The 48640-nt window shown below is 42.5% G+C and carries 44 protein-coding genes and 1 tRNA gene (2 of these 45 running past the window's edge); 39 read left to right on the forward strand and 6 right to left on the reverse strand.

Annotated elements, in window-relative coordinates:
* Together rpoD and THMIRH_RS02850 are read left to right on the forward strand one after the other, a co-directional pair.
* Positions 1 to 1214 carry the 3' portion of an RNA polymerase sigma factor RpoD gene (gene rpoD, locus THMIRH_RS02845; RefSeq protein ID WP_173290566.1) on the forward strand. Its footprint begins 571 nt before the window's first position, so only the last 1214 of its 1785 coding nucleotides appear in the window; its start codon lies beyond the left edge, outside the window; its stop codon occupies positions 1212 to 1214.
* 112 nt (positions 1215 to 1326) lie between these two features.
* Positions 1327 to 1403 (forward strand) — tRNA-Ile (locus THMIRH_RS02850).
* A gap of 22 nt (positions 1404 to 1425) precedes the next feature.
* On the opposite strand, the gene THMIRH_RS02855 is transcribed toward THMIRH_RS02850, so the two are convergent.
* Entirely contained in the window at positions 1426 to 2001 is a 576-nt protein-coding gene (locus THMIRH_RS02855; protein WP_173290568.1) for a hypothetical protein, read from the reverse strand.
* A gap of 281 nt (positions 2002 to 2282) precedes the next feature.
* On the opposite strand from THMIRH_RS02855, the gene THMIRH_RS02860 reads away from it, so the two are divergent.
* The 17 genes from THMIRH_RS02860 to lspA all read left to right on the forward strand — a co-directional run bounded on the left by THMIRH_RS02860 (position 2283) and on the right by lspA (position 18658).
* Positions 2283 to 3278, forward strand: a complete 996-nt coding sequence (locus THMIRH_RS02860) for a porin (protein ID WP_173290570.1) — start codon at positions 2283 to 2285, stop codon at positions 3276 to 3278.
* A gap of 207 nt (positions 3279 to 3485) precedes the next feature.
* A complete protein-coding gene (locus tag THMIRH_RS02865) occupies positions 3486 to 3806 on the forward strand; it encodes a CCDC90 family protein (RefSeq protein ID WP_173290572.1) in 321 nt (106 codons plus the stop codon).
* A gap of 342 nt (positions 3807 to 4148) precedes the next feature.
* Entirely contained in the window at positions 4149 to 4397 is a 249-nt protein-coding gene (locus THMIRH_RS02870) for a CCDC90 family protein (protein ID WP_173290574.1), read from the forward strand.
* A gap of 311 nt (positions 4398 to 4708) precedes the next feature.
* Positions 4709 to 5143, forward strand: a complete 435-nt coding sequence (locus THMIRH_RS02875) for a hypothetical protein (protein WP_243831482.1) — start codon at positions 4709 to 4711, stop codon at positions 5141 to 5143.
* 195 nt (positions 5144 to 5338) lie between these two features.
* Positions 5339 to 6064, forward strand: a complete 726-nt coding sequence (locus THMIRH_RS02880; RefSeq protein ID WP_173290578.1) for a TorF family putative porin — start codon at positions 5339 to 5341, stop codon at positions 6062 to 6064.
* Positions 6065 to 6206: 142 nt separating this feature from the next.
* Positions 6207 to 7157 (forward strand): hypothetical protein, encoded by a 951-nt coding sequence (locus THMIRH_RS02885; RefSeq protein ID WP_173290580.1) that lies wholly within the window; start codon positions 6207 to 6209, stop codon positions 7155 to 7157.
* Positions 7154 to 8023: a prepilin-type N-terminal cleavage/methylation domain-containing protein gene (locus tag THMIRH_RS02890; RefSeq protein WP_173290582.1), complete on the forward strand. Its 870-nt coding sequence runs from the start codon at positions 7154 to 7156 to the stop codon at positions 8021 to 8023. The genes THMIRH_RS02885 and THMIRH_RS02890 overlap by 4 nt, the downstream gene beginning before the upstream one ends.
* A gap of 1 nt (position 8024) precedes the next feature.
* Complete coding sequence (locus THMIRH_RS02895; RefSeq protein WP_173290584.1) at positions 8025 to 9404, forward strand: type II secretion system protein; 1380 nt, start codon at positions 8025 to 8027, stop codon at positions 9402 to 9404.
* Positions 9401 to 10048: a response regulator gene (locus THMIRH_RS02900; protein ID WP_173290586.1), complete on the forward strand. Its 648-nt coding sequence runs from the start codon at positions 9401 to 9403 to the stop codon at positions 10046 to 10048. The genes THMIRH_RS02895 and THMIRH_RS02900 overlap by 4 nt, the downstream gene beginning before the upstream one ends.
* The gene (locus THMIRH_RS02905; protein WP_173290588.1) at positions 10045 to 11124 is read left to right on the forward strand and encodes an ATP-binding protein; all 1080 of its coding nucleotides are present in this window, start codon (positions 10045 to 10047) and stop codon (positions 11122 to 11124) included. The genes THMIRH_RS02900 and THMIRH_RS02905 overlap by 4 nt, the downstream gene beginning before the upstream one ends.
* Positions 11125 to 11229: 105 nt before the next feature.
* Entirely contained in the window at positions 11230 to 11811 is a 582-nt protein-coding gene (locus THMIRH_RS02910; protein WP_173290590.1) for a prepilin-type N-terminal cleavage/methylation domain-containing protein, read from the forward strand.
* Positions 11812 to 11920: 109 nt separating this feature from the next.
* Positions 11921 to 13447, forward strand: a complete 1527-nt coding sequence (murJ, locus tag THMIRH_RS02915) for a murein biosynthesis integral membrane protein MurJ (protein ID WP_198415241.1) — start codon at positions 11921 to 11923, stop codon at positions 13445 to 13447.
* A gap of 41 nt (positions 13448 to 13488) precedes the next feature.
* Complete coding sequence (gene ribF, locus THMIRH_RS02920) at positions 13489 to 14475, forward strand: bifunctional riboflavin kinase/FAD synthetase (protein ID WP_173290594.1); 987 nt, start codon at positions 13489 to 13491, stop codon at positions 14473 to 14475.
* Positions 14472 to 14900 (forward strand): type VII toxin-antitoxin system MntA family adenylyltransferase antitoxin, encoded by a 429-nt coding sequence (gene mntA / locus THMIRH_RS02925; RefSeq protein ID WP_173290596.1) that lies wholly within the window; start codon positions 14472 to 14474, stop codon positions 14898 to 14900. The genes ribF and mntA overlap by 4 nt, the downstream gene beginning before the upstream one ends.
* Positions 14897 to 15310, forward strand: a complete 414-nt coding sequence (gene hepT / locus THMIRH_RS02930; RefSeq protein ID WP_173290598.1) for a type VII toxin-antitoxin system HepT family RNase toxin — start codon at positions 14897 to 14899, stop codon at positions 15308 to 15310. The genes mntA and hepT overlap by 4 nt, the downstream gene beginning before the upstream one ends.
* The gene (gene ileS / locus THMIRH_RS02935; RefSeq protein ID WP_173290600.1) at positions 15307 to 18144 is read left to right on the forward strand and encodes an isoleucine--tRNA ligase; all 2838 of its coding nucleotides are present in this window, start codon (positions 15307 to 15309) and stop codon (positions 18142 to 18144) included. Before hepT ends, ileS begins: the two co-directional genes overlap by 4 nt.
* Positions 18119 to 18658, forward strand: a complete 540-nt coding sequence (lspA, locus tag THMIRH_RS02940) for a signal peptidase II (RefSeq protein ID WP_243831483.1) — start codon at positions 18119 to 18121, stop codon at positions 18656 to 18658. The genes ileS and lspA overlap by 26 nt, the downstream gene beginning before the upstream one ends.
* 51 nt (positions 18659 to 18709) lie before the next feature.
* On the opposite strand, the gene THMIRH_RS02945 is transcribed toward lspA, so the two are convergent.
* On the reverse strand, positions 18710 to 18880 hold the full coding sequence (locus THMIRH_RS02945; RefSeq protein WP_173290602.1) for a hypothetical protein: 171 nt from the start codon (positions 18878 to 18880) through the stop codon (positions 18710 to 18712).
* 9 nt (positions 18881 to 18889) lie between these two features.
* Positions 18890 to 20107: a lytic murein transglycosylase gene (locus THMIRH_RS02950; RefSeq protein WP_173290604.1), complete on the reverse strand. Its 1218-nt coding sequence runs from the start codon at positions 20105 to 20107 to the stop codon at positions 18890 to 18892.
* 71 nt (positions 20108 to 20178) lie between these two features.
* Between THMIRH_RS02950 and rlmKL the strand changes: the two genes are divergently transcribed.
* From rlmKL to THMIRH_RS02975, 5 genes are all read left to right on the forward strand, one after another.
* On the forward strand, positions 20179 to 22386 hold the full coding sequence (gene rlmKL, locus THMIRH_RS02955) for a bifunctional 23S rRNA (guanine(2069)-N(7))-methyltransferase RlmK/23S rRNA (guanine(2445)-N(2))-methyltransferase RlmL (RefSeq protein ID WP_173290606.1): 2208 nt from the start codon (positions 20179 to 20181) through the stop codon (positions 22384 to 22386).
* On the forward strand, positions 22386 to 23747 hold the full coding sequence (locus THMIRH_RS02960) for a GGDEF domain-containing protein (protein ID WP_173290608.1): 1362 nt from the start codon (positions 22386 to 22388) through the stop codon (positions 23745 to 23747). The genes rlmKL and THMIRH_RS02960 overlap by 1 nt, the downstream gene beginning before the upstream one ends.
* Positions 23748 to 23762: 15 nt before the next feature.
* Positions 23763 to 24620, forward strand: coding sequence for a CZB domain-containing protein (locus THMIRH_RS02965; RefSeq protein WP_173290610.1), 858 nt, complete (start codon positions 23763 to 23765; stop codon positions 24618 to 24620).
* Positions 24621 to 24668: 48 nt separating this feature from the next.
* Positions 24669 to 26051, forward strand: coding sequence for an oxygen-independent coproporphyrinogen III oxidase (gene hemN, locus THMIRH_RS02970; RefSeq protein ID WP_173290612.1), 1383 nt, complete (start codon positions 24669 to 24671; stop codon positions 26049 to 26051).
* 65 nt (positions 26052 to 26116) lie between these two features.
* A complete protein-coding gene (locus THMIRH_RS02975; RefSeq protein ID WP_173290614.1) occupies positions 26117 to 26656 on the forward strand; it encodes a Uma2 family endonuclease in 540 nt (179 codons plus the stop codon).
* 6 nt (positions 26657 to 26662) lie between these two features.
* Here THMIRH_RS02975 and THMIRH_RS02980 read toward each other — a convergent pair whose 3' ends face one another.
* From THMIRH_RS02980 to THMIRH_RS02990, 3 genes are read right to left on the reverse strand one after another with little or no spacing between them, the layout of a single operon-like run.
* Positions 26663 to 27958 carry a 3-deoxy-D-manno-octulosonic acid transferase gene (locus THMIRH_RS02980; RefSeq protein WP_173290616.1) on the reverse strand — a complete coding sequence of 432 codons (1296 nt, stop codon included), beginning with the start codon at positions 27956 to 27958 and terminating at the stop codon, positions 26663 to 26665.
* Positions 27959 to 27980: 22 nt separating this feature from the next.
* Positions 27981 to 28922 (reverse strand): KpsF/GutQ family sugar-phosphate isomerase, encoded by a 942-nt coding sequence (locus tag THMIRH_RS02985; RefSeq protein ID WP_173290618.1) that lies wholly within the window; start codon positions 28920 to 28922, stop codon positions 27981 to 27983.
* Between the two features lie 11 nt (positions 28923 to 28933).
* Complete coding sequence (locus THMIRH_RS02990) at positions 28934 to 29581, reverse strand: acyloxyacyl hydrolase (RefSeq protein ID WP_173290620.1); 648 nt, start codon at positions 29579 to 29581, stop codon at positions 28934 to 28936.
* A gap of 133 nt (positions 29582 to 29714) precedes the next feature.
* Here THMIRH_RS02990 and hldE point away from each other — a divergent pair, with 133 nt between their 5' ends.
* The 15 genes from hldE to THMIRH_RS03065 form a co-directional block, all read left to right on the forward strand.
* Positions 29715 to 31103 carry a bifunctional D-glycero-beta-D-manno-heptose-7-phosphate kinase/D-glycero-beta-D-manno-heptose 1-phosphate adenylyltransferase HldE gene (gene hldE / locus THMIRH_RS02995; protein WP_243831484.1) on the forward strand — a complete coding sequence of 463 codons (1389 nt, stop codon included), beginning with the start codon at positions 29715 to 29717 and terminating at the stop codon, positions 31101 to 31103.
* Positions 31100 to 31660 (forward strand): D-sedoheptulose-7-phosphate isomerase, encoded by a 561-nt coding sequence (locus THMIRH_RS03000; protein ID WP_173290623.1) that lies wholly within the window; start codon positions 31100 to 31102, stop codon positions 31658 to 31660. Before hldE ends, THMIRH_RS03000 begins: the two co-directional genes overlap by 4 nt.
* A gap of 36 nt (positions 31661 to 31696) precedes the next feature.
* Entirely contained in the window at positions 31697 to 32671 is a 975-nt protein-coding gene (glk, locus tag THMIRH_RS03005; RefSeq protein WP_173290625.1) for a glucokinase, read from the forward strand.
* A gap of 56 nt (positions 32672 to 32727) precedes the next feature.
* A complete protein-coding gene (gene glgC / locus THMIRH_RS03010) occupies positions 32728 to 33996 on the forward strand; it encodes a glucose-1-phosphate adenylyltransferase (protein WP_173290627.1) in 1269 nt (422 codons plus the stop codon).
* Between the two features lie 160 nt (positions 33997 to 34156).
* A complete protein-coding gene (locus THMIRH_RS03015) occupies positions 34157 to 35854 on the forward strand; it encodes a glycoside hydrolase family 57 protein (protein ID WP_243831485.1) in 1698 nt (565 codons plus the stop codon).
* Complete coding sequence (gene malQ / locus THMIRH_RS03020) at positions 35854 to 37206, forward strand: 4-alpha-glucanotransferase (RefSeq protein WP_173290631.1); 1353 nt, start codon at positions 35854 to 35856, stop codon at positions 37204 to 37206. The genes THMIRH_RS03015 and malQ overlap by 1 nt, the downstream gene beginning before the upstream one ends.
* A gap of 98 nt (positions 37207 to 37304) precedes the next feature.
* Positions 37305 to 39479: a 1,4-alpha-glucan branching protein GlgB gene (gene glgB, locus THMIRH_RS03025; protein WP_173290633.1), complete on the forward strand. Its 2175-nt coding sequence runs from the start codon at positions 37305 to 37307 to the stop codon at positions 39477 to 39479.
* 173 nt (positions 39480 to 39652) lie between these two features.
* Complete coding sequence (gene glgA, locus THMIRH_RS03030) at positions 39653 to 41116, forward strand: glycogen synthase GlgA (protein ID WP_173290635.1); 1464 nt, start codon at positions 39653 to 39655, stop codon at positions 41114 to 41116.
* Positions 41117 to 41243: 127 nt separating this feature from the next.
* Positions 41244 to 43742, forward strand: coding sequence for a glycogen/starch/alpha-glucan phosphorylase (locus tag THMIRH_RS03035; protein WP_173290637.1), 2499 nt, complete (start codon positions 41244 to 41246; stop codon positions 43740 to 43742).
* A 270-nt stretch (positions 43743 to 44012) separates the two neighbouring features.
* Positions 44013 to 44501, forward strand: coding sequence for a GlcG/HbpS family heme-binding protein (locus THMIRH_RS03040; RefSeq protein WP_173290639.1), 489 nt, complete (start codon positions 44013 to 44015; stop codon positions 44499 to 44501).
* A gap of 178 nt (positions 44502 to 44679) precedes the next feature.
* Complete coding sequence (locus THMIRH_RS03045) at positions 44680 to 45546, forward strand: phosphate/phosphite/phosphonate ABC transporter substrate-binding protein (protein ID WP_198415242.1); 867 nt, start codon at positions 44680 to 44682, stop codon at positions 45544 to 45546.
* Positions 45536 to 47350, forward strand: a complete 1815-nt coding sequence (locus THMIRH_RS03050; protein ID WP_173290641.1) for a HAMP domain-containing sensor histidine kinase — start codon at positions 45536 to 45538, stop codon at positions 47348 to 47350. The genes THMIRH_RS03045 and THMIRH_RS03050 overlap by 11 nt, the downstream gene beginning before the upstream one ends.
* A 2-nt stretch (positions 47351 to 47352) precedes the next feature.
* Positions 47353 to 47790 (forward strand): nitrogen regulation protein NR(II), encoded by a 438-nt coding sequence (locus THMIRH_RS03055; protein WP_173290643.1) that lies wholly within the window; start codon positions 47353 to 47355, stop codon positions 47788 to 47790.
* A gap of 26 nt (positions 47791 to 47816) precedes the next feature.
* Positions 47817 to 48185, forward strand: a complete 369-nt coding sequence (locus THMIRH_RS03060) for a response regulator (protein WP_173290645.1) — start codon at positions 47817 to 47819, stop codon at positions 48183 to 48185.
* A gap of 43 nt (positions 48186 to 48228) precedes the next feature.
* On the forward strand, positions 48229 to 48640 hold the 5' portion of the coding sequence (locus tag THMIRH_RS03065; protein WP_173290647.1) for a response regulator. It continues 191 nt past the right edge of the window; the window shows 412 of its 603 coding nt (coding positions 1-412); the start codon lies at positions 48229 to 48231; its stop codon lies off the right edge, out of view.

Genomic DNA, 48640 nt, shown 5'->3' on the forward strand with positions numbered 1-48640 from the left:
AAGACGGTATAAACCCAGAAGAGTTGCAGGCATTTATTGATGAAATGATGCGTGTTTCGGAAGTGGCTGTGAAAGCCGAAGAGAAGTACGGGTACTCAGATCCTAAAGCGGTCAAAAAGCGTATGGAGGTGGTTGCACTTTTCCAAACCGTTAAATTGTCACCAATTTTTATTAACCGTTCGATTAAGGGTATTAAAAATAAAGTTGGCCAAATTCGTGAACAAGAAAAAGTAATTGTTAATTTGGTTATGCGCGAAATCGGTGTGCCAAGAACCAGCTTCTTAGGTTTGTTTGTGGGCAATGAAACCAAAGCAGACTTAATCGACAACATGATTGCCGCGCACCCAGATAAAGCAGAAGCCCTAGAAGCGGCGCGCTCTGAAATTAAGCGTTCACAAAAGCGTTTAATCATGATAGAAAAAGCTGAAAAAATGCCAATCAGCTTTTATAAAGAAATTTATAAGTCACTTAGCAAATCAGAAACCAAAGCCCGTGCCGCTAAGCGCGAGATGATTGAAGCCAACTTGCGTTTGGTAATCTCTATCGCCAAAAAATACACCAACCGCGGTTTACAGTTCTTAGATTTAATTCAAGAGGGTAACATTGGTTTGATGAAAGCGGTTGATAAATTTGAATACCGTCGCGGTTACAAGTTTTCAACCTATGCTACCTGGTGGATTCGTCAGGCAATCACGCGTTCAATTGCAGACCAAGCCAGAACCATTCGTATTCCGGTACATATGATTGAAACCATTAATAAACTCAATCGTATTCAGCGTCAGTTGTTGCAAAAAATGGGTCGTGAACCCACGCCAGAAGAATTGGCTGAAGAAATGGAAATGCCTGAAGATAAAATTCGCAAGGTCATGAAAATTGCCAAAGAACCCATTTCTATGGAAACCCCAGTGGGTGACGATGAAGATTCTTCACTAGGCGATTTTATTGAAGACTCTAATATTCTGTCACCACAAGAGGCGGCAGACTTAGAAGGTATGAGTGAAACCACGCGTGAAATGTTAAACACCTTAACGCCACGCGAAGCCAAAGTATTGCGTATGCGTTTTGGTTTGGGCATGAACACTGACCACACGCTCGAAGAAGTGGGCAAACAATTTGATGTCACGCGTGAGCGTATTCGTCAAATCGAAGCCAAAGCCTTGCGCAAATTGCGTCATCCCAGTCGTGCAGAAAAACTTAAAAGTTTCTTAGATTAATCAAATTAAGGGTTTTGCCGTAAAAACTACTGCAAAACCCCTAAAATTAACTATAATACCCACAAATTTTGACCAGGCCTGGTCAAAATGATCGAAAAATTCACATCTTTTTGCCTCTTTAGCTCAGTTGGTTAGAGCACCCGACTCATAATCGGTAGGTCCTGTGTTCAAGTCACAGAAGAGGCACCATCTATTTTAAATATTCTGACTGCTATTGCAGGTGACATAAATCTGCATAAGGTTTTAATAAGTCTTTCAACCCGTTATTACTAAAAATATAGCTGTGTTTGCCCAATGTTCTGTGTTCTAGGGTGATTTCTATTTGATGGCTTTCACTTAGGTTGTTTAATAAATCGCGATAGGCAGTTTGCAAGCTTTGCATTTTTTTGTCAGCAATTTCAAAACGAATTTTATTAAAAGTTTCTTCATAGGTCTGTGTAACCGACAGCACACCATTAATAGTGTTTGATGCAGTAGATTTAAAGTTGGCTATGCCTAAGGTTACAAACTTTGGATATTCAGAAATAATGGCATCATCCATTAGGATAAGTTCAATCAACGGCAGCGGGCTTTGAATATGACAGCTAATCCCCAAATAAATGGGCGCATTGGCTTGTTTGGTGTAAAGCTGAATACTGGTGACGGACTGATTGAAGTCTTGAGTGGTTTGCAAAATAAAGTCGCCTTGCTGAATGTCTTCTGCAAAAGCGAGTTGCATAGGGTTACTGAGAGTAAGAACTGCAGTGATAAAAATTGAGCGTAAATAAAAAGAGTATTGAGGGTTCAAGTTTTTTGTCCTAGATTTGTTTAAAGCGCCTAGTTTAAAGCTTTGTGGTTAAGATGCCAAAATTTGATGCCAAGTTTTCACAAGTAAAATTGAAGCAATATTTAAGCATTAATGTGTAGTGATTGTAATTAACGCTTGTTGTAAAAAAACAACACACTTTAATTTTGTTGTTTTTTTTATAAAAAAATTTGCACAGCTTTTTAAAAGTCCCTATAGTAAGCAACAAGTTCACCGAAGTGGACATTTATAAAAAACAAACTATTCAAAATAGGAATATATAAATGAAAAAGAATATTATTGCTCTAGCTATCGCTTCTGCTATCGCTGCTCCAGTTGTAATGGCTGATGCTCCTACTGTTTACGGTCAAATCAATATGTCTATCGATGCAGTAACTGATGCTGGTATGACTGTTGGTTCAAATGCTTCACGTTTCGGTATCAAAGGTTCAGAAGACTTAGGTAACGGCTTGAAAGCAGTTTATAAGATCGAATGGGAAGCTGATATTGCTGGTGGTACTGGCGCTACTACTGGTGCTTCTGCGCTTAAAGATCGTAATGCTTACGCTGGTTTAGCAGGTTCTTTCGGTACTGTATTAATGGGTCGCCATGATACGCCAATGAAAATGGCTCAACCTACTGATACATTTAACGATGGTTTTGGTGATAACAAGCCAATGGGTGGTAAGTTAGGTATGGCTGGTGCAGCTGGTGAAGTTCGTGCTGCTAACGTTTTAGCTTACGTTTCTCCATCTTTTGGTGGTGTAACCATTGCTGCTGCAGGCGTTTCTCCAGATGTAGTTGGTAAAGATACAGCTCTTACAAATGCTTACTCTATTGCTGCAATGTATGGTTCGACTAAGTCTGGTTTATTTTTGTCTGGTGCATACAATGCATTTGATGCAAAATTAACTGGTACTAAGACATATACAGAAATGCGTTTGGCTGCTCAATATGCAGTTGCTGGTTTAATGGGTAACGTTACTTACTTCTCAGCTGATGATGGTATCTCTGGTGATGCAGCTTCTGAAGGTTCTACAATTCAGATGAATCTTTCTTATGAAATGGGTGATATTACTCCAAAAATCAAATATTCAATGGTTGATTATAAGGCAGCTGGTTCTGACGGATCTTCATTGGGTCTTGGTCTAGACTATGCAATGGGTAAAAAGACAACTGCATATGTTGAATATGTAGCAATGGATAAAAACATGGCAACTACATTCTCTGCTGGTAAAGATTCTTCAGCAGTATCAGTTGGTTTATTGCACAAGTTTTAATTTAGCGCTCGTTTAGGCGAGTAGTAAAATTAAGCTGAAAGCCCTAAGATGTTTGTCTTGGGGCTTTTTTGTTTTTGAGGTTTAATTAAAGTTAAATGATTCGCAAAGATTTTGGGGCGCAGGCTTTAGCCTGCCAAAGTTTGCAATGTACTCAAAAAGAAGGCTAAAGCCCTCGCCCCGTTTGAAAGCCTCAAAGCGATCAATGCTTTGGGGCTTTTTGCATTGATAGGTTTGACTTTTTTGTGGGATAATAAATCAATTGATTTAGAGGTTATTTTTATGGCAACTGTTATTAGCACCCACAAATTATTTAATGCACTTAAAGAGTCAGGTTTTCCTGAGACGCAAGCAAATGCCGTTATTAATACCATAGAAACGATGCAAGATGCGCGATTCGAAGAGGTTGTTACTAAGGCAGATTTATACAAAGTAGAGGCTGAAATAAAATCAGACTTAAAATTGTTACACTGGGGTGTGGCTTTAATTCTTGCAGTAATCGCATTGCCATATTTAAAAACAATGTTTTAATGTAGTTGAGTCATGAGCAATTATTTTGGGGTGCAGGCTTTAGCCTGCTAATGTTTGCAGTGTAATCAAAAAGAAGGCTGAAGCATTCGCCCCAATTTAAAAAAAGCCTTAAAGCGATCAATGCTTTGGGGGTTTTTGTTTTTAAGGTTTACCAAAGATAAATAATAAGCAATCCTTTTGGGGCGCAGGCTTTAGCCTGCTAATCTTTGCAGTGTCGTTAAAAAGAAGGCTAAAGCCTTCGCCCCATATTAAAAGCCTCAAAGTGATCAATGCTTTGGGGCTTTTTGCATTGATAGGGTTGACTTTTTTCTGGGATAAAAGTTATTAATTTAGGATTGAGTCATGTCAACAATTACCTTTGATACTTATAAGTTTATAAAAAAGCTTAAAGATGCAGGTGTTTCCGAAGCTCAAGCGGAGGCTGAAGCAGATGCTTTGTCGGCAGCATTACAAGAGTCCATGCAAAATCAGTTGGCTACTAAATCAGATATTTATCGCATGGAAAAAGAACTTTTATTGATGAAATGGATGTTAGGTACGGTATTGGCAGGTATTTTGGCACTTATTTTAAAAGCATTTTTAAATAATTGATTCTTGATGTCATTGTTTCCAATTTATGCCTGCTAATGATAAATAAGAAAGTCTTTATTTTTTAAGTTTGGGGCGCAGGCTTTAGCCTGCTAATGTTTGCAGTGTAATCAAAAAGAAGGCTAAAGCCTTCGCCCCGTTTTAAGAAGCCTCAAGGTGATAAATGCTTTGGGGCTTTTTGTTTTGTAAGGTTTTGAGTTTTTATGTGATAATGCTTTCGTTAGAAAGCGATATTGCTTTTGTTATTTGATTAATAAGTTGCTGTTTTGATTATGAGAAGTTGTCAACCTTGTACTGCCTGTTGTGATGGGTGGGTGCAGATAAAAGTTAAAGGCTGTGAGGCCTATCCTGGGCATCCATGTCCGCATAGCACGGGTTCTGGGTGTGATGATTATGAAAACCGTCCGGTAAATCCTTGTCAACAATTTGAGTGTGCTTGGGTTAAGCCTAATAGTTTTTTGCCGGAGAGTTTTAAACCATCAGAGTGTGGGGCTTTGGTGATTGATAATATTTTGGATTGGCAAGGGTTAAAAGTAGATTTGGCTGTGCCAGTGGGCCGTGAAATTTCAGAGCAAACTTTACAGTGGTTAATGCAGTTTGCGGCAGAAAATATGCGTCCATTGATTTATCAAATGCAAGATTCTAACTCCCCTGTATTTGAAAAAAATCCCCTTACTTTAGCATATGGTCCCCCTGCTTTTCAGCAATGGGTATTAGAAATGCAAGCGCAAGGCAAAAAGCTATGGTGATTTTTCTATATTTAAATATTGCACGCCAAAAGGGTGCAATATTTCTATTATTGGTCAGGTTTTAATGTTTTGTATTTAATAAAATTTTAATTTATTTTTTATATTATTGAAATATATAAATAAATTTAATATTGGCATTTATCGTTCTTTAGTAAAGGTGAATTTATTGTTAATTAAATCCTTTTGGAGAATAGAATGAAAAAAGCAACACAACTTAAATCTCTTTTAGTATCTATGGCAATCGCCACTTCAGCAGCAATGACTTTTGCTCCTGCAGTGGTGCAAGCAGGTGCTTCTGCAAATATTGGGGTAGTTTCGCAATATCTTTTCAGAGGTATTGCACAAAATGGGACTGCTGCAGCTGCACAAGGTGGATTAGATTATGAAGCTGACTCTGGTCTATATATTGGAACTTGGGCTTCTCAGGTAGGCCCATCTAAAGGTTTGGAATACGATTTATACGCTGGGTATTCTGGTAGCTTTGGTGATTTAAGCTATGGTCTAGGTGCAACTTATTTTGGGTATACGAAAGATGGTGGTTCTGACACTAATGCGTTTGATAGTTCTTACCTTGAAGGTACCTTAACACTTGGTTATGGTCCAGTTTCAGCTTCTTATAGTTCTGGTTCGCATGCAAAACTTTCTGGCGGTTCTGATGTTAGTTATTCTGTAGCAACTATTGGTGTTGAGTTTTACGGAATTTCTGCAACCTATGGAATGGGTGATGATTTTGCCGGCAAAGGAGTTGATCATTCTTGGATTGATATTGGTTACAGTACTTCTGTTGCAGAGGGTACTGATATTGGTATCAATTTGATTAATTCAGATAAGAAGGTTTCTGGATATACAAATGGTGTAAGTGGTTCAGCTGAAGATAATATGTCATTGGTTGTTGGTATCACAAAATCTTTCGATTTATAATTTAAATTCCTTATCTGTAAAAGTTAATTTTAAAGTGGCCAGGTTTACCTGAGCCGCTTTTTTTGTTTTTGGGTTTTCCTAATTCGATTAAATTCTTTTGGCGTATAATCTAAAGTCAATTGTGTATGTTAAGGTGATTAAAGTGCGCGCAAAACAGCAGTCTGGTTTTATTATGATGGTGTTTGTGGTTATTTTGGTGCTAGGTGCGTCTGCCTATTTTAGTGGGTATGGTGAGAATCTTTTTTTTAAACAAAAAGCCAAGTTAACTTTAGAAAATTACGAAGACACCCAGATTGTTAAATCGCAGTTTTGGCGTTATTCGGTTTTTCAGCCAGAGTTTTATGAAAGTGACCCAGCCGGTGGAACAGGCTTTAATCTTAAAAATATAGACAGGATACCGGGGCCGGGATATTTTCCTTGTGTTGATTTAGATGGTGATGGTGAAGTTTTGGGTGCAGAAACCAGCTGTGGAAATGTGACCGTTGCAGGCGATGATACCACTGGTTTTGTTGTGGGGTTTTTGCCCACTAATTTTAGAACTCGCAATATTTTTTTTAATAAAGTTGCGCCTAAGGAATTTTATTACATCTTAGATGAGCGCTTTGCTAATGGTAATAACTCATACAATAATGGTTCAACAGGTCGTTTTGCACCTCTTAACCCTGGATTATCTCCAACGGGACGCCTTTTTTTAAATGATCAAGATGGGTATGTTGCTTTGATTATAGCGCCAGGTGAATCGATGGTTATGCAAGATGGAACGATACAGGATAGGAACCAAGCGGGTGATGCCTTGGCGAGAATTGCTGATTATTTAGATAAACGATTTGATGCACTTGGGAATGAAGTGAATGGCAATGCTGATGGTGATTTTAAATTTTATAGCCAATCTAAAAGCAATATAGGTATTAACGATACAGTTATTGGGATTTCATTTTCTGAATGGCAAACCATGATGTTGAATCGAGTTTGCGCTCAAAAAACGGATTTAGAAGCCACTGATGCAAATGTTGCTTTTTGGTTTAATGCTTATGATGCGACCACAAATCCAGCGGGTTCTGATTGGCGCTCTTTTATGGGGAACTGCCCATGAAATTGCTTAAAAAATCGCACCAACAGGGGTTTACCTTGCTAGAGATTTCTATCGCATTATTATTGGTAGGTCTTTTATTGGGCGGCGCTTTAACGATTAACAGCGCTTCTAGGCAAGTGGGCAAGGCAGATGAAACTAAAGCACAGATGAATGACATTAAAAATGGTCTGGTGAGTTATCTTAAGGTGAATAAGTATTTACCCTGTCCTGACACGAATAATGATGGAGTTGAAGACCGCAAAATCAGTGGCGGTGTATCTGTGTGTAAATCTCGTCATGGCACTTTGCCTTATCAAACTTTGGTACTCCCTGAGGTAGATGCTTGGGGGAATCCTTTTTACTATCGTGTGAATGCCCGCGCAGAATTGAGTGGTGATATTAACGATTTGTGCGAAACTGCCAGTGTGTTTGGCTTGTCTGGCAGCAGAACCAAGCCCTCGACCGCAGCTTTATGTACACAAAATGGGGTTTTTTATTGCACAAAGTGCAGTGATGTTTGCGGTATGGGGTGTGATTATAATGCCGATCCTCGCACTGTTGATGCACCACCTTACTTTAGTTGGCATACGCCGCCTAAGGGAGCAGAAAATCCAGATGGTTATAAAAACATGTTGATTGAAGATGAATCTGGGAATGAATATGAAAATGCGGTTGTGGCTATGGTCGTGTCTTTTGGCAGTAATGGTGCGCAAACCTGGACAGATTGTGATCAAGCCACGCTGGTTAATAGCGCTGAACGCGCCAATTGTGACAATGATGCGGCCGGCGTTTTTAAACTAGACACCGCCATTACCATGGATGACTATTTGACTTGGATTACGATATTTGATGTGAAAAGTGCAATGCTAGATGTGAGAGGCTTTTAAAGTGAGCAAATTCCAAAAAGGGTTTTCTTTAGTTGAATTGGCAGTTGTTTTGGCCATTATTGGTATTTTAAGTATGGGTGCTTTGCTCACTCTGAGCGGCCAAAGGGATGCGGTTAAGGTAACAGACTCTAAAAATAGATTGCTGCAAATCAAAAAGTCTTTATTGTCGTTTGAATTGGTGAATCGGTATTTACCTTGTCCGGATATTAATGGCGATGGGGATGAAGATAGAACAAATGGTGCTTGTTCTCGTAGCTATGGTGCGGCACCTTATCAAGATTTAGGTTTAACACAATTAGATGTGCAAGATGCTTATGGCGTGGAAATCCGTTATGCCGTGAATTCGGGCGCGACAACCCTTTCGAATATGCAAGATGTTGATCATTCTGCCAGTTATTTTTGTCAAACTGGGTGTGATTATACGAGTACCTTTGTGCCTTTTAGATTGACTACACCGCCCATCGCAGGCAATTTAGGTGCAGGTAATTACACGATTTGCAATAACGCAGCGGCCACCTGCGTAACCGGCCTAGCGAGTGATCAACATATGGCAGATGGTTTGTCGGTTATCTTAGTTGCCTATAATGCCAATGGTCGACAACTAACGCCTTCTTGTACAGGTTTGTCTAACCGTGAAACAGAAAACTGTGATTTAGACCTGCTGTATTGGGATTATTATGTGAATAAAGATTTACAAAATTATTATGATGATCAAATTTTGGGCATATCGGGTTATGAAATTAAACAAGAGTTGTTGAAAAATGACGCTACGATTTTTAACACGGCCAGCAATAGCAATTCAAACACTCAAAACAATCTACTCATTGCACCACCGCCACCGCCAACAAACCCAACTAATACCGTCGCAGGCGACTATACCGGATCTTCTGATTACAATCCTCCCAATGGTAATTTTGATGACTCTCTCAAAATAGATGGCAATTTGGATGCCGCATTAGATTTAAATAATGGCGATAACGAATTAACGGTTACGGGTGATCAAAACTATGCCCTTGTCAGTGGTTCTGGTAATGATAATTTGTATATTGCAGGCGATGCAAAATCGTCGATTAGTACAGGTTCGGGTAATGATTATTTAACCATCTTAGGCAATTTGAGCAGTGTTGCCAGTGTTGATATGGGTGCGAACGATGACTTTTTTTATATCGTTGGAGATGTGGACGGTTCTGTCGATTTGGGTTCTGGGGATGATACTTTTAGGGTCGATGGGGATTTGAATCATACTGTGTATGGTGGTGCGGGTACGGATATTATTTATGTTAATAAAACCCCAGCAGACTGGACGAGTTCGGGTCAAGCTTCCTATTTAAATGGATTTGAGCGTATTCGCTTTAACGATGGTACTGCTCAAGATATATGAGTTTCGTCAATGCTAAAGTTTTGGTGGTTGATGATGATCCCGGTATTAGCGGATTATTGGCCATGCTTTTAGAAAACGCTGGGTTTGAGGTCTATGAGGCAGCTTCTCGTTCTCAAGCCATTGAAAGATTGCAATCTTCTAAAGTGGATGCAGTGGTTTTAGATATGGGCATGCCGCCTAATGAACATTTACCAGATGAAGGGTTGGCGGTTTTAGATTGGTTAGCACTTTATCATCCCGAAGTAAAAACGCTTGTTTTAACGGGGCAACACCCTGATTCCACTGCTTATTTAGCCATTAAACATGGTGCATTTGATTTTTTAGCCAAACCCGTTCAGCCAGAACAATTATTGCTTTCTTTAAAACGCGCCTTAATGTTTATCAAACATACACAACAACTCAAAGAGAACGAGGGGATTCACCGGGTTTCCTTGGATTTGTCGATGTCTGATGGCGTTAAAACCGCCAGGAATCAAGCTGAATTTAAACTGGTGAATCAAGTGCTGATGGATACCGATTTTAATGTGCATGAAGTGGCTAGGCGTTTGGGTTTAAAGCGTGAAAATGTTTATTATTTAATGAAAAAATATGGCCTTGAAAGACAAGACAGCGACAAGGTCTCTCGCTTAAGTGACGAACCATGAGTATAGAGCTTTGGTTGCCGGCTATTTTTTTATTTTCGGGCGCTTTGCTGGGGGCAGTGGGGTTTTATTTAAGGCTGCAAAGTCAGCAACTGCAAAAAGCCATTGCCAATTTATATGACCTAAACCGATCCGTTAATCAGGATGTTTTGGATTTTATTGACCAGGCCTGGTTGTTTTTAGCGCAAAATGGCTTTCAAAATATGGTTTGTGAAAGTCTTTGGTACGGTGAGCCACAAACCTTGGTCAAGGGAGCGCCAGCAAATCAATCTTTGCAAACCTATGAGATTAATATAGAAGAAGATGCCATCAAGTTACATTTAGTTTTGTCTGCGCCCAAGTGGCGAGGAGAAAAGCAGTTGTTGCTAGAGATGGTGTTGCAAACGTTTGAAATGTTATTGTCTTTTAATGTGGCCAATAAAACCAAGCAGTTTTTTGTGTCGCAAAAGCGCTTAGAAGACTATCAACTCTTTGTGCAACACGACACCAAAAACATCGCACAATTTATTGCGTTGTTAGAAGCGCAAGTCAGCCAAGCACAAACGGACGAACAAAAACTCAAGTTGGTCAATCGGCTCAAAGAACTGCTACCCAGTATAGTGTTGCGCGCCAATCGAGTGACGCAACCCTTATGGCAATCCAAATCGTTTGACGATGTACAGCCTCTTTCTTTAAAGGCAACCATTGAAACGCTCGCAAGGTCGATGCTATTGAGCGTTAAGGTGGAAGGTGATGCACAAATTTTGCACTCCCATACCTTGGTCACGCAGGTTTTTCATAATTTACTGGATAATTTTAAGGCACACGCGCAAGACTTAGGCGGTGTTAAGGTCACCATATTGGTTGATTCAGGGCTGGTGAGCGTGGATTTATTATCTGATGTTATCAAACCCTTGCCACCCTTATCGAGCCAACGGGTGTTTGAGCCTTTTTGGACCACCAGTAAAAGTGGATTAGGTTTAGGTTTGTTTATCGTGAGAGCCTTACTGGTTAAGGTGCAAGGAAAGGTTAAGTTTGTGCAAACTGCGCAAAACCTAGGTTTTCAAGTAGTTTTACCCAGTCATATTGAAAAAAAATGAATTTTTTGCACTTGTAAAAATTTTTTACTCTATTCTTTTGTTCTGCGATTCCTATAATGAAGCTGTATTTAAAAATAATACTTTATCACAACAAGGAGGACAGCAATGTCAACACAAAATCAAAAAGGTTTTACATTAGTTGAAATCGCCATTGTATTGGTGATTATCGGTTTATTATTAGGCGGTGTGCTTAAGGGGCAAGAGTTAATTAAGAGCTCAAAAATTAAAGCGACTGTTGGCGATGTTAAGTCATTACAAGCAGCAATTTATACTTTCCAAGACAAATACAGATATTTACCAGGTGATTTTAACAATGCCGTTGCAACCTTTACAGGTGCAGCTGCAACAATGGTTGATGGTGACGGTGCAGGCGATATTGACAACGGTGAGCGTGGGCAGATTTTTGCGCAATTGATCGCTGCTGGTTTAATTTCTGGGGTTTCTGATGGTACGGATTCTGCAAACGGTTATTTCCGTAGCAAATTTGGTGGTACTGTGATTGTAGACGATGCTGCTCCATTCGCAGGTGTTCCTAATGTGTGTTACAACGGTTTAACCTTAGAAATTGCCAATGCTCTTGATGAAGCCTTAGATGGTACTGCTGATGGTACTAAAGGTGATGTTCGTCGTAGTAATACAACTGCTTATGCGGCTACTAACAATTCAGTGTGTTTCAAACTACAATAATTTAATCTTTGATTTGATTGAAAGCCCCGATCTTCGGGGCTTTTTTTTATCCAAAATTTGCCACTCTGTTAAAATTCCAGAACTTAATCAAATTTGGAAGCTCCCTGTTTTGAAACGCATTTTAAAAGCCACTGCCACGGTGGGTGGCATGACCATGCTGTCGCGTATTTTAGGCTTTGTTCGCGATATGGTAATTGCTCGTTATTTTGGGGCTTCTTCTGGGGCCGATGCTTTTTTTGTGGCGTTTAAAATTCCCAATTTTTTTAGACGCTTATTTGCCGAAGGCGCTTTTTCACAAGCGTTTGTGCCTGTGTTGGCCGAAGCTAAAGAAAAGCGTGGTCAAGCCGCGGTAAAAGCTTTGGTGGATGCGATTGTCTTTCGTTTGGGCGGCATTTTATTGTTGCTCACGGCCTTCGGGGTATTTGGTTCTGGCTTGTGGATGATGGTGTTTGCGCCTGGGTTTATGGACGATCCTGAAAAGTTTGCCTTGGCCTCCGATATGTTGGCGATTACCTTTCCTTATTTGTTGTTGATTTCATTAGTGGCGTTTTCCTCGGCGATTATGAATACCTATAATCAATTTGCTGTACCAGCATTTACCCCTGTGTTACTCAATTTAGTGTTAATTGCCTCGGCGATTTGGTTATCACCCTTATTTGAAATTCCGGTCATGGCGTTGGCTTGGGGCGTTTTACTGGCGGGGGTTGCGCAGTTATTGTTTCATGTGCCTTTTTTAATGCGCTTGGGATTGTTACCAGTGCCGCGTCGTCAAAAAGAAGAGGGCGTGGACGAGGTTAAGCGTTTGATGTTGCCCGCCTTATTTGGTGTGTCGGTGGCGCAAATTAATTTGTTGTTGGATACGATTTTGGCATCGTTTTTAATCACCGGCTCTGTGTCTTGGTTGTATTACTCCGACCGTTTAATGGAGTTTCCGTTGGGCGTTTTTGGGGTGGCTTTGGCAACAGTTGTCTTGCCGGGTTTATCAAAACAAGCGGCTAATCAGGATTGGACAGCCTTTAAGCGCGATTTGGATTTTGCCTTAAAGCTGGTGTTTTTAATTGCGGTGCCAGCCACGCTGGGGTTATTTTTATTGGCCACGCCTTTGATTAGCAGTTTGTTCTTTTACGGAGCGTTTACCGCAAATGATGTACAGCAATCTAGCTTGAGTTTAATGGCTTATTCTCTCGGTTTACTAGGTTTTATTTTGGTTAAGGTGTTAGCGCCAGCATTTTATGCGCGTAAAAATATGAAAACCCCCGTCAAGATTGCCATGGTTGCTTTGGTGAGTAATATGGTTTTTAATTTGATTTTAATCTGGCCCTTAGCTCACGCAGGCTTGGCTTTAGCGACCACGATTTCGGCGTTTATCAATGCCGGTTTGTTGGCGTATTTTCTCTTTAAAGAAGACATGCTGGCTTTTTCTAAGCAGTGGAAATCTCTACTTTGGCAGGGGTTATTGGCCAATGTTGTGTTGGTGTTATTTTTAATGCTGCTTAATCCATTAGATGCACAATGGTTTGCTTGGAATGGTTGGGAGCGATTAGGTGCTTTGATGGGGTTAGTGTTGTTGAGTATTTTAGTTTATGCCATGACTTTGCTGGCAGTGGGTTTTCGTCCTCGACAAGCGTTGAAATAGGGTATAATTTTGAACTATTTTGAACATAAATCATTGAAAATATGCAACTGATTCGCGGGCTTCACAACCTAAAAACAACCAGGCCTGGTCAAATTTGGGCAGAAAATAGTATTTTCGAACATGGCTGTGTGCTCACGATTGGTAATTTCGATGGCATACATTTGGGTCACCAAGAAGTGCTGAATCGAGTACAAGGTTTAGCGCATCAATTGAATTTACCCAGTGTGGTGATGATTTTTGAACCTTTGCCCGTGGAATATTTTGCGCCAGACAAAGCCCCTGTGCGCTTGATGAATTTGCGTGAAAAACTGATTGGTTTTCAGCAAACGGCAATCGATTTTGTCTTAGTGTGCAGATTTAATGCCGAGTTTGCCGAACTGACTGCGGAACAATTTGTACAGCAGATTTTGGTGCAGAGTTTGCAAATTAAGCATTTGGTGGTGGGCGATGATTTTTGTTTTGGCAAGAATCGTCAAGGCAATTACGCGTTTTTGCAAACAGCAGGGTTAAAGCAGGGATTCGAAGTCAGCGAAATGCCAACCTATAAGGTGGACGAACAGCGCATTAGCAGTACTCGAGTTCGCCAAACTTTGTCTACCGAAACCCTGCAAACCCAAGGACTTAAAGCGGCCGAAGACTTATTAGGGCGCTCTTTTTATTTTGATGGTCGGGTAATTCATGGTCAAAAACTGGGGCGGCAATTAGGCTTTAGAACCCTTAACCTAAACCCTAAGCGTTTGCAAATGCCGGTCAGTGGCGTGTTTGCGGTGCGAGTGTTGAATATTGCCAACCAGCCTTGGCCAGGCGTCGCCAATATTGGCGTGCGGCCCACTGTAAATGGTTTGCGCCCATCCATTGAGGTGCATTTGTTTAATTGGGATAAAGACCTGTATGGCGCTCATGTACAAGTTGAGTTGGTGGCTTTTATCCGCCCCGAACAAAAATTCGGCAACCTAGATGCGCTTAAAGCACAAATTGAAAAAGACGCCCATTCGGCAAGGCAGATTTTAGGAGTAATCACTGAGTGAAAAAGCTTGAGTTGGACAGTGCTTTGGCATGGATTTTAAACCATTATCCCAGCACACAAGCTGTCTACCTATTTGGCTCAGCTGTGACGGATACGCTTACAGCGCAAAGCGATTTAGATTTAGCCTTATTGCTACCAGCAGAACAAGTTTTGGCACAACATGAGTTGATGCGTTCGGCATTACAAGTTCAGTTGGAGTCCCATTATGGTTCTGTGGATTTAATCAGTTTGCGCCAAGTTTCAACCGTGTTTCAGCATGAGATCGTACAAACTGGGTCCGTTATTTTTGTGGCAGAATCTTTTGGTCAAACGGCGTTGGACAAATTTGAATTAACGGTTGCGGCGCGTTATCGAAAGCTCAATGAGGAACGCGCCGAAATTATTCAAGAAGGTTTGGCGACAGGCTTTTACCCGGTGAAGTTATGAATGATGTTTTATTGAATAAAAAAGTGAGTATTGAACGCTGTATTCAGCAGATTCAAAATTACTATCACTTAGAAAGCGAGTTGCCTTTTCAGCAAGATTATATGAAACAAGATGCGATAGCGATTAATTTACAACGCATTGCCGAGTTAGCGATTGATATGGCCGCCTATTTGATTAAAAGAGAAAAGTTGGGGCTGCCGCAAGACAGCAAAGATCATTTTCGATTACTCGAAAAAGCGCAAATCATTCCCCAAGAGTTGTCCCAAAAATGCCAAAACATGGTGGGATTTAGAAATATTTTAGTGCACGAGTATCAGGAACTTGACCTAGATCTTATGCAAGATGTCATCGAGCATCATTTAACCGATTTAATAGATTACAGCGATTTTATTTTGAAGAGAGTGCCATGAGCGAACCGACTGATTACAAACCAACTTTAAATTTACCTGAAACCGCCTTTCCGATGAAAGGCAGTTTGCCCACGCGTGAACCTGTGCAGGTGGAAAAGTGGCAAGCTGAAAACCTTTACCAAGCCGTGCGCGATGCTAAGGCCGGTTGCCCAAAGTTTATTTTGCATGATGGCCCACCTTATGCCAACGGCAATATTCACATTGGTCACGCGGTGAACAAAGTGCTAAAAGACATGATTGTCAAATCCAAAGGTTTGAGCGGTTTTGATGCGCCGTTTGTGCCTGGCTGGGATTGCCATGGTTTGCCGATTGAGCTGAATGTGGAAAAGAAAAAAGGCAAGGTTGGTCAAAAGATTGAAGCGCCAGAGTTTCGCCAAGCCTGTCGTGATTATGCACAACAACAAGTCGAAGGCCAAATGGCGGATTTTCAGCGTTTGGGTGTAATGGCGGATTGGGAAAATCCTTACCTGACTAAAGACTTTAAATTTGAAGCTAACGAAATTCGTGCCTTAGCCAAAATTATCGAAAACGGACATTTGGTAAAAGGCACCAAGCCAGTTTATTGGTCGGTCGGTGGGCATTCGGCTTTGGCAGAAGCCGAAGTTGAATATGAAGATAAGCGTTCCTTAGCCATTGATGTGCGTTTTAAAGTGTTGGATGAAGAGGCGTTTTTTGCACGCTGTCATCATGTGGAAGATCACACCGGCGAAGGTCCTTTATCGGTGGTAATTTGGACCACCACGCCTTGGACTTTGCCAGCCAACCAAGCGGTTTCGATTAACCCTGCGTTGGAATATTGCATTGTGCAGGTAACCGGCGAAAATGGCCCAGAGCGTTTATTTTTGGCGGAAGCCTTACTCAAAGACAGTATGGATAAATGGGGCTTTGAGCAGTATCAAGTGATTGCTTATGGTCGTGGCGAACAGTTTGAATTGATTCGTTTACAACACCCATTTTACGAGCGTACTGTGCCACTGATTTTAGGCGATCATGTCACCACGGATGCCGGTACAGGCTGTGTGCATACTGCACCGGGTCATGGTCAGGATGACTTTGTGGTCGGCTTAAAATATGACTTAGAAGTTGATTGCCCTGTGGATGGTCGCGGTAATTATGTGGAAGGCACCAAGCTATTTGAAGGCGAAAATGTGCTTAAAGTGGACGACCACATGATTGAAGTGCTCAAAGAACACAGTGCGTTATTGCATATGCAAGCCATTGTGCATTCTTATCCACATTGCTGGCGTACTAAAACCCCATTGATTTTCCGTGCGACTCCGCAATGGTTTATTTCCATGACGCAAGCCAATTTGCGTGAAGAAGCGATGGCAGAAATCAAGAAGGTGCAGTGGATTCCGGAATGGGGTCAAAACCGTATCGAAGGCATGGTAGAAGGTCGTCCGGATTGGTGTATTTCGCGCCAACGTTTTTGGGGCGTGCCCATTACCATTTTTGTGCATAAAGTCACTGGCGAAATGCACCCTCGCACCACCGAATTGATGGAAGCCGTGGCTAAGTTAGTAGAAGTGCGTTCGATAGATGCTTGGTATGATTTGGATGTCGCCAGTTTATTGGGTGATGAAGCTGATGATTATGAGCAGGTCACGGATATTTTGGATGTGTGGTTTGACTCAGGGATTTCGCACTTTACCGTGTTGCAACAACGCCCTGAATTACAAGCGCCAGCCGATTTGTATTTAGAAGGTTCAGACCAGCATCGCGGTTGGTTCCAGTCGTCTTTGTTGTCGGCCTTAGCCACCGATGGCAAGGCGCCTTACAAGCAAGTCTTAACGCATGGCTTTACGGTGGATAAAGATGGCAAGAAAATGTCAAAATCCAAAGGCAATGTGGTGGCGCCACAAGAGATTGCCAATAAATATGGTGCAGACATTTTGCGCTTGTGGATTGCCGCCGCCGACTATCGTTATGAAATGACGGTGTCGGATGAAATCATCAACCGTACGGCAGATAGCTATCGTCGTATTCGTAACACCGCGCGCTTCTTGTTAGCCAACTTAAATGGCTTTAATCCTGTAACCGATCTGGTTGCTTATGAGCAGTGTTTGCCATTAGACCAGTGGGCGATTGGGCGTGCTTATGCGATACAACAAGAAATTGTGGCGGCTTACAATGAGTATTCTTTCTTGAATATTTATCAGGCCATGACGCATTTTTGTTCAGAAGATTTGGGTGCGTTTTATTTAGATGTGATTAAAGACCGCCAATATACTTGCCAAACCGAAGGCTTGGCGCGTCGTTCGGCGCAAACGGCTTTGTATCATATTATTGAAGCCTTAACCCGTTGGATGGCGCCTATTATGAGCTTTACCGCCGAAGAAATTTGGCGTGAACTGCCTGGCGAACATTCCGCAACTGTCTTTACGGCCACTTGGTATGACGGTTTAACGGCCTTAGACGAAACCAAACCCATGAATTCTGCCTACTGGTCAGAAGTGATGGAGGTGCGTTCGGCGATTGCTAAACAAATGGAAGTCTTGCGTGCCCAAAAAATCATTAAAGGGTCTTTAACTTCTGAAGTTGCCTTGTTTGCCGATGAACCTGTGTTGTCGCATTTACAGGCTTTGGGCGATGAGTTGCGCTTTGTGCTGATCACTTCGGGGGCAACGGTGGCGCCAAGTGCCCAAAGAACGGCGGATGCAGTGGCGACCGAAATGAAAGGTTTGTATGTGTATGTGCAACCTACCGAAAAACCCAAGTGCGCGCGTTGCTGGCATCATCGTGCAGAAGTTGGCAGTATTGCTGGTCATGAAGAGCTTTGTCAACGCTGTGTCGATAATGTGCATGGCGATGGCGAAGTTAGACATTTTGCATAAGCCTATGACGCAATCCATCAACACAAAAACTGCTTTAGCCACTTTATGGCTGGCGGTCTTGCTAATCATTATTGATCAGCTGACAAAATATTGGGCAAACTCGGTCTTGACCGAAGGTGTGCCTGTGCCAATTATGGATCACCTAAATATGACGCTGGTCTATAACCACGGTGCCGCCTTTAGCTTTTTAGCCGACATGGGCGGCTGGCAACGCTGGTTTTTTACCGCTTTGGCGGTGGGTGTGAGTGGCTTTTTACTGTTTTGGCTCAAGCGTTTGCCGAATGCCTGGACAGCTGAAGTGATTGCACTTAATCTCATTTTAAGTGGCGCTTTGGGCAATTTGATTGACCGAGTGCTGTTTGGCAAGGTGACAGATTTTGTGGATTTTTACATCGGTACTTGGCATTATGCGACTTTTAATGTGGCAGACATTGCCATCAGTGTGGGTGCGTTTTTGTTGATTTTGTGGGAGTTCTTTTTAAAGCCTAAGCCTGAGAAAGAGCTGACTGAATAATCGCGTTTTATGCAATAAAAAGCCGCTAAAAGTAACCAGACCTGGTTGTTTTTAGCGGCTTTTTTGCGTTTTAAGGCTGTTTAAATGCGAGCGTTCAGGGTGCGTGAGTTTGTTGAGCTTTTGATTGAGCTTAATCAAACGGCTTTGCAGTTTCCAAAACAAATACGCGGGCTGTTCGCAGACTTGTTTGTTTTTAAAGAAATTGTCAGGTGTGGCATCCATCGCAAATCTCTATTTATGTTTTCTCAGATTGTAGAGTAAAGCAGGGGTTGGGTAAGCGTCTGCTGGCAGTTGGCGACTGATTTGGTAATTGCGAATGGCGGCACGCGTTTTAGAACCCGCAATGCCATCAGGTGTTCCAAGGTCAAAGCCCAGTAAATTTAAACGCTCTTGAACTTCTTTCATTTCTTCGCGAGTTAAGGCTTGGTCGTCTGCGGGTGCGGTTTTGGTTAAAGGCGGACGCCCAACAATTCGGTCTGCCAAATGACCCACCGCCAAAGCATAGTTATCTGAGCGGTTCCAGCGCTTAATCACTTGGTAGTTATCAAACACTAAAAAGGCTGGGCCTCGATAGTCGCTGGGTAAAACTAAGCGCGCTTTTAAGTCTTCAATCGGTAATTCTCGCCCATCCGCCAATTGAATACCGAGCGCTTTCCAGTCGGTGAGCAGTTTTTCGGTTTTATTGTCGGCTAGGCTCAAATCAAACCCCGCAGGCAGACTGACTTCTCTGCCCCAGTTTTCTTGTTTTTGCCAGCCTAATTCGGCAAGGAAGTTACCCATAGAATTAAACACATCAGGTAAACTTTTCCACAGGTCTTTTTTACCGGATTCATCGCCATCTACGGCATAGCGCAGATAGTTAGACGGCATAAACTGGCATTGCCCCATAGCACCTGCCCAAGAGCCTTTCATTTGCTCAACGCTGGCGTGACCCAAATCAATAATTTTTAAAGCGGCCAGTAATTCTTTACTGAAAAACTCTGAACGACGCGGGTCGTAGCTCAGGGTGGCTAAGGATTCAATAATTGCAGTATTGCCGGTATAACCGCCAAAGTTGGTTTCCATGCCCCAAAACGCAATTAAAAATCGTCCTGGTACGCCATATTTGGCCGTGACTTCATCAAGTTGTTTACGGTGTTTTTCATAGAGCATTTTGCCGGTTTCAATACGCCATTCAGTGACAGCGCGATTGAAATATTGCCAAAAAGTTTTTGAGAATTCAGGCTGGCGACGATCAAGTTCCAAAACGGCACGATTTAAATGCACATCATGAAACGCCTTTTGTACGGTCGCTGCAGAAATGCCATTTTGAATGGCTTGTTTTTTAAATCCGCTGACCCATTTTTGGAAATCCGCTTCGGATTGCTCGGGGGGCGTATAGGCAAAAGTTGGACTTGCAAACAAGCTGCAAAGTGATAAAACGACGATGTTTAGAGTTGGCATTTTCATAGAATAAGCATTTTACTAAAGTCGCTTGTGCTTATGCAGTAAAATAATGCTTTTTAAAATGAGTAAATGCCATGTGTCGTTTTTTTGCGACTTGTCCGAAAGGGATGAGTGAACTCTTGAAAGAGGAGTTGGAGTCGTTTGGGGCTGAGTCGGTTAAAGTTCAGCCTTCAGGTGCTACCTTTGAAGGCGACATGGAAGTGGGTTATCGTGCGGTTTTATGGTCACGCTTAGCCAACCGCATTTACTACACTTTGCTAGAAACCGAGCTTGATAACCAAGAGGCTTTAACGCCTGCGGTGAGCGCGATTGAATGGTCGGAGCATTTGGATGCCGAGGGCACTTTTTTGGTGTCTTTTTCTGGACAAGGTTTGAATATTACCCATACCCATTTCGGGGCGTTAAAAATCAAAGATGGTATTGTGGATTATTTTCGAGGCATTGGCGATGTGCGCCCGTCGGTCGATACGGATTATCCTGATGTGCGCATTCATGGTCATGTGAATCGCAATCGCATTACCTTGGGTTTAGATTTGTCGGGTCACAGTTTGCATCAACGCGGCTATCGCGAAGGCACGCAGGTCACCGCACCGCTCAAAGAAAACACCGCGGCGGCGATTTTAATGCGTGCCGGTTGGCCAGAAATTGCCAAACAAGGTGGTTGCTTTTACGACCCCATGTGTGGCTCGGCAACCTTTTTGGTTGAAGCGGCCATGATGGCTTCGGATTGTGCGCCAGGCATGATGAAAGCTGATGAAAAAGGGTTGGTGACTTGGAAGCAATATGATGCGGTTTTGTGGCAGAAGTTGTTAGACGAGGCAGCGGTGCGTGAATCGATTGGTTTAAAAACCTTGCCGCATATTTATGGTTCGGACATTTCCCACAAATCTTTGGAGATAGCGCGTATTTCCATTCAACAAGCGGGCTATGATGACATTATCGAAATTAAACAAATGTCGGTAGTGCAAGGACGCAAATGGGGCGAGTGGACGCCAGGGCTTATCGTCACCAATCCGCCTTATGGCGAACGCTTGGGCGAGTTGGAAGAAGTTAAGCAAACCTATTTACAGTTAGGTGACTTTATCAAAGCCGAGTTTGCGGGCTGGCAAGCGGCGGTTTTAACTTGTAACTCCGAATTGGGAATGTATCTTGGCATTAAGGCCAAGCGTTCGCATGATTTCTTTAACGGGGCGATGGAGTGTAAGTTGTTCCGCTTTGATGTTGAAGAAAGTTGGTTCAGACAACCTGCCATTGCGTTGAATCAAGATCTGCCTGAAAAGCTTCAGCAGCTTCAGCCAGAATTGGCGACCACCGAAGGCGCGGTGATGGTGGCCAATCGTATTAAAAAGAATTTAAAAGGTTTAAAAACCTGGGTTAAGCAAAACGAAATTGGCGCTTACCGTGTGTATGATGCCGATTTACCGGAATATGCCTTAGCGATTGATTATTATCCAACGCTGGAAGGTGGCGATTGGTTGATGGTGGCGGAGTATGCACCGCCTAAGACGGTTAACCCGACTAAAGCGCGTCGTCGTTTGTATGAGGCTTTGGCGGTTTTGCCCAGCGTGTTTGATATTCCCTCAGACCGAATTGTTTTTAAAGTGCGCAGTCAGCAAAAAGGCTCAGAGCAATATGAAAAGCTGGAGAATCAAAAGCAATATTTCACCATTCAAGAAGGTTTGGCCAAAATTCGCGTGAATTTTACCGATTATCTGGACACTGGTATTTTCTTAGACCATCGTGAAGTGCGTGCCTATAGTGCTAAGTTAGCGCAAGGCAAAAGTTTCTTAAACCTGTTTTGTTATACTGCAACAGCCACGATTCAAGCAGCTATGGCAGGTGCAAAATCCAGTTTAAGTTTGGATATGTCAAAAACCTATTTATATTGGGCACAGCATAATTTTTGGACCAATAACATGGATGACAAAAAGCATCGTTTGCAGCAGCAGAATGTTATTGAGTGGTTGGCTAAAGAATCAGAAAACCCGACTGAAAAATTTGATGTCATCTTTTTAGACCCACCGTCCTTTTCGTCATCAAAGCGCATGGACGGCACCTTGGATATTCAGCGCGACCATGTTTGGATCGTTCAGCAGGCTTTGTCTTTACTAACGCCGGATGGCAAGTTGATGTTTTCTAATAATTTACGCAAGTTTAAATTAGATGAAGCCGCTTTTGAAGCTGACTGGCAGATTGAAAATATCACGCAAAAAACCATGCCTAAAGACTTCGCTCGAAACGCTAAAATCCACCAGGCCTGGGTGTTTTCGAGGAAAGTTTGATGTTAAATGTTTTCCGTATTTCAGAAATGGTGGGTATTGCACCGATTGAGCTCTTGGAAATAGAGCGTTACGGTGCTGATTTGGTCGCCAGTAAACCTTCATTTATGGACGCTTTAAAAGAGTGGCAAAAAGAGTTTCAAGTGACCGCCAATCATGAGGAAGTCGTTGTTGCGGGTTATTACGAAGCGCTGATAGGCGGTGAATATGGGGATGCGTTTTATATCGTCCAATATCAGCAAGCCTTGAACTGGATTCATTTTGATTTGTCACAAAGCAGAGTAATGTTAATTTTAAGTCAATTTCGTCGTTTGTTTATTCAGTTTGCGGAGCAGCTGGGTTCTCATAATTTGGCGAAAGGGCTGTGTCATGCCCTAGATATTGGACAATCGATTGTGTCCTTAGTTTATAGTGTGGTTGAAGCGATAGAGCGTATGAAGTTGCGCTCTGAAAGCGAAATTCGTCGTATTCAAAAATCTTATCAACTGATTTCAGCAGAAATTCCGCCAGCTATTTTAAATGCCTATATGGATCATCAACGCTGGAAGTTGGTTGCTTTTAATCTGGCTTTAGGTCGTCCTTTGGATTGGGAAGGATTTGAAACATCGCATCTTAAGTGCCGCTTGGCACACTGGCTGAATGACGGCGGCTTGGACTTAATTCCTCAAGAGAAGCAGGCTATCTTTTTTGAAGCCCATGAACGCGTGCATCGTTTTGGTCAGCTGGCGATTGCCCAATCGCATAGTAACCAACCAGAAAAAATATTAACCATCCTTTCAGATATGGAGGGCGCGTCTGATATCGTTGCACAGGTTTTGTTGGATGTTATCGAGTCGGAGTTTATTCGAATTGCCACCGCAGATGGTTTAACAGGGTTACCCAATCGTCGTTCGTTTGACATGGATTATGATCAGGATGTCGCCTTTGCCAAACGCCATGGTTTTTGGGTCGGTTTGATTTTAATAGACATTGATTTTTTTAAGCAGGTTAATGACCAGCATGGACATAGTGCGGGTGATTTTGTGCTTAAGGAAATAGCGGCAATCTTAAGTAAATCGCTCAGACAAGAAGAAAAAGCTTATCGTTGGGGTGGGGAAGAGTTTGCCATGGTGACTTTAGATAGTCAGCCTGGTGGCGCTGAAATTTTGGCAGAAAGAGCGCGTAAACTGGTGGAAGATCATGTTTTTGTGCTTAAGGATTCTACAGAGCTGAAGTTGACCATCAGTTGCGGGTCTATTTGTTTTCCGCCAGACTGTCAGCAACTGAAGCATGAAATTTTTGCAATGTCTGACAAGCAGCTTTACAAAGCGAAAGAAAGTGGGCGCAATCAAGTGCAACATAGAACAATCAAAAGCGATTTGTAAACTTAGGGGGAAAGCATGCGAAATATTCAAATGTTGTTGGGCATGGAGCCGCTTGAAGTTTTAGAAATTAGGCAGCATCAAGCATTTTTGTTGGGCTTACAACAAAAATTTGAAGCCAATCTTGCTCAATGGGAAGAAATGATGCCGCTCAAGCCAAAAGAAACCCCCTTGTTGGTGGATGGTTATTATGCGCAGTTGGTGGGTGGGTATTATCGAGAGAGTTTTTACAATATCCAGTATCAGCAAGCATTGCAGTGTTTTGCCAAAGGTTTCACGCTAAAAGAAGTCGCGATTTTGACCGATAGAATTCGCCAGTTTGTCATCGCTGAAAGTTTAGCAACGAGTGAATTGCTGTCTAAAGCCCTAGAGCATGTGGTCGATTTGGTTTACGCTATTTTCAGCCATATTTTTGGCTTGTTTGCATCAATTGAACGCATGAAGCAGCGTTCCACTTCTGTGATTAAACGCATTGAAACTTCTTACGCAGTCTTGTCACTGAGCGCACCTCAGGCATTATTAGATGCTTATCGTAATCACCAGCGCTGGAAAGTTGAAGTTTTTAACTTGTCCTTGGGGCGAAAATTAAACTGGGAGGGATTTGAAATCAACCCAGGTTTATGTGCCTTAGCCAACTGGCTAGAATCAGGTGGGTTAGCGTTGATTCCACTGGAACAACAAGAGGCATTTTTAGATGCGCACGATTCTGTGCATTTTTACGGGCGCAGTGCGATTAAATATTCTGAACTTCAGCAATCAGAGCAGATTTTAAACTTTTTAGAAGAAATGGAAGCCGCATCTGATTATGTCAATCATGTGTTGCTGGAGTTGATTGATAAAGAGTTGTTAAAGCTGGTTGCGGCGCAACACGCATAGAAAATTAAAACGCAATAGAATACAGAATTGAATTAAAAAAGAGTCGATATGGAACAAACAATACAATTTGATGAAGCCTTAATTAAACGCTACAACCAATCTGGGCCTAGATATACCTCCTATCCAACCGCGGTGCAATTTACTGAAGGGTTTGGCATTGCAGATTATCAGCGAGCTGTTGAACGCAGCAATCAGTCAGACAAGGCCTTGTCGTTATATTTTCACATTCCATTTTGCGATACCGTGTGCTTCTTTTGTGCCTGCAATAAAGTCTGGACGCGAGACCGCTCAAAAGCCAAACCTTACTTAGAGCGCTTGTTTAAAGAAATTGAAATGCAATCTAAGTTGTTTGATCCCAGTCGTAAAGTAGACCAATTACATTGGGGCGGCGGGACTCCGACCTTTATCAATATGGAAGAAATGACGCAGTTGATGAACAAAACGCGTCAACATTTTAATTTACATGACGATGATTCTGGGGAATATTCAATTGAAATAGACCCTCGTGAAGCCAATCGAGAGTCGGTGAAACTACTGCGCACTTTGGGCTTTAATCGCATGAGTTTAGGGGTGCAAGATTTTGACGAAAAGGTTCAAAAAGCCGTCAATCGTATCCAAACCCAAGCCGAAACGTTTGAAGTGTTGGATGCCGCGCATGAATCTGGGTTTATGTCGGTGAATGTCGATTTAATTTATGGCTTGCCTTTACAAACTGAAACCGGGTTTATCAAAACGCTAGACAGAGTGTTAGAGGCTAATCCAGATCGTTTTTCGATTTTCAATTATGCACACATGCCCAGTATGTTCCCCACCCAAAAGAAAATGAATGAAGCTGATATGCCTTCACCGGATGAAAAGTTGGCGATTTTGTATGCGGCAACTCAGCGTTTGCTTGAGGCCGGTTATGTGTATATAGGTATGGACCATTTTGCAAAACCAGACGATGAGTTGGCGATTGCACAACGCAATGAAACCCTGTATCGCAATTTTCAGGGTTATTCCACGCACGCCGAATGTGATTTGGTCGGGATGGGGGCAACTTCGATTTCGTTGATTAATAATACCTATGCGCAAAACTATAAGGGTTTGGACGAGTATTATGCCGCCATAGATTCTGAAAAATTAGCGGTGTTTAGAGGCGTTGAGTTGAATGAGGACGATGAATTGCGTCGTGATGTGATTACCCGTTTAATCAGTCATTTCCATTTAAATTTTGCCAAAATTGATGCCTTATGGGGGGTTCGTTTTGATGAGTATTTTGCCAGTGAACTGAAAGCCTTAGCACCGATGGTAGAAGATGGATTGGTCAAAATGACCTCAAGCGATATCTATGTGACCGCGGCAGGGCGTTTGTTAATTCGTAATATTTGTATGGTGTTTGACGCCTATTTAAAACAGGGAACTCAAAACCGTTTTTCTAAGGTGATTTAAGTCACACCTTGACAGAGTGCGTCAGAATGGGTTAAAAAGAAATTCAAAAACTTAGAGGTTATTCTATGGGCGCTTTACAAAATAATCACCCCCATTACAAGCTGCAAGATTATGAACTTTGGGAAGGGCGTTGGGAGCTTATCGAGGGCATTCCTTATGCGATGAGTCCTGCGCCTTCGATTCGACATCAAAGTGTCAGTCAGAGAATTGCGTTGCAATTAGGCAATCAGTTACAAAACTGTCAAACTTGCCAAGCCCTGTTGCCGATTGATTGGCGTATTGCAGAAGACACTGTGGTGCAACCTGATAATCTGGTGGTGTGTGGCGAAGTGACTGGGCAATATTTGACGCGCGCACCTGAAATCATTTTTGAGATTTTATCCCCTTCAACGGCTTCGAAAGATCGAAACCTCAAGTTTGAACTTTATGAGCGCGAGGGGGTTAAATACTATGTGATTGTTGACCCAGAAACTCAAGTGGCCAAGTTATATCAGCGATTTGCCGATGGGCGTTTTGTGAAACAAATCGACGCTGAAAAACAGCAATTTGTGTTTGATTTGGGCGAGTGTCAACTAGCGTTTGATTTTAGTTTAATTTGGTCTTGATTGCGCTTAATCAAGCAAAGAGCGAAGCTCATTCATCAAACGCTTCAATGCACCAGTTTGTTGAGCAAAACAGTTATAAGCGGCTTCTCCAGCCGCTTTTTGTTTTTCTGGGGTTTGGGCAAATTCAATTAAGGTGCTGGCAAGGTGTTCGGGCGTTTCACAAATCTGAATGGCTTCGGCAGTAATAAAAGGTTCAAACAAAGACTGTAGGTTTTGAAACCAAGGACCCGACAAAACAGGTTTGTTGAGCGCGGCTGGTTCTAAAATATTGTGCCCGCCAAATGGGACTAGGCTGCCACCAATAAATGCGACCTGGCTAACCGAAAACCATAACATTAACTCGCCCACACTGTCGCCCAATAACACTTGGGTTGATGCTGACAAGGTTGTCTGAGTGTGCTGGAGCTGACTTCTGGTTTGTGTGCGCAGAGGCGAGGCTTCGCAAATTTTTTGGACTTCTGCAAAACGATTAGCATGGCGCGGCACAAGAATTAACAGTGCGGTTGGAATGCGTTGCAACAGCACTTGGTGCGCTTGCAGTATCAATGTTTCTTCGTTCTCGTGGGTGCTGGCTGCAACCCAAATAAATCTTTCTGCTAAAGCGTTTTTTTGCGTGAATTCTTGCCCAATTTTAACCAGGCCTGGTTGAATTTCGATATCAAATTTGAGGTTTCCAAGGGTTTTAATCTTTTCAGGCAATGCCCCTAGTTTGGCAAAGCGCTGTGCATCGGCTGGAAATTGGGCGGCGATAAAAGTGGTTTGGTTCAGCGCATCGCGCAACATTTGACCACCCCATTTTCGATAGGCGTCAAAAGAAGTTTCTTTGAGACGTGCGTTGATTAAGACGATTGGAATTTTTCGTTCATGACAGGCCTGATATAAATTGGGCCAGATTTCCGTTTCCACCATAAGCACCAGTTTAGGTTGGAGTTGATCTAAAAAACGATTAACCGAATTAGGGAAATCGTAGGGGATCATTTGGTGTTGAATGGGCACAGGGGAGAACTTGAGTGCTTGCAATGCGCCTTGGGTTGAGCCGTTGGTAACGGTGAGGGAAAGCTCGGGGTAATCTTGGTGAAGGTTTGACAGTAATGGAAAAATAGAGCGGGTTTCACCTACCGAAACAGCATGAATCCAAATGCCACCTTTTTGAAAGGTGCTTGGGTTACGACCAAAACGAGCGGCAAAACAATGTTGAATGGGTGTTTCAATGTCTTGATATTTTTGACAACGTTTCCAACCAGAATAGGCAATCAGCGGTTTGGCTAAAGTCAGTAGAAAACGATATGTCAGAAGATTCATGGCTTGAGTTTGGCCTAAGTGTTTATTTGTTTAAGTCGTAAATTTGAATCACGCCCACAATATTTTCCTGATCGGAAACCAGCAAAGAAGTAATTTTTTTGGCGTTCATCAATTCTTCGGCTTCTGCGAGTTTGGCTTGGGCATCGATTGTTTTGGGATTTGGACTCATAATGTCTTGCGCCGTTTTATTGACCAAAGAAGCCAAGTCTTCTTCCATGTGACGACGCAAATCACCATCGGTGATAATCCCTTTACCGTTATCCACAATACATAATCCCAAGCGCCCTTCGGTCATGGTGTGAATCACCTGGCTCATGCTGGCAGTTGCAGATACAAACGGCAAGTTTTCCGATTTCATTTCGTGCTTGACCAGCGTGAGTAGCTTTCGTCCCAAACTGCCGCCTGGATGAAAACGCGCAAAGTCTTGCGGTTGAAAATTACGCGCTTCCATCAAGGCCACAGCTAAAGCGTCACCCATGACTAAAGTGGCGGTGGTTGACGAAGTTGGGGCAAGTTGATGCGGGCAGGCTTCTTGTGGAACTGCAATATTTAAGTGAAAGTGTGAGTTGGTGGCTAAGGTCGATTGAGGGCGACCTGTCATGGAAATAATGATATTGCCATTGTCTTTTAAAAAGGGCAGCAGCTTGATGACTTCTTCGGTTTCACCGGAATTGGACAAGGCTAAAAAGATATCTTGGCGCGACACCATACCCAAATCACCATGAAAGGCTTCCCCCGGATGCATAAAGAAGCAAGGTGTTCCGGTGCTGGCAAGGGTGGCCATAATCTTTTTACCTATTAAGCCTGACTTGCCCATGCCACAAATCACTAAACGACCCTGGGTTTCTAAAATGGCTTGAACCGCTTGGGTAAAGTGCTCATCTAACTGGCTTTTTAAGTGGTAAATCGCTTGGGCTTCTATGTCAAAAACACGCTTGGCAATGTCAATAGCATTAATGTTCATGGGTTTTTTCCTTAAAATTTGTAGGCGATGTGTAGACCGTGGATGTCAGTGCCAGGGTTTGGTAGCTCAATGTTCGCATTTGATATATGCAGGTAGCGATAGCCAACTTCATAACTTTTAGATTTCATGCCTAGCCCTAAGATGCTACCAAATTGAAATTGGGTCGATTTAAACTCATTTTCAATGGTGACATCCGACAAAAGTTGTGGTCCTCCGCCCAATTCTAAGTAGGGTGTAATGGGCGAAAGTTTCCAATCATAATTAAAGACCGGAGAGAGCCCTAGTATGTAACCGTCTTTGTTAAGCGGTTTTGTTTGACTGGAATACCAGTAGTTTACATTCACTTCCCAGCGTCCAGAAATCCTAAATTGCTCACTGTTATAGAGGTCGTTTTGCCAGTCGGCACCCAAAGCGACTCGAACTTGATGAATCGTTTCATCACTGCCTTGATCGATACTCAGTGTTTTGCGCTCGGTATCGAGATTGGGTTTTAAGACGCAAGGGTCTTGACCTTGATAGCAGGCAAAACCTAAGGAGGCGATAGCGCCCATAATGGTTAAGTTCATCAAAGAGTCATTGGAGGTGTCAGCTTGGCTAGTTGGGCTGACCAATAAGGCCATTAAAAAAGTTGGGTAAAACAGTTTTTTTACTAAGGACATGCGGCTTCTCTGATAGACTATGTAAAAAATTGAAAACTATTTTAATCGATTAAACACCCTCAAATTAAATTAAAAGCCTATGTTAGCCATCAAAGACTTCTCAAAAACCAAACTCCTCGTTGTAGGCGATGTCATGTTAGACCAATACTGGTCTGGTCGCGCCAACCGAATTTCCCCTGAAGCCCCTGTGCCGGTTGTCAAAGTTTCTAGTGACGATATTCGTGCTGGCGGGGCTGCCAATGTGGCGTTAAATATTGCCGCACTGGGCGCTCAAGTAGATTTAATGGGCATTATTGGCCAGGACGAATTTGGTTCACAACTCGATAGAGTACTCAGTGCCGCGGGTGTTAAGTCGCATTGGACCTATTCTGATGCGGGTACGATTTGTAAACTGCGTGTGCTGAGCCATCATCAACAGCTCATTCGTATGGATTTTGAAAATCCGGTACCCCAAGCAGATGCCCTAGCTTTAACCGAAGCCTTAGCCCAAAAAGTGGCTGGTTATGATGCATTGGTGATTTCTGATTATGCGAAAGGTGCCTTGCAGTTTGTTGAGCAAATGATTACCGCAGCAAAATCCCATCAAGTTCCCGTTTTAATTGATCCCAAAGGTAATGACTTTACCATATACCAAGGGGCAACTTTAATTAAGCCGAATCAAGGTGAGTTTGAAGTGATTGTGGGTGGTTGCGAATCGACAGAAGTTTTATTGGAAAAAGCGCAAGCCTTGATTACCACTTTGGGCTTAGAAGCCTTATTGGTCACCCGCAGTGAACATGGTATGGCGTTAGTGTCACAAACGGCTAAGCCTTATTTGCTTAAGTCGCAAGCGCAAGAAGTTTTTGATGTCACTGGGGCTGGCGATACCGTGATGGCAACTTTGGCTACTGCTTTCGCCAGCGGCATGAGCTTACCAGCCTCAGTTAATTTGGCCAACCAAGCTGCCAGTATAGTGGTGAAAAAGGTCGGAACCTCCACGGTCACTCGCGCTGAACTTGAAGAACAACTTAAAAATAATCAGCGTCATCAAGGTTATGCTTCTATGAGTGAGGATGAGGTTAAGACGTTGGTTAAAATTGCGCAAGACAAGGGTGAGCGAGTTGTTTTTACCAATGGCTGTTTTGATTTGTTGCACAGTGGTCATGTGCGTTATTTAAATGAAGCCGCACGTTTGGGCGACCGCTTAGTGGTGGCCGTGAATACTGATGAGTCTGTTCAAGTTTTGAAAGGTCCTACGCGTCCTATTGTTAACTTAGACAGTCGGATGGAGTTGTTGTCGGCGTTGAGCTGCGTGGATTGGGTATTGCCCTTTTCAGAAGAAACGCCAGAGCGCCTAATTTGTGAATTAAAGCCCAATGTTTTGGTGAAGGGCGGAGATTACAAGCCCGAAAATATCGCCGGTGCTCAGTGTGTTTGGGCAAATGGTGGACAAGTTGAAGTTTTATCTTTTTGGCAAGGTTATTCCACGACAAGTATGGTGAATAAAATTGAAGCGGCTAAGGCAGCTGAGGGTGGCAAATGATTCAGTTTGAGTTAGCATTGCAAGAACATCAGAAAGCCATCGCGTCTGTCATGGAAATGTCATCGCAAATTGAAATCAGTGTTGCTAAAATTGTGGCGTGCCTGCAGTCAGGCGGTAAAGTTCTGTGGTGCGGCAATGGCGGAAGTGCCGCAGATGCGCAACACATGGCTGCTGAGTTGATGGTGCGTTATGTTAAAAATCGAGCGCCTTTGGCTTCTATTGCCTTAACCACAGACTCGTCTATTTTAACGGCTCATAGCAATGACTATACCTTTGAAACAGTTTTTTCTCGTCAGGTAGAAGCCTTGGCTAAGCCGGGTGATGTGTTAATGGCTTTATCCACTTCGGGTAATAGCGCTAATGTGGTTAATGCCGTTATCCAAGCCAAAAAAATGGGCTGTTTTGTGATTTCGATGACTGGCATTAAGCCCAGTCAATTGTCTGAAATGTCGGATGTTTGCTATCAAATTAACAGTTCACAAACAGCGCGTATTCAAGAAGCGCACAGTTTTATCAGTCATCTGATTTGTGAAGGATTAGATTTGGCTTTTGATTAAATGGTTGTTTGCAGGTCAATACATAGGAATACAACAATGGCAGCGTTAATTGCAGGTGATGTGGGCGGAACTAAGGTTTTATTAAGAGCCTTTGACTCAGAAAGCAACGAAGTCTTAGCGCAAAAGCGTTATCTAAGTGCGGATTACACATCGCTGTCTGTATTGGTGAGTGCCTTTATCGAAGAATTCTCAATAACCCAAGTCAAAGCTGCTTGTTTTGGTTTGCCAGGGCCGGTTCAAGGTCGCAGAGCGCACTTAACAAATTTACCCTGGTTGGTTGATGCCGATTTTTTGGTTGAGCACTGCCAGATTGAGCATGTTGAAATACTGAATGACTTTGCCGCCGCCGCTTATGGAATTGACGAGCTGGTTGAAGAAGATTTGTTGTGTTTGCAGGCAGGTGAATACCAATCTGAAGGCAATCGTTTAGTCATAGGTGCTGGCTCAGGGCTGGGGGTGGCGCCTGTCAAAAATTGTGGTGGCGTTTTTGTGCCTCAGGCTTCAGAAGGCGGGCATATGGATTTTGCACCCCTAACGGAAGATCAGATTGAATTAGCGGCTTGGATGCACAAAAAGTGGACTCATGTATCTTATGAGCGTATTCTATCGGGTGAAGGAATCGAGACGCTCTATTTCTTTTTTAATGCCAAAAGTCATGGCCATAATCGTGTGAATATTAGCGGTGCAGCAGATGTGCATAGAATGGCACTGGCAGGGGATGAAATTGCCATCAAAACGCTGGATATGTTCGTTGAAGTCTATGGTGCGTTTATCGGAAATATGGCATTAATTTGGGGGGCAAAAGCCGGTGTTTACATCGCAGGTGGTATTGCCCCCAAAATTTTACAATGGATGCAAAAGCCTGAGTTTTTAGAAGCCGCAAAAGCAAAAGGACGAATGAGACCTTGGGTTGAATCTATGCCCATCTATTTAATCACAAACGAACAGCTAGGCTTATTGGGCGCGGTAGATAGAGCAAAAACCCTCTATCGCACCTTGAGTTTAGAATAAAAATCACGACAACAATTAATAATGAGCTTGCTCATGAGATGAGAAGGAACGATTGAATGAAGTACTACTGCGAAACGAAAACCGCAACTGACTTAACTAAAAATACTTTAGCCCTAGTGCTGGCTGGAGGAGAGGGAAGCCGTTTAAAGCAACTGACTAAGTGGAGAGCTAAGCCGGCAGTTCCGTTTGGTGGTAAGTATCGTATTATTGATTTTGTTCTTTCTAATTGTGTTAATTCGGGTATTCGTAAGATAGGTGTACTAACTCAGTATAAATCTCACTCATTGATTCGTCATGTGCAGCGCGCTTGGTCGTTTATGCGTTATGAAGTCGGTGAATTCGTAGAATTGTTACCCGCGCAGCAGCGTGTTGATAAAGACTGGTATCAAGGAACAGCAGATGCACTTTATCAAAACCTAGACATTATGCGTCGTCATACGCCTGAGTATGTTTTGGTATTGGGGGGTGATCATATTTACTCTATGGATTACAGCAAAATGTTATTGGCGCATTCAGAGTCTGGTGCAGATGTAACCATAGGTTGTATTGAAGTACCACGCATGGAAGCCAAGGGCTTTGGTGTCATGTCCGTGGATGAAAATCTAACCATCACGAAGTTTACGGAAAAACCAGCAGACCCTGAGCCTATGCCTGGCAAGCCTGATAAAGCTTTGGCTTCTATGGGTATTTATGTGTTTTCGCGTGAATTCTTGTTCCAAAAACTGATTGAAGATTACGATAATCCAAACTCTACCCGTGACTTTGGTAAAGATATTATACCTTCAGTCATTCAAGACTGGTCGGTTAAAGCCTTCCCATTTCAAGACGAAAACAGTAACCCAGTTTATTGGCGCGATGTGGGGACGATTGAATCTTTCTGGAAAGCTAACCTAGACCTATGTTCGATTACACCAGAACTGAACTTGTATGATCGTGATTGGCCAATTTGGACTTATCAGGCACAAATGCCACCTGCAAAATTTACCTTTGATGACGAAGGTCGTCGTGGTGAAGCGATTGACTCTATGGTTGCTGGCGGTTGTATTATTTCTGGTGCACGAATTAAGCGCTCAGTGATTGGCAGTGGTAGTCGAGTACACAGCTATTCGTTGGTCAAAGATTCGGTATTGCTTCCGCGTGTCGAAGTGGGGCGCAATTGTCGTATTCAAAATGCGGTGATTGATAAAGGCACCAAAATCCCAGAGGGAACCATCATCGGTGAGGATCCCGTTGCAGACCGCGAGCGTTTCTATGTTGAAGAGTCATCAGGTATCGTTTTAGTAACGGCTGAGATGATGGGGCAACAAGTTCACTTTACGCGTTAAATCTAGATAATTTTTTATAAAAGGCTCAATGATGATCAAATTATCATGGAGCCTTTTGGCTTTTTAAAAATTAACTTTTTTGATTGAAATTTGCTTTTAATAAAGAAAATAACAAACTATGACTTCTGTAAAAAAAATAAAATTGGTTATCTGTTGGCATATGCATCAACCGCATTATCGAGACGGTTTAGATGGTCAATATCGTCTACCTTGGGTGTATTTGCATGGTATTAAAGATTACACCGATATGGTGGCGCATCTTGAAAACTGCCCAGAGGCTAAGGTGGTGGTCAACTTTGCCCCGGTTCTCTTAGAACAGCTAGATGATTATGGCAAAAGAATGCGCTCATGGTTGGCGGATACGAGTCAAAGCATGGCCGACCCTTTATTAGACTGGGTTTCTGGGCATAAAGAAATCAAGTGTCAGGTTCGTGAAAGATTGGATGTGGTTGAAGCCTGTCAAAAAGCCTTTGCTCCAACCATGATTCATCCTTTTCCCGCGTTTCGAAAACTGGTTGAAATGACGCAATGTACCGAAAAAACAACCATTGAAGAAGCCAGTTGTTTGTCTTACTTTAACTGTCACTTTTATACAGACCTGCTCATGTGGTATCACATTGCTTGGATGGGGCAGTATTTGCGTTTATCAGATGAGCGCCTTCAAGCGTTAATTGAGAAAGGTGAGCATGGAATACATTTTTCTCACAAAGATCAAATTACACTGGTCGAAATCATGGCGGATGCCATCGAAGGCATCATTCCACGGTATCGCAAATTAATGGAATCTGGTCAAATCGAAATTTCCATGACACCCTATGGCCATCCAATCGTGCCTTTGCTGATTGATTTCGAGTCAACCAAAGATGCCATGCCCAATGCCCCTATGCCTGCCAGCGCTGAATATCCAGATGGTTATGAGCGTGCTAAATGGCACATGGAAAAAGGATTTGAAGTTTACAAACATTACTTTGGTACAAAACCTAAGGGGGTTTGGTTATCAGAGGGCGCTATCAGCCCTGCGGCGGTTGGCTTGCTGGATCATTATGGCATTCAATGGACGGCTTCTGGCGAGGGCGTTTGGCGCCATTCGTGTGAAGTGTCGCATATTGACCATCATGATTTATGCTCTAAAAAAGCCCTATATCAGCCGTTACAACATGCTTCGCAAAAGTGCGCCATGTTCTTCAGAGATGATGGCTTGTCGGATTTAATTGGTTTTCAATATAAAGACTGGAATCCGGTCGATGCGGCCAATAACTTTGCTCACCATATGCACAACATTGCCGACTTCTTGGGCGATAAGGCAGACGAACATGTTGTGTCGGTTATTTTGGATGGTGAAAATGCTTGGGAATATTACCCTGATAATGCCTTCCACTTCTTGCAAGCTATTTATAAGCGCCTGTCTTCTGATAGTCGAATTGAGATGACCACTTTTGCTGAAGTATTGGCGCAAAAAGTGCCTGTCAGACACTTGCCAATTTTAAAAGCGGGTAGCTGGGTTTATGGGTCGTTTTCAACTTGGATTGGCGAAAAAGATAAAAATCGTGGTTGGGACTTACTGGTAGATGCCAAAGTTTGTTACGACAAGGTGCTTGCCAGTGGCAAATTAACGCCTACGCAAGTTTTGCAAGCAACGGAACAGCTTGCTATCTGCGAGGGGTCAGACTGGTTTTGGTGGTTTGGTGACTACAACCCAGCGGGCAGTGTAAGAGATTTTGACATGCTCTATCGCCGCCACTTAGAAAAACTTTATCAAATGTTGGGACAAACCGTTCCCGATGTTTTAAACACTGCGTTATCACAAGGTGGCGGCAGTATGGACAATGGCGGCGTCATGCAACGAGGAATTTCTTAATGATTCAAGGACGATCAGCGGGGGTTTTATTGCACCCGACATCTTTGCCCAACGAGGGGCAATTAGGGCAATTAAATGACCAGGCCTGGTTGTTTTTAGATTGGATGGAAGAAGCAGGGTTGAAAATTTGGCAAATGTTGCCTTTAACACAACCCGTGCAAGGTTTGTCACCTTATCAAAGCGTATCTGCGTTTGCTTTAAATCCCGCTTTGCTGCCAGAAAACTGGTTTATGAAGTTGGATGAAAAAGCATTTAAAGCCTATTTAAAAAAAGCGCCCCATTGGTTAGAAGACTATGCGTTGTTTATGACCTTGCGAGTTCATTTTGAACACCGCAGCTGGTCTGAGTGGCCCAAATTATACAAAGATCGCGACAAGAAAACCTTAGCCGCCTTTGCTAAAAAACACGAGCTAGAATTGTTGTTTCTGAAGAAACAACAGTTTGCACTTGCTCATCTGTGGCAAAAACTCAAAGCAGATGCCAATAAAAGAGGCATTCAACTGTTTGGCGATATGCCTATTTTTGTGGCTTATGATAGTGCGGATGTTTGGGCCAATCCAGAACAATTTAAATTGGATGAAAACGGCTGCCCAACCGTGGTTGCAGGGGTTCCACCAGACTACTTTTCTGAAACTGGTCAGCGCTGGGGTAACCCGCATTACAACTGGGAAGCGATGGAGCAAGATGGTTTCAAATGGTGGGTGCAACGCGTTGCTGAATCGTTAGAGCAATTTGATTTGATCCGCATTGACCATTTTCGCGGCTTTGAAGCCTGCTGGGAAGTGCTAGCAACCGAAGAAACGGCTATGAATGGACATTGGCAGAAAGTGCCTGGCCAAGCCTTGTTAAAAACATTACAGGCCAAGTTTCCAAATTTACCCTTGGTTGCTGAAGATTTGGGCATTATCACGCCTGAAGTGGTTGCATTAAAAAATGAGTTTAACTTACCCGGTATGTCCATTTTACAATTTGGTTTTAACGGCTTGCCGGATAATCCTCATTCGTTACAAGAACAAGTGGTTAACTCGGTGGTTTATACCGGAACGCATGATAACGACACCACCTTAGGTTGGTGGAAAGCCATTGTGGATGAAAATACGCGTTATTGGATTATGTCTAAATTATCGAAAACTTATGGTGATATGCCTTGGCCACTGATTGAAGCGGCCATGAAATCACCCGCTAAGATGATGTTTGCGCCTATGCAAGATTTTTTAGGTTTAGACAATAATGCCAGAATGAACATTCCGGGAACGGCTGATGGTAACTGGGGTTGGCAATTTAGTTGGTCACAAGTTCGTCCAGAGATTGCACCCAAAATCAAAAAAATAGTGGAAGCGACAGGGCGCTAAGGGATTAAAACCACCGCAGATTTCCTGTCCATTTATGAGATCTTAACTTGAGTTTACGATTTAAAAGATCTTAATTAATCAATAAGAAGAGCATTCGCATGATAGATATTTCAACCATAGAAAAAGATATACAGCAGCTGCAAGCCGGAACACATCACGATCCTTTCCAAATTTTGGGGTGTCACAAAGAGGGCAAGGGATGGGTGTTGCGTGCTTGGTTGCCCACGGCTGAATCAGCGAATGTTGAAGGCAAAATACCGCTTGGAAGAATTGAAGGCACAGACTTATTTGTAGCGTCCATTTCTAGCCAAAAAAAGAAAACATTACCCCAGCATTTTTCGGTGCATTGGACAGAAGCGGATGGTTCAGAGCATCAAGCGGTTACGCCTTATACATTTTTGCCTGGCTTAGGTGAATTAGATCTACATCTGTTTGTTGAAGGGCGGCATTGGAAGGTTTATGAGCATCTAGGTGCACATTACAAAGAAATTGACGGTGTCACCGGTGTGCAGTTTGCTGTTTGGGCGCCGGCAGCCAGTCGCGTGTCTGTTGTGGGTGATTTTAATGGCTGGCACGGTTTGCGTCATCCTATGCGCACCATCGGAAACGGCGTTTGGGAGTTGTTTATTCCCGGCTTGCACCCTGGTGATATTTATAAATATGAAATCCGTAATAGCAATACGGGACACTGTTTAATCAAAACAGATCCTTATGCTCAAGCCATGGAGTTGCGTCCTAAAACGGGTAGCTTAGTATTCAACTCAGCGCATGAGTGGCAAGATACGGATTGGATGCAGTCCAGAGAAACTTTCGACTGGCAGAAATCCCCCATTAATATCTACGAAGTGCATCTAGGCTCTTGGCAGTTAGACGACGAAGGTGGTTTTTTAAACTATCGAGAAATTGCGCATCGATTAGTGTCTTACGTGAAATGGATGGGCTTTACCCACATTGAATTATTGCCGATTACTGAACACCCATTTGACCCTTCATGGGGTTATCAAACCACCGGATATTTTGCCCCAACATCGCGTTTTGGAACGCCAGATGATTTCCGTTATTTTGTTGATTACTGTCACCAAAATGGCATAGGCGTGTATTTGGATTGGGTGCCTGCGCATTTTCCAAAAGACGAATTTGCCTTAGCCCGTTTTGATGGTTCAGCACTGTACGAGCATGAAGATCCTCGTCAAGGTGAGCATCAAGATTGGGGGACTTATATTTTCAACTTTGGACGCAATGAAGTGCGCAACTTTTTAGTGGCTAACGCCTTGTACTGGTTAAAGCATTTTCACATTGATGGTTTGCGAGTGGATGCGGTGGCTTCTATGTTGTATCTGGATTATTCTCGTGAACACGGTCAATGGATTCCTAATAAACATGGCGGTCGTGAAAACCTAGAAGCCATTGAGTTTATGCAGGTTTTAAACGAAGAAGTGCACGCGCAATGTCCCGGCACTGTGGTCATGGCAGAGGAGTCAACTTCTTGGCCCATGGTGTCGCGCCCTACTTGGATGGGGGGCTTGGGCTATTCTATGAAGTGGAATATGGGCTGGATGAACGATACGCTCAACTATTTTGAGTATGATCCTGTGTATCGCCCGTATCACCATAACCAATTGACTTTCAGTCAAATTTACGCCTATTCAGAAAACTTTATATTGCCCTTGTCGCATGACGAAGTGGTGCATATGAAGCACTCTTTGGTAAACAAAATGCCAGGTGATCTATGGCAGCGCATGGCTAACCTAAGAATTTTGCTGGCTTATCAGCAACTGCACCCTGGTAAAAAACTGTTGTTTATGGGCAGTGAATTTGCCCAGTTTGGTGAGTGGGCAGATGCTCGCAGTTTAGATTGGTATCTCTGTGAGCGCCCAGAAAATAAAGGGGTTCAATTGCTGTCGCGCGATTTAAACCATCTTTATAAAAACCATTCGGCATTACACCAGCGTGATTTTGAAAGTGCAGGCTTTGAGTGGATAGATTGTCACGATTATGAACAGTCTATCTTGAGCTTTTTGCGTGTTAGCGACACAGAAAAATTTGTGTGTCTATTTAACTTTACACCTGTGCCGCGCCAGTTGTATCGCATTGGCTTACCCGAGGCGGGCACTTATCAAGAAATATTGAATACCGACTCTGAAGTCTATGGCGGAAGTAATATGGGTAATGGTGGCTATATTGAGGCTGAACATCAGCCTTGGATGAACCGTCCTTATTCAGCAGAACTGACTTTGCCGCCTTTGTCAGTATTGGTTTTAAAGAAAATATAAAGCGTTAACAGGATGGTTAACGGCTGAACTTTTACACAGCTTGTAAAAGTGAATATTAGGAAGATTGATCGTGGTTAAAGCCACAAAATGATGATTAAAAGAAATCCAAAGGTTGGTTTCTTGAAAGTGTTCAGTTTGCTGAACACAACTTACAAAAGGTTAAAAGAGTTCTCGTGAAAATTTTATTTGCTACCTCAGAAGCACATCCACTGATTAAAACTGGCGGCTTAGCCGATGTGTCTGGCAGTTTGCCAAATGCTTATGCACACCTAAAGCATCAAGTGCGTTTAGTCATTCCAGCCTATGGTGATATCTGGGAAAAAGTTGACCACATTAAACAAGTTGCAGACTTTATGGTGGGAGCTTGTGGTCGACAAGTTCATGTTCGTATTCACAGCGTGAAAGCCACGGGCATAGATGTGCCTATTTGGTTAGTCGATGTTCCTGAGTTATTCAACAGACCTGGTAATCCTTACTTATCACCCGATGGTGCAGACTGGTGGGATAACGGCGAGCGTTTTGGGGTTTTTTCTAAAGCCGTTGTTGAGTTGTCTATGGACAGAGTGGGCTTAAACTGGAAACCCGATGTGGTTCATGCCAATGATTGGCAAACAGGTTTAGTGCCTGCCTTGCTGTCGATGGAAGCTGAAAAACCTAAAACTTTATTTACCATTCACAATATGGCTTATGCCGGTTTATTTCCTAAAGCGTTGTTTGATGGACTTTGGTTGCCTTGGGAATGGTGGAATCCAGAAGCGGTTGAGTTTCATCACAATTTGTCCATGTTAAAAGCGGGCATTGTCATGGCAGATTGGGTCACGACAGTTAGCCCAACTTATGCCAATGAAATTTGTTATCAAGAATTTGCCTATGGTCTTGAAGGCACTTTAATTAAACGCCAAAAAGAAGGACGATTAATTGGTATTTTGAATGGTATAGATACCAATGTTTGGAATCCAGAAACGGATGCTTATATCAAGCGCACCTATTCTTCTGAAAAAGGGCGAGTCGCGGCTAAAAAAGAAAATAAAACTGCCTTGCTTAATTTTTGGGATCTTCCTCAAGAAGTAAGTGAGTCGGAAGCGATTGTGGTCGGCTTAGTCGGACGCTTAGTCCCGCAAAAGGGCATTGATTTGGTGCTTGAAGTGCTGCCAGACCTATTAGAAAAAACCGATGCCCGTTTTGTGTTTGTTGGCACTGGCAGCCCAAATTTTGAATATGCCCTGAGCGAAATGGCGCATCAATACCCTAATCGAGTGATGATTTATATTGGTTATTCAGAAGCCTTGGCTCATAAGGTAGAAGCGGGTGCAGATTTATTTTTAATGCCGTCGCGCTTTGAACCTTGCGGACTCAACCAACTTTATAGCTTGGCCTACGGTACTTTACCTGTTGTCCATCATACCGGTGGTTTAGCGGATACAGTGGTGAATGCTACAGACGAGAATATTCAAGCTGGCACAGCCACAGGATTTGTTTTTTACGATCCAAGTCGTCATGCGTTAAAGTCTACTTTATTACATGCGTTTCATTTGTATGGCAAAAAACGTACTTGGCAAAAAATCCAAAAAACGGGCATGGAAGTCAATTTTGGTTGGGATATCAGTGCAAAACGTTATATCGATCTGGTCAAATAAACAGATTTCGATTCACACACGCAGGCTTGAAAATGATTCAAGTCTGCATGGTCTTTGATAGTGCCCAAAATTATTCATACCTCACAACAAAATATAAACCGTTAAGATTCACCTTTAAGGAGTCGTTATGTCAACGCTAGAAGGATTTGAAAAGGCAAAGATGATTGCTGAAATGCAACAATTGCTTGGTTCAGAAGTTAAAGACCTAGAAGAAGGTTTTGTTCATTACTTATACAACACCCTTGGGCGCAATGTTAATTCAGACGCCTATTACCAGTTTAAAGCGCTGTCTTACACGGTGCGTGACCGTTTGATGCACCACTGGAAAAAAACCTGGCATGCCTACAACGAAGGCGACATCAAGAAAGCCTACTATTTGTCGATGGAATTTTTGATTGGCCGCTCTTTAACCAACAACCTTTTAAACCTAGGCGTTGAAACACAAACCGAAAAAGCCATGTACGATTTAGGCTTGTCTTTAGAAGAAATTGAAGATGCAGAGCGTGATGCCGGTTTGGGCAATGGTGGCTTAGGGCGTTTGGCAGCTTGTTTTATGGATTCTTGTGCCACTTTGCAACTGCCGGTGATGGGTTATGGTTTGCGTTATGAATATGGCATGTTTAAGCAGCGCATTCAAGAAGGTTTTCAAATCGAAGAGCCTGATCACTGGTTAGGGTTTGGCAACTATCCTTGGGAAATTCAGCGTTCTGAATATACGCGTGTTGTTCGTTTTGGCGGACAAACGCGTATGTTCACCGACCCACATACCAGCAAATTATCTTCTCTTTGGGAAAATACCAGTGATGTGATTGCCGTACCTTTTGATGTGCCAATTCCTGGTTTTAAAAACGAAACAGTAAATACTCTGCGTTTATGGTCTGCGGCTGCGGTAGAAGATTTTGACTTAACCCAATTTAACGCAGGTTCTTATTTTGAAGCCGTGTCCGATAAGTCTGCTGCAGAAAATATCACCATGGTACTTTATCCAAACGATACCAGCGAAAATGGTAAAGAATTGCGTTTGCGTCAGCAATATTTTTTAGTGTCTGCGTCTTTGCAGGATGTTGTTTGCCAGTGGCATCATAAATACAATGGCGATTTCACCAACTTCGCCCAGTACAATGTGTTTCAGTTGAACGATACTCACCCCAGTTTGGCGGTGGCAGAATTGATGCGCATTTTATTAGATGACTATTTTATGGAATGGACCAAGGCTTGGGAAATAGTATCAAGCTGTATGGCTTACACCAACCATACCTTATTGCCAGAAGCCTTAGAACGCTGGTCAGTGCCTTTGTTTGAAAAACTATTACCACGCCCACTAGAAATTATTTATGAAATCAACCACCGTTTCTTAAAACAAGTTGCGATGAAGTGGCCTGGTGATCAAAACAAACTACGCCAAATGTCGATTATTGACGAGCACAATCATGTTTGTATGGCTTATTTAGCCATCGTCGGCAGTTTCTCGGTTAACGGTGTTGCCGCCTTGCATTCACAATTGCTAAAAGACGGTTTGTTTAATGACTTCTATCGTTTGTGGCCTAACCGTTTTAACAATAAAACCAATGGGGTAACACAGCGTCGTTGGATGGCCAGCAGTAATCCAGGATTGCGCGCTTTGTTAAAGTCAAAAATTGGCGAAGAATGGATTACCGATTTGTCGCAATTGAGCAAAATCGAAGATTTTGTGCATGACAAAGAGTTCCGTCGTTCTTGGATGAAAGTTAAACGTGAAAACAAAAAACGCTTAGCGCAACTGGTCAAGAAAACCACTGGCGTTGACTTCCCAGAAGATTCTTTGTTTGATGTTCAAGTTAAGCGTATCCATGAATACAAGCGTCAGTTATTAAATGTGTTACATGTGATTCACCTGTACTCATCCATCAAGCGTGGTCAAGTGGATAACTGGACGAATCGTTGTGTGATTATTGGTGGTAAAGCGGCTCCTGGTTATGCCATGGCCAAAAACATTATTAAGTTGGTCAATAATGTTGCAGACATTGTTAACAATGACCCAGATGTCGGCAATAAACTTAAAGTGGCTTTTATTCCTAACTACCGTGTTTCGGCGATGGAAATTATTTGTCCAGGTACGGATGTGTCTGAACAAATTTCAACGGCGGGTAAAGAAGCCTCGGGTACCGGTAACATGAAGTTTATGATGAACGGTGCGGTTACCATTGGAACTTTGGATGGTGCAAACGTTGAAATCTTAGAAGCGGTTGGTGAAGAAAACTTTTTCTTGTTCGGTTTAAAAACACCAGAAGTAGAAGAAATGCGCCACCATTACAATCCGCACCATTTTATCGATTCGGATGAAGATTTGCGAGCGGTCTTGGGATTATTAGAATCGGGGCACTTCAACCAGTTTGAGCCAGGTATCTTCAATGACATCATCAGTTCTATCAAGTCATCTAACGACCCTTGGATGACTTTAGCGGACTTCAGAAGTTATATTGATACTCAAAAAGCCATTGGCTTGGCTTTCCAAGATCACGAGCGTTGGAATACCATGAGTATTATCAACTCCGCCAGAAGTGGTGTGTTCTCAACCGACAGAACCATGATGGAATATAACCGTGACATTTGGAAGTTAACGCCTATTGCACATAACGCCAAATAATGGCTAATTGCTTAAGCCTTTAACATTGTTAACCAAGCGCCCGCAAGGGCGTTTTTTGTTTTATAGTTTTCGCCAAAAGGCTTAAAACCGCCAAAACAAGCCTAAAAATAACCAGGCCTGGTTAAATTTTGAGGCTTTTAAGGTAAATTTGAGTGCATAAAAATAATGACTAAAAGCTGAACCATAAGTATTAATGGCTTATGTACATAAAAAACTTTGATATACTGGATTCGGACAAATTCACACTTAAACCAATTTGGAGGAATTGACATGAAGTTAACTCAAACACTCGCAGCATCTTTAATTGCCGTCAGTTTAAGCGCAGCCGCAGAAGACCCGATGACCGTTAATGTATCGCGCATTTCTATGGATGTTGCCAATAAGATTGCCATGGCAACCATTACTTCTTGCCGCGCAGAGGGGATTCCCGTCAGCGTATCGGTTGTTGACCGTAACGGTATTATCCAAGCGCAATTAAGAGACACCATTGCGCCACCGGTCTCTTTAGAAATCAGCTATAAAAAAGCCTATACCTCGGTCATGTTTAATGTCAAAGGGTCTGGTTTAGAAGGGCGTGCTAACAGTCCTTTGCAAAGCATGAATGTTAATTTGGCATTTATGGCAGGTTCAGTACCGATTCAAGCGGGCGGAAAACTCTATGGTGCCATTGGCGTGAGTGGCGCACCTGATGGTAAAGACGATGAAAAATGCGCAGCAGCAGGATTGGCAGCTGTAATTGACGACTTGGAAATGCTATAACGGTACGTTCAATTCAGTTGCAAAAAATCAAATCATTTAAGACCGGCTTTTAAGCCGGTTTTTTTTCACTTAGAAAAAATTAAAATAAGAAGTATAAATTATTGACTAAATCGAACTAAAGATATAATATTTGCGAATTAAGAATTAAAAGATTGTTTAAATCGATTGCGAGGTGGTTGTGGTTCCTTTAGTAAGATTGGTGTTCTTTGGCGTAATTTGCACTCTGGGCGCAACCTCCGCAGCCGTTATGGCTAAAGATTCTGTCCCCACCTATACCTTTGGCATAGTGCCTCAGCAATCGGCTTCTACTCTGGTTAAAAGCTGGTTACCCATTCTAAAAGCCTTAGAAAAAGAAACTGGCTTTAAACTCATGTTTAAAACAGCGCCCAATATCCCAGAATATGAGCAACGCATTTTGCGAAAAGAATATGACATCAGTTACATGAATCCTTATCACTATACGATTTTTAGTGAAAAAGCGGGCTATAAGGCATTTGCAATGCAGGGTAACAAAAAAATAAAAGGCGTTTTAGTGGCCAGAAAAGATAAGTTACCCATGAACTTGGCAGACTTAAATAACCAAGAGGTGGCTTTTCCTGCCCCTGCGGCCTTTGCCGCAACCGTTATTCCAAAAGCAGAAATGCAAAAGATCGGCGTAACTCCCCTTGATAAATATACGTCCTCTCATGAGTCTGTTTACAAAACGGTGGCGATGGGCGGTGCGATTGCAGGGGGCGGTATCGAAAGAACTTTTGCCAATCTTGAGCCCGCAATTCGTGACCAGCTGGCCGTTTTTTGGACATCCAAAGGTTATACCCCTCATGCATTTGCAGCCATTGAAACGGTTCCTTGGGCAGATGTTTTAAAGTTACAAAAGGCTATGCTCAATTTGTCTAACACACCTGAAGGTCGCAAGTTGTTAGAAGCCATTAAGTTTAAAAGTATTGTAGCTGCGCAAGACAGTGATTGGCAGGATGTGAGAGATTTAGATATTCGCTTGCTGGATAAAATGAAGCAAGTGTCTGGAAGCCCAAATGCCAACTAACCCAATAGAGCAGATTCCCGCTAAAACGATTATTTTTGGCGTAAATCCATTTTCATTTCGAATTAAAACGATTATAGGCGTTGGTCTAATCGAAGCTTTTTTATTGAGTTTTTTGTTATTTCAAACCTTCAGTTACATTCAAAAAACACAGCAAGAGTATGTAGAAAACACTGCCGGCGTTGCCACCAAGATATTTGCCAGTGCCATTGAGAATGCCTTATTGGCATCAGATGTCGCCACCATTGAAGATTACATTAGCTCGGCATTAAGCAACAAAAATATCTTATATGTTCGGGTCTATGCCAATAATGAATTGCTTGCTCAAGGTGGTGATGCGGAATTATTGCGTCAACCTTTCGAAGCAGATAACTTTTTATCGAATTTAACCGATGCGGTCTATGACCAGTCTTACAAAATCTCCTTTTATGATACGGAGTTTGGTGAGATTCAATTGGGTTATGGTGTAAAAGCGTTAGAAAGTTCTTTTGATGAAGCCAAAAACAAATTCATTGTGATTGCTTTAGTTGAATTGTTAGCTTCAGGATTGTTTTCATTTGTATTGGGGCTTTATTTAACCCGTCAATTAAAATTATTAGAAGAAGGGGCAAACAAAGTTGCTCAAGGCGACTTAGATTTTACGCTGGATGTCAGCTCTAAAGATGAGTTTGGGCGTTTGGCTGCTACCTTTAACCAAATGTTGGGCTCTATAAAGTATCAAAAGCATTTAACAGATACCGCCAACACTCAATTACATGCGTTATTAAATATTGCTGAGGGCGCCTATATGCTCTGCGACAAAGACAGCAATATTCTCTTTGTAAACAGTGCTTTTAAAGATGTTTTTGAGTGCTACAGCATTGTTGACCGCAAGATTGACGATTTTGATGCCTTATTAAAAATCATGAGTGTATCTGATGAGTTGGTCTTGGTGAACGACCTTATCGCAAACGGTGAGCTGAACGCTAAAGAAGATAAAACTTATCATGACATTTTGAAATTGGATGTTAGAGGTGAGATAAGAATTCTTGAGAGAACCATTAAATTAGCTAAGTCAGGGAAAGAATCAGCTTGGCTGGCCATTTATATGTTTGATATTACCGAAGAGTTTCGCATGAATGAAATGCGAGATAACTTTTTATCGCATGCTGCGCATGAATTTAGAACGCCCGTTACCGGTATTTTTGGTTTTACAGAGCTGCTCATGGCAAGAGATTATCCGCCTGAACAAGCCAAAGAACTTTACAAGATGATACATCAACAATCATCACGATTAATTGCCATGATTACCGAGTTGTTAGATTTGGCGCAGTTAGATGCTTCGCATCAAAGCAGTTTAACTTTGGCACCATTGGATTTAGGGTTGTTGGTTAGGGAAGTGGTTGCAAATCATCCTTATAGCTTACATCCCGTTCATCACAGTTTGAATATTGCGGCAAATTTGCCTCTCATAAAAGGTGATAAAGACAAACTTTATCGCGCAATTGCCAATATTTATAGCAATGCTTTGAAGTATTCACCCAAGGACAGTACGGTTGAGGTTTTTGTTTTGCAAGACAAAGCAGACCAAGTCAGTTTGTTGGTCAATGATAAAGGCCAAGGGTTAAAGTCGGATGAGCTTAAGCAGATTGGCCAAAGATTTTGGCGCGCAGATAAAAGCGGCAAGATTCCCGGCACAGGATTAGGAGTAGCCTTATCAAAAGAAATTGTGGAGTTACATAAGGGATCATTTGAAGTATTAAGTACTTACGGCAAAGGGACTTGTATCGTGATTAGTCTTCCTGTTAAAGGGAGTGTCGAGGGATAGATATGGAAATCATATGCAACAAAAGTCGTAAGGTGGTGGTTGTCAGTTCTGATTTGGCTGAGGCGATGGGGGCTCAGGTAGAGCAGTTGGTGGGGCATTTTTTGTCTGACTTAATCAGTCAAATTGTGCCGGTTAAGTTAATTGAAGATATGTGTTTGTCTTTAGATACGGGGCAAAACTATTCAACCACGATAAGACTTAAGGGGAGGCATTCCCTTTGGGTAGTGATTACTGCCTCTAGGGTTTATTTGGAAGGCAAGCATGCCGGTTTTAGAGTGATGATGAAAAAAGCGTCTGACTCCGAAATCCTAACCGCTAAAAATAACTTTAAAAAATTAATGCTTGGATTGTTTCAAGTTAAAAATGGATGGATTGTTCCGGTGAAAGCGGTTGACGATGAAGATGAAGAAAATCATGTTCCTTGGCCTTTCATTGGATAAATAAAATGAAAACAAAGGAGTTTAAAATGAAAATTTTAATTGTAGACGATCAGGATATGATCAGAAAATTAGTGGTAATGACCTTGACTAATCGAAATGATGAAATAGCCGAGGTCGATAATGGTTCGGATGTTTTGCCGATGATTGATTCTTTCAAACCAGACTTGGTTGTATTGGATGTCATGATGCCGGGGGCATTTGATGGCTTTGATTTGTGTCGTAAAATCAAAAGCAATCCAGAAACAAATCACATTAAAGTGGTCATGCTAACTGCCAAAGCGCTTGATGACGATAAAGAAGAAGCCAAGTATGCCGGTGCTGATGAATATTTAGTCAAGCCTTTCAGTCCAATTAACTTAATAACTGCTGTCGAAAAGTTCGAAAAGCAGATATAATTCTTTTAAAAATGAATTCAAGACACTGAAAGGTAAGATGAGTATGGTTCAACAAACTGAATATATTACAACAACCGAAGCCTGTAGCTTAATCGGGGTTTCTAAAACGGTCGTTAAAAAACTGGCGGATCAAGGTGTGTTGCAAACTTGGAAAACACCTGGTGGCCATCGTCGATTGCTGAGAAGTTCTGTCGATGAATATTTGGCCAGCTTTAATCGCGGCCCTTCAACATTAGATGATGTCGTTCCTGAAGCGATGGATTCTGATGCCATGACAGTTTTAATTGTAGAAGACGATTTAGTGACCGTGCAATTATTGGTGAAAGTGGTAGAAAGTTTAAATTTAAAAGTCAATGTTGTCACCGCCTTAAATGGTTATGAAGGCCTGATGAAAGTCGGTTCTCACAAGCCAGATGTTATTTTGGCAGACTTGATGATGCCAAAAATGGACGGCT

This window comes from Thiosulfativibrio zosterae (genome assembly GCF_011398155.1).
In the GTDB taxonomy this organism is placed as follows: domain Bacteria; phylum Pseudomonadota; class Gammaproteobacteria; order Thiomicrospirales; family Thiomicrospiraceae; genus Thiosulfativibrio; species Thiosulfativibrio zosterae.

What these genes read in the sequence shown, in the direction of transcription:
- THMIRH_RS02860 (WP_173290570.1), top strand. Translation starts at nt 2,283, where the DNA reads ATGAAAAAGAATATTATTGCTCTAGCTATCGCTTCTGCTATCGCTGCT.
- THMIRH_RS02870 (WP_173290574.1), top strand. Translation starts at nt 4,149, where the DNA reads ATGTCAACAATTACCTTTGATACTTATAAGTTTATAAAAAAGCTTAAA.
- THMIRH_RS02880 (WP_173290578.1), top strand. Translation starts at nt 5,339, where the DNA reads ATGAAAAAAGCAACACAACTTAAATCTCTTTTAGTATCTATGGCAATC.
- THMIRH_RS02890 (WP_173290582.1), top strand. Translation starts at nt 7,154, where the DNA reads ATGAAATTGCTTAAAAAATCGCACCAACAGGGGTTTACCTTGCTAGAG.
- THMIRH_RS02900 (WP_173290586.1), top strand. Translation starts at nt 9,401, where the DNA reads ATGAGTTTCGTCAATGCTAAAGTTTTGGTGGTTGATGATGATCCCGGT.
- THMIRH_RS02905 (WP_173290588.1), top strand. Translation starts at nt 10,045, where the DNA reads ATGAGTATAGAGCTTTGGTTGCCGGCTATTTTTTTATTTTCGGGCGCT.
- THMIRH_RS02910 (WP_173290590.1), top strand. Translation starts at nt 11,230, where the DNA reads ATGTCAACACAAAATCAAAAAGGTTTTACATTAGTTGAAATCGCCATT.
- ribF (WP_173290594.1), top strand. Translation starts at nt 13,489, where the DNA reads ATGCAACTGATTCGCGGGCTTCACAACCTAAAAACAACCAGGCCTGGT.
- hepT (WP_173290598.1), top strand. Translation starts at nt 14,897, where the DNA reads ATGAATGATGTTTTATTGAATAAAAAAGTGAGTATTGAACGCTGTATT.
- ileS (WP_173290600.1), top strand. Translation starts at nt 15,307, where the DNA reads ATGAGCGAACCGACTGATTACAAACCAACTTTAAATTTACCTGAAACC.
- lspA (WP_243831483.1), top strand. Translation starts at nt 18,119, where the DNA reads ATGGCGAAGTTAGACATTTTGCATAAGCCTATGACGCAATCCATCAAC.
- THMIRH_RS02945 (WP_173290602.1), bottom strand. Translation starts at nt 18,880, where the DNA reads ATGGATGCCACACCTGACAATTTCTTTAAAAACAAACAAGTCTGCGAA.
- THMIRH_RS02950 (WP_173290604.1), bottom strand. Translation starts at nt 20,107, where the DNA reads ATGAAAATGCCAACTCTAAACATCGTCGTTTTATCACTTTGCAGCTTG.
- rlmKL (WP_173290606.1), top strand. Translation starts at nt 20,179, where the DNA reads ATGTGTCGTTTTTTTGCGACTTGTCCGAAAGGGATGAGTGAACTCTTG.
- THMIRH_RS02960 (WP_173290608.1), top strand. Translation starts at nt 22,386, where the DNA reads ATGTTAAATGTTTTCCGTATTTCAGAAATGGTGGGTATTGCACCGATT.
- THMIRH_RS02965 (WP_173290610.1), top strand. Translation starts at nt 23,763, where the DNA reads ATGCGAAATATTCAAATGTTGTTGGGCATGGAGCCGCTTGAAGTTTTA.
- hemN (WP_173290612.1), top strand. Translation starts at nt 24,669, where the DNA reads ATGGAACAAACAATACAATTTGATGAAGCCTTAATTAAACGCTACAAC.
- THMIRH_RS02975 (WP_173290614.1), top strand. Translation starts at nt 26,117, where the DNA reads ATGGGCGCTTTACAAAATAATCACCCCCATTACAAGCTGCAAGATTAT.
- THMIRH_RS02980 (WP_173290616.1), bottom strand. Translation starts at nt 27,958, where the DNA reads ATGAATCTTCTGACATATCGTTTTCTACTGACTTTAGCCAAACCGCTG.
- THMIRH_RS02985 (WP_173290618.1), bottom strand. Translation starts at nt 28,922, where the DNA reads ATGAACATTAATGCTATTGACATTGCCAAGCGTGTTTTTGACATAGAA.
- THMIRH_RS02990 (WP_173290620.1), bottom strand. Translation starts at nt 29,581, where the DNA reads ATGTCCTTAGTAAAAAAACTGTTTTACCCAACTTTTTTAATGGCCTTA.
- hldE (WP_243831484.1), top strand. Translation starts at nt 29,715, where the DNA reads ATGTTAGACCAATACTGGTCTGGTCGCGCCAACCGAATTTCCCCTGAA.
- THMIRH_RS03000 (WP_173290623.1), top strand. Translation starts at nt 31,100, where the DNA reads ATGATTCAGTTTGAGTTAGCATTGCAAGAACATCAGAAAGCCATCGCG.
- glk (WP_173290625.1), top strand. Translation starts at nt 31,697, where the DNA reads ATGGCAGCGTTAATTGCAGGTGATGTGGGCGGAACTAAGGTTTTATTA.
- glgC (WP_173290627.1), top strand. Translation starts at nt 32,728, where the DNA reads ATGAAGTACTACTGCGAAACGAAAACCGCAACTGACTTAACTAAAAAT.
- THMIRH_RS03015 (WP_243831485.1), top strand. Translation starts at nt 34,157, where the DNA reads ATGCATCAACCGCATTATCGAGACGGTTTAGATGGTCAATATCGTCTA.
- malQ (WP_173290631.1), top strand. Translation starts at nt 35,854, where the DNA reads ATGATTCAAGGACGATCAGCGGGGGTTTTATTGCACCCGACATCTTTG.
- glgB (WP_173290633.1), top strand. Translation starts at nt 37,305, where the DNA reads ATGATAGATATTTCAACCATAGAAAAAGATATACAGCAGCTGCAAGCC.
- THMIRH_RS03035 (WP_173290637.1), top strand. Translation starts at nt 41,244, where the DNA reads ATGTCAACGCTAGAAGGATTTGAAAAGGCAAAGATGATTGCTGAAATG.
- THMIRH_RS03040 (WP_173290639.1), top strand. Translation starts at nt 44,013, where the DNA reads ATGAAGTTAACTCAAACACTCGCAGCATCTTTAATTGCCGTCAGTTTA.
- THMIRH_RS03050 (WP_173290641.1), top strand. Translation starts at nt 45,536, where the DNA reads ATGCCAACTAACCCAATAGAGCAGATTCCCGCTAAAACGATTATTTTT.
- THMIRH_RS03055 (WP_173290643.1), top strand. Translation starts at nt 47,353, where the DNA reads ATGGAAATCATATGCAACAAAAGTCGTAAGGTGGTGGTTGTCAGTTCT.
- THMIRH_RS03060 (WP_173290645.1), top strand. Translation starts at nt 47,817, where the DNA reads ATGAAAATTTTAATTGTAGACGATCAGGATATGATCAGAAAATTAGTG.